Origin of the sequence: Solihabitans fulvus (assembly GCF_008386585.1) — a bacterium.
Lineage (GTDB): Bacteria > Actinomycetota > Actinomycetes > Mycobacteriales > Pseudonocardiaceae > Solihabitans > Solihabitans fulvus.
The window spans coordinates 1-57,671 of the sequence record NZ_VUOB01000061.1; the positions used below are offsets into that span (position 1 = coordinate 1).

The following is a 57,671-nucleotide window of genomic DNA, read 5'->3' on the forward strand; positions in this document are numbered from 1 at the left end:
CATACAACATCATGACCAGCCGCCATTGGATATGTCTAGCTTATTTTCCGGCAACCCCTTAGTACGTTCTTCGCGGCGTTGACGTCCGCGTTCTCAGCATGTCCGCAGGCGGTACACCGGAAGCGCGCTTGGCTCTCGCGGGATTCCGGGTCCACCCTGCGGCACACCGAGCAGCGTTGCGACGTGTACGCGGCAGGGACCTTCACAATCCTGGTGCCCCTGTAGCGGGCGACGTTCTCCAGGGCGAGCTGGAGCTTGTGCCAGCCCTTGTCCAGAACCGACCGGTTCAACCCGGCCTTCTGCTTCACCTTCGAGCCGGGCGCGTCGATGGTGCCCTTGGCCGACCGGGTCATGTTCCGGGTGCGAAGGTCTTCGACCGCGACCAGGGCGTGCCGGGTGGCGAGCCGGTTCGCGGTCCAGGACACGAAGTCGTGGCGGCGGTCGCGTTCGCGGCGTTTGACCTGTCGCAACGCGACGAGGGTCTTCTTGCGGTTCGTCGAACCCCTGGCCTGTCGAGCGAGTTTCTGCTGCAACACCCGATGACGGCGTGTTTCACCGGGGGTCCGGAACTGCCGGTCCCGCATCGTGCCGTCCGAGCAGGCCACCGCGACCGCCACGCCACGGTCGACTCCCACAGCCGAGTTCGGCGCGGGATGCTGTCCGGGTGTGGCGTGGCCGTCGTCGACGAGGAACGACACGTACCAGTGCTGTCCGTCGCGGGACACCGTCGCCGAGCGCACTGTGCCGCTCAGGGGACGGGACCAACGGAATCGCACCCACCCAGCTTCGGCAACGTGCAGCGGCCCCACCGTTTCCCGAGGCGCTGCACGGCGATGTGTTTCCCGGCGGGGAACCGGAACGACGGCGACCAGCGGCGTCCCGACCGCCACTTCACCCACCTCCCGGACGAGCTGCTTCAACCGTTCTTCCATCCGGCCGCCGATGACCCGGCGCCGGTACTTCGGGCACCACACCACGTGGAATGCGCACTGGAACACCAGGTTCGAGTTCGACCGCAACGTGACACCCACAACGACAGTATGCAGCGGCAAGCTATCTAACGCTTGGCCGTCAGGGCTGGCCGCGTTGATCCCGAACTGGATGCGCTAACCCCACGGATGAATCCGGGGGTCTGCGCGCCACGCTTCTTGATCAGTGGTGCGGATGCCGTGCCAGGCCGGCGGTCGGGCCGAGTCCTGTGGGCTGTGTCGCGCGTGCGTCTGGTCGGACCGTGGTTCTGGTCGGTCGCCTCGGGCGGTCGGTCAGGTGAGCTTGGTGGTCCGTGCCGCGAGGGCGCCGGCGACGACGCCCCAGCCGAGCAGCACCGCGACGGGCTGCCAGCCCGGTCCGGTGCCGTCGACCATCGCGGCGTGCAGGCCCTGGGCCAGTGCGCCGGACGGGAGCAGCGCCACGACGTGCGCGAGTCCGGTTGGCAGGGCGTCCGCGCCGAGCGCGATGCCGCCGACCAGCAACAGCACGAACCACACGATGTTCGCCACCGCCAACACGATCTCGGCCCGCAGCGCGCCGCCGACCAGCACGCCGAGCGCGCCGAACGCGAACGTGCCGAGCAGCACCAGCAGCACGAGCCAGGCGAGGCCGGCGGCGGGCGGGCGCCAGCCGAGCACGGCGGCGACCGCGCCGAGCACGACCAGTTGCACGACCACCACGGCCAGCGCGGCGGCGATCCGGCCTGCGGCGAGCAGCCAGCGGGGCAGCGCCGTCGCGGCCAGGCGCTTGAGCACGCCGTAGCGGCGGTCGAAGCCGAGGCCGATGGCCTGTCCGGTGAACGCGGAGGACATCACCGCGAGGGCGAAGATCCTGGCGGCGGCCGAGCCGGCCCGTGGCTCGGGCAGCGGCAGCACGTGCAGCAGGGTCAGCCCGATCAGCAGCACCAGCGGGATCAGCAGGGTGAGCAGCACCTGTTCGCCGTTGCGGAGGGTGAGGATCGTCTCCGTGCGTGCCTGGGTGAGCAGCATCCGGCCGAGTCGGCCCCGGCCGGGCGCCGGACGGAAGGTGCCGGGTTGGAACCTGCCGGACTCGGTCACGCGCTCTCCTGCCTCGGCGGTGGTCATGCGCGCAGCTCCCTGCCGGTCAGTTCCAGGAACACGTCTTCGAGGCTGCGGCGCGACACGCTCAGCTCCTCGGCGAGCACGCCTTGCTGAGCACACCACGACGTCACGGCGGAGACCACCTGGGGGTCGATGTGGCCCTCAACGAGGTAGCCGCCGTGGGTCGCCTCGCGCACGCGGTAGCCCTCGGGCAGCGCCTCGCGCAGCAGCCGCAGGTCCATGCCGGCCTTGGCGCGGAAGCGGAGGTGTTGTTCGTCGGCCTGGTTGGCGGTCAGCTCGCGCGGGCTGCCCTGCGCGACGACGCGGCCCTGGTCCACGATGACGACGTGGTCGGCCAGTTCCTCGGCCTCGTCCATCAGGTGGGTGGTCAGCAGGACGCTGACGCCGTCCGCGCGGAGCGCGCCGATCAGTTCCCACACGAGCCTGCGGGCCTGTGGGTCCATGCCGGCGGTCGGCTCGTCGAGGAAGACCAGTTCTGGTCGGCCGACCAGCGCGCAGGCCAGGGACAGGCGTTGCTGTTGGCCGCCGGAGAGTCGCTTGTAGGAGGTGCGGCTGGCGGAGGTGAGGCCGAGGGTGTCCAGCAGCCAGGCGGGGTCGAGTGGGTTGGCGGCGCAGGCGGCGACCAGTCGCAGCATCTCGTCGGCGCGGACGCCGGGATAGGCGCCGCCGCCCTGGGGCATCACGCCGATCCTCGGCCGCAGCTGCTCGCTCTGAGCGATCGGGTCGAGGCCGAGCACGCGGACGGTGCCGTCGTCGGGGCGGAGGAATCCTTCGCACAGTTCGACGGTGGTGGTCTTGCCGGCGCCGTTCGGGCCGAGCAGGGCGAGCACCGTCCCGCGCTCGTGCAGGAGTTCGAGACCGTTCACCGCGACCGTAGGGCCATAGCGTTTGACCAGCCCGGACACCTCGACGGCTGGGCTGTGCGGGTTCGGGCTCACGACGGCGAAGCCTAACTGTCCGATTTCCGGCGCCGCGTGGGTGGTGGCGTCCTCCCCCATACAGAGGTAGGGCTCACACCACCCCGAGGCCTCAGGGTGGCGTCAGGGTTGAGCCGGGGGCATTCCTGATGTCTTGATCGGCTGCGGGCCGGCAGGCTTGTTTCGTGATCGAAATGCGTGGCGCGGAAAGCGTCGACACGGTGCGAGACGAGGGCGGGCGGGTAGTCACGCTGAGCCGGCCGTCCGGTCCGTTCGTGGTCGCCGTCGTCGGCTTTCTGTTTTCCGCGCTGCCGATGATTTACCTGCATCTCGCGTCGATCGGGCGGCTCAGCCCGGTGAGCCACACCATCAGCGACTATATCTTCCTGACGCACGGCGGGGAGCTGCTCGCGCTGAGCGCGGTGTCGTTGGCGGTCGGGTCGGCCGCGCTGCTGCGCGTGATCCTGGCCGTCGGCGTGCCGCGCGGCGGCCCGGTCCAGGTGCTGTTCTCGGTGTGGTGTCTGGGTTTGCTGCTCGCCGCGGTGTTCCCGACAGACCCGCTCGGCAGTGAGACCTCGTTGCCGGGCGCGGTGCATCGTTACGCGGGTCTCGCGATGTTCGTCAGCCTCCCGCTGGCCGGTTTTCTGCTGTCCGTCCGGTTTCGGGAGTCGCTCGCGTGGTCCGGCGCCGCGATTGTGGTGCGCAGGCTGTCGATGGTCAGCGCCGCGGTCAGCGTGTTGTTTCTGCTGAGCCATGTGCCCATTGTCTTCTCGAATGGGAAAGGCGACGAGGTGCTGAGCGGATTCCTCGTCCAGGGGCTGGCCGAGCGGTTGCTGTTCGGCTCGATCTTCGCATTGCTCGGCGCGCTGTTGTTGGGCGCGAGGACGGCGCTGCGCCGGGTCGAGGAGGTCGTGCCGTGTCCCTGATCGGGATCGCCCTCGCGGCGCTCGGCGCGGTCTGTTACGCCGTGGCGGCGCGGTTGCAGCACGGCGCGGTCCGCACCGCCGTCGGGGACCGCGCGCTGCGCCTCGGCACCCTCAGGACGCTGGTGCGGGCGCCGGCGTGGCTGTTCGGCCTGCTGGCCACCGGGACGGGCGCGACGCTGCACGCGGTCGCGCTGGGCCTGGCGCCGCTGACCGTGGTGCAGCCGATCGGCGTGCTCGCCCTTGGCCTGACCGCGCTGTTGGACGCGCGGGCCGAGGGGACCTGGCCCGATGGGCGGACGGCGCTGGCCGTGGTGGCGAGCACGGTCGGGGTCGGCGGCTTCGTGCTGCTGGCCGCCGGGAGCGCGGCGTCGACCACCGTGTCGGGGTCGGCGCAGTGGCACGCCGCCGTGCTGGTGGTGTGCGCGGTCGCGGTGCTCGCGTTGTTCGGCGCGCTGAGCCGGGGACCGGTGCGCGGGCTCGTGTTCGCGGCGGGCGCCGGCATCGCCTACGGGTTCGTGTCGGTGCTGATGCGCGGCATCGCGCAGCGGTTGGCCGGCGGCGGTGTCGGCGCCGTGCCGGTGCCGGCCGTGCTGGGCATCGCCGTCGCGTTGCTGGTCGGCGGCTGGCTGGTCCAGCACGCCTATGCCAGCGGCCCGTCGCATCTCACCGTGGCGTGCCTGACCGTGGTCGACCCGCTGGTCGCGGTCGGCATCGGTATCGCGTTGCTCGGCGAGGGCGCCGGCACGAGCGGTTGGACGGCGGTCGGCGAGGTCGCGTGCGCCGTGCTGGCCACCGCGGGTGTGTCGCTGCTCGCCAAGCGCCGCAAGGACATCTCATCCATCAGTCCCACCCGGCGCGAACTCGTCGCGTCGCGATCGAACAACGGAGGAACCTCGTGAGCCACCCTGTGCGCCGCGCGCTGCGGATCGTCATCGGCGCGGAGACCTACCCGCCCGATGTCAACGGGGCCGCCCGGTTCGCCCAGCGCCTTTCCGAGGGTCTGGCCGGGCGGGGTCACGACGTGCACGTGGTGTGCCCGTCGACCGAGGGTCGGGCGTCGACCGAGGTGGTCGACGGGGTGACGGTGCACCGGCTGCGTTCGCACCGCACGCCGTTCCACGACAGCTTCCGGATCTGCCTGCCGTGGCGGGCGTCCAAGGACGTCGACGCGCTGCTTGCGGAGCTCCAGCCGGACCTGGTGCACGTGCAGGCGCATTTCGTGGTCGGGCGGATGCTCGTGCGCGGCGCGGCGGCGCGGGAGGTGCCGGTGGTGGCGACGAACCACTTCATGCCGGAGAACCTGTTCGGTCACGCGCGGGTGCCCGGTTGGCTCCGGTCGGCCGCGTCGAGGTGGGCGTGGCGCGACCTTGGACGGGTGTTCGGCGCGGCCTCCGTCGTCACCGCGCCGACGCCGAGGGCGGTGGAGTTGTTACACGCCAACGGGTTCTCGAAGCGGGCGGTGCCGGTGTCGTGCGGGATCGACATCGAGAGGTACCGGCAGCACAAGGCTCCAGCGAGTATCGGGGGCGGCCGCACGGTGTTGTTCGTCGGTCGGCTGGACGAGGAGAAGCGGGTGGACGAGCTGTTGCGCGCGCTGGCGTTGCTCCCGCCGGGGGTCCGGGCGGAGATCATCGGGGACGGTTCGTGCCGGCAGGAGTGGACGGCGCTGGCCGGGCGGCTCGGCATCGCGGATCGGGTGGCGTTCCACGGTTTCGTCGCCGAGGAGGACCTGCTCGCCGCGTACGCGAGGTGTGACGTGTTCTGCATGCCCGGGATCGCCGAACTCCAGAGTCTCGCGACGATGGAGGCGATGGCGGCGGGCAAGCCGGTGGTGGCCGCCGACGCGATGGCCCTGCCGCACCTGGTGCGGCCCGGCCGCAACGGCTGGCTTTACCAGCCGGGTGATGTGCAGGCGTTGGCCGACCGGTTGGCGCAGGTGTTGGGGGATCAGGCGACGCTGGACCGGATGAGCGCTGGCAGCCGGGAGATCATTGCCGCGCACCAGGTCGAGGGCACGTTGGACATGTTCGAGTCGCTGTACCTGCGCGCGATGGGCGAGGCGCCGGTGGAGGCCGGTGTGGCTGCCTGAGTTCACGGCGGTTTCCGGCTCGCGTGGCCCGAGTGGCGCTTCTCGCGGGCCGGAACCGGTTCCGGCCGTCGCCGAGTTGATATCGTGACGGGTTGCTGACGGAGGCTTGGCGACCTTGGGGCTGGGGCCACGGTGGAGTTTCGGATCTTGGGGCCGATCGAGGCGAGGGGATCGGCCGGGCAGGCCAGGCTGGCCGGGCGGAAGCAGGTCGCGCTGTTGGCGGCGTTGTTGTTGCGGGACAACCAGGTGGTGCCGGTCGAGCGGTTGTTCGAGGCGCTGTGGGGCGATGCGCCGCCCAACGCCGCGGCGGCGGCGTTGCAGACCTACGTCTTCCGGTTGCGGCAGTGCCTGGAGGCGGTGGAGCCCGGCGCGGGCAGGCGGCTGACCTTCTCCTCCGGCTACCGGCTCGCGGTCGAGCCGATGGAGCTGGACCTTGCGGCGTTTCGCACCCACGCGGGGCGCGGCAGGGCGGCCGCGGCGGCCGGCGAGTCGGAGGTGGCGGCCAAGGAGTTCCACACGGCGCTGAACCTGTGGCGGGGCACGGCGTTGCCGGGGCTGCCCGGCCGCTATTTCGAGGCGCACGCCGCGAGGTTGACCGAGGAACACCTTGCCGCGCTGGAGGAGCGGATCGACGCCGACCTCGCCATGGGCCGGCAGCTGGAGGTGATCCCCGAGCTGCGGAGTCTGGTCGCCGCCCACCGGCTGCGGGGACAGCTGCACGGTCGGCTGATGGTGGCGCTGTACCGGGCGGGTCGTCAGGCCGAGGCGATCGGCGCGTTCCACGACGCCAGCGCGGTGTTCGTCGAGGAGCTGGGCATCGACCCCGACCCCGCGCTTGTCGAGCTGCACCAACGGATCCTCGCGAACGACCCCGACCTGGCCGCGCCGGGCGAGGCGGGGCGGCCGGCCACGCGCAACGACCTGCCGGGCGACATCGCCGACTTCACCGGCCGGGAGGCGGAGGTTCAGCGACTGGTCGCCGCGCTGCCGGACGGCGACGCGGCGGGGTCCGCGGTGGTCATCGAGGCCATCGACGGGATGGCCGGCGTCGGCAAGACGACCCTGGCGGTGCACACGGCGCACCACCTCGTCGACCGCTACCCCGACGCGCAGCTGTTCATCGACCTGCACGGCCATTCGACCGGGCAGCGGGCCACCGACCCCGCGACCGCGCTCGACGTGCTGCTGCGCGCGCTCGGTGTGCCCGGCGAGCGGATCCCGACCGGGCTGGACCAGCGGGCCGCGCTGTGGCGGGCCGAACTTGCTGGGCGACGGGTCCTGGTGGTGCTGGACAACGCCGAGGGCGCGGCCCAGGTCCGTCCGCTGCTGCCGGGCAACCCGGCCTGCCTGGCGCTGATCACCAGCCGGCGTCGGCTCGCCGATCTGGACGCCGCGCGCATCCTGTCGCTGGACGTCCTGCCGCTGCCCGACGCCGAGGCCCTGTTCGCCAGGATCGCGGGCCGGCCATCGGCGGCCGAGCCCGAGGCGGTCAGGGAGGTGGTCGAGCTGTGTGGCCGCCTGCCGTTGGCGATCCGCATTGCCGCGGCCCGGCTGCGGACCCGGCCGGCGTGGACCGCCGCCCACCTGGCGCGGCGGCTGCGCGAGGGACAGCGCAGGCTGACCGAGCTGGCCACCGGGGACCGCAGCGTCGCTGCCGCGTTCGCCCTGTCCTACCAACACCTTTCCGGCGAGCACCAACGCATGTTTCGGCTGCTTGGCCTGCATCCCGGCCCCGACTTCGACGTGTACGCGGCGGCGTCGCTGGCCGGCGCGAGCCTCGCCGAGGCGGACCGGCTGGTGGAGGAGCTGGTCGACATCCACCTGCTCCAGCAGTCGATCCGCGGCCGGTACCGGTTCCACGACCTGCTGCGCCACCACGCCGGCGACACCGCGCGGGCCGTCGAATCCGAGGCGCGGCAACAGGAGGCGCTGCGCCGGTTGGTCGACTGCTACCTGCACACCCTGCACGCGGGCGACCGCCTGCTGTACCCGCAGCGGCCCCCGGTCGAGTTCGGCGACCGCGTCGACGGCTGCCTGACGCGGCCGCTCGGCGACCAGACCGAGGCGTTGGCCTGGTACGACGCCGAACATCCGTGCCTGTTCGCCGTCCGCCAGCTCGCCGTGCGGCTCGGCTGGCACGAGCGGGTGTGGCAGCTCGCCTGGGCCCTGGACAACTTCCACCGCTGGCGGGGGCACCTGGACGACCAGCTCGCCGGCTGGCGCGCGGGGCTCGCGGCGGCGCTGCTGGTGGGCGGCCAGGACATCCAGGCGCTCGCGCACCGACGCCTCGGCGACACCTGCGCCAGGGTCGGCGAGCACGCCGAGGGCGTCCACCACCTCCGCAGGGCGCTCGCGCTGGCCGAGCAGGCCGACGACACGCAGAACCGGGCGCACGGGCACTACACGCTCGCGCAGGCGTTGGAGCGGCAGGGCGACGATCGGCAGGCGCTCGACCACGCCACGCGCGCCCTTGCCCTCTACGAGGGTCTCGGCAACGTGATGTGGGAGGCGGTGGCGCTCAACGCGGTCGGCTGGTACCACGCCAGGCTCGACGATGCCGAGCGGGCAAGGGACTTCTGCGAGCGGGCCCTGGTGCTGTTCCGGCAGGGCGCGCAGCGGGCCGGCGAGGCCGGCACCCTGGACAGCCTCGGTTACATCGCCCACCACGCCGGCCGGCTCGACGAAGCCGTTGGCCACTACCGGGCCGCCGTCGCGCTGTACCGCGACCTCGGGGACACCTTCGTGGAGGCGAACACCCTGGTCGGTCTCGGCCGAACGCACGCGGGCCTCGGGCAGCGCGAGGAGGCAGGCGAGGCGTGGCGGCGGGCGTTCGACATCTACCGCGACCAGCACCGCGCCGAGGACGCCGAGCGGGTGCGGCGGCTGCTGGACTCCCTCGGTCCGTAGTCGCGGTTCTGTGGTCCCGGCACCCCCTCGCAGGGGATCAGGGGAGGGTGACGACCTCCAGCACGTCGCGCGCGAACGGCGGCATCCACCCGACCCCGCCGGACACGTAGATGGTGTGGCTGTCGTTGCCGACCAGCAGCCCCGACTGGAACGAGGAGTTCGCCGGGGTGAGGCCGAAGCCGGTGACGGTGTCCAGCAGCGTGCCGGTGTTCAGATCGACCACGCTGACCGAGTCCTGGCCGGTGTGGCCGAGGAACATGCGGGTGCCGTCCGGCGTGATCGCGATGCCGCCGCTGCCGTCGCCAAACGCAGGCAGCGCCTGGGCCAGCGCGTGGGTGGTGAGGTCGAGCCGGTCGAGCACCCCGCCGGGTCCGGCGACATAGCCGCAGTTGTGCACCGGATCCATCAGCGGCACGGAGATCCCGGTGCCGGACCGGCCGGCGAGCGTGCCGGCAGGCGTGGGTGGATTGCTGGTCGCGTCCAACAGCCTCAGCGAGCCGCTTCCGTTGGCGGACAGGTAGAGCTCGTGTCCGTCGGGCGCGATGGACAGGTAGACCGGCAGCAGGAAGTCGAGGTCGGTCTCGCCGGTGATCTGGTTGGTCGCGGTGTCGATCACCAGGATGCGGCCGTTGTCGACCTCGTCCTGGGTGCTCCTGCCGTACTGGGACACGTACAGCCAGTGGCCGTCCGGGCTCACCACGGCCCCGGTCAGGATGCCGAGCCCGGCCTCGGTGTCGGGCGGGTCGGGGACCGTGATGGTGGCGCTCACCGACTGCGTCGCCTCGTCGATCACGCTGATCTTCTTCGCGTCCGGGGCGTAGACGTGGCGGCTGTCGGGGCTGATCGCGACGTCGAAGATGGTCGGGCCTGGTTGGTCGACCCGGACGGGGGTGACCTGGTTGGTGCTGGTGTCGAGGACGGACACGGTGCCGTCGGAGTCGTTGGGGAAGTATCCGAACCTGCCGTCCGGGCTCATCTTCAGGTTGCTGGTCCACTTGCCGAGGGCGAGGGTGGCCCGGACGGTCGCGGTGCTGGCCTCGGCGGCGGCCGTCGCGGCGAGGCAGGTCGCCCCGGCGAGCGCGGCGGCGAGCAGGGTCGCCACGGTCGCGCGGTGTCTGTTCACCGGAGGGGTCCTCTCGCCTGGCTGCACGGACAGTTCTCCATGCAACAGCAGGGCTTTCCGGCGCGGCACCGCCGCGGGCACCATCGTGGGCGGGGCCGCGCGGGGCCGGACAGCACAACCGGGGTGGGTCAGGACCGACCCAGCTTGTCGGCTATGTGGGCGGCCACCGCCCGGCCCCGCCTGCTCAGCACGAGATCCGACGGCGGGTCGCCTGCCGAGGGTGCGGGTGTGACCAGATACCGGTAGAGCGATCCCTCCGCCTCCAGTTGCGCGAGCAGCGCCCGGTTCACGTCGGGGAAGTTCGCGTCGGTGTACCGCGTGCTGGTGGCCAGCCGGACGAGCCTGCGGTTGATCCGCAGCCGCGCGCGCCACGGCACCAGCCACGGCACCACCAGCAGCAGCGTCGCCGCGAACACGGCGGCCGTCACCAGCGTCGCCCTTACCCACCAGTGCGCTCCGGTCCACCAGTCGGCCAGCCCGCCGCCCGCCGCCGTCGAGGCGAAGCGCAGCACCAGCGCGCCAACGCCGAGATAGCCGAGCCCGTAGACGAATGCCCAACCCGACGTGATCGCCGCGGGATGCTCGGCCCGCACGGTGCGCCACGTGCCGTCCTGCCGTGCCCAGCGCCGCAGCGCCAGGCCGCCCATCGTGGCGCAACCGGCCGACGCGGCCAGCAGCACGGTGCCACCGACGCCGACGGCCACCGGATGCCCGGCCAGCCAACGGACCACGCCCGCGCAGAAGTCCACAGTGGACGCGACGGCTCCCGAGCTGAACGCCGCGACGACCAGGGCGACGGCCGCGAGCACCGACAGCAACCGGCCCGGCCGGCGCGCCAGGTCGACGGCGACGGCCAGCGGCGTGCGCACCTGCGCCGGCAGGCTGCCGATCACGATCTGCCCCGCCGCAACCACACCGACGCCGACGAACGCCACGGAACCGTTGGCGCGCCCGGCTTCCGACGTGCTCAGGTCGGTCAGCGCGTACGCCAGCAACGGGATCACCGGCGACAGCAACACCAGGCCGTGCAGCACGGTCCCGGTGCGCAAAGCCGCGTACCCGAACGCGCCGAGCAGCGCGCCAGCGCCGAGCGCGCCAGCCGGCCCGGACAGCCACGTCGGCAGCGCGCCGAGCAGCGCCACCATTAGCAGCGCGCCGCCGACGGCGAGCCCGAACAGGCCGAGGAACCGCGCGGTGGAGCCACCTTTGGTCAGTCCCATGATCGCCCAGTACGGCAGCAGCGCGCCGCCGCGCAGCGTGCGGGTGATCGGCCGCGCGGCGCGCAACCCGGCCTGCTCGCTGTCGGCCAGCGTCACCGCGACGGCCGCCGCGGTCGCGGCCGTGCGGATCAGCTGGTCGCTGGCGGCCTCCTCGCCGAGCGGCTCGCGGCCGACCCCGGCGCGGTCGAACGCCGTCAGCGCGGCCAACCCCAGCGCCACGCCGCCGCCCTCGTCGCGCGGGAAGTCCACCGGGAGGCGTTCGAGCTCGTCGAGCAGATTCTCGTACTCCACCAGGAAGAGCTCGCCGCGCGAGCGGGTGTCCGCGCCGGCCAGTCGATCGGCGAGCACGGCCTGCCGCAGCATCGGCAGCTCCTCGGCCGCGATCCGCACGTGCAGGCCCCACGCGGCCAGCTCGGCCAGCCTGGTGAACGTGGGCGGCAGGTCGCCGTCGGCGATGGCGCTGTCGTGGACGTCGGTCAGCTCCCCGATCGCGCCCTCGATCGTGGCGGCGATGCCGGGATCGGCGGGCGGCGCGCCGAACAGCTCGGCGACCAGCGCGTCGATGTGTTGCCGCGCAAGCGATTCGGCGTCCTGCCGCAGCGGGGTCAGCTGGTTTTTGAGCAGGGCGACCCTGCGCAGGCGCTGCGGGTCGAACAGCACCCGGCACAGCATCGTCGCGCCGTCCAGCCTGCCCCAGATCCAGTCGTTGATCCGCCAGGACCGCTTGAGGAAACCGGAGAACCGGCCAAGCGCGAGGCCGCCCGCCTTGTCCCGAGGGCCGATGCTGTACTCGACGAAGGGGCTGCGGGTCTGGAGGCTGATCTGCACCAGCTCGACGGCCTGGTCCAGCAGGTCGGTCGACTCGTCGGCGAGGCAGTTGGTGGCGATCTCCAGCCCGACCAGCCTGGCCAGCCAGACCAGTTCCGGGCGGTCACCCAGCCCGGCCGCCAGCTCCGCCTCGGTCGGTTCGGCGGCCAGCAGCCCCTTCCACGGGTCGAGGTCGCCCCTGGCCAGGCCCGCGTCGTCGAGCCCGAGCAGCAGTTCCCTTGCGTGGGCGACGACGTGGCCGACCTCGAGGACGATCGCGCGGACGCGCTCGCCGGTCGCGTCGGGAGCCAGACCGGCTGGCTCGGCCGCGGTGTCGGTCGTCCCGTTGGACCTGGGCAACATCAGCCGCTTGTACCGGGACAGCCTGGCGGTCCAGTACCGCTCGTCCAGGTCGAGGCCGCGGCGCTCGGCCCACGGCCGGTCGATCTCCTCGCGCAGCCTGCGCAGCGTGCTCCTGGCCTCGTGCAGGCGTTCCCGCAGGTCGGCGGTGGGAGCCGTGCTGCTCGCGTCGATCGAGGGCACCACCCAGGCCAGCCGCTTGAGCAGGTCCAGCCCGACCGAGGCCAGCCGCTCGGCCATCGCGATGCCCCACGGCCACCCCGTGCCGTCCTCAGTCAGCCTGGCCGCGCAGCTCGGCGGCGGGTCCGCCGGCACGTAGGGCAGCTGCCCCTGCGCGCGGAACAGGCGGCGCTGCGCGGCCTCGCTGGCCCGCCGCACCCGGTCGAAGGACCACTCGGGGGACCGTTCGGCCTGCGCGGCGAGCTGGCGGGTGGCGAGGTTGCGCGCCGCCTGCCTGATCCGCAGGTCCCGGTAGTGCGGGTACAGCTCCGTCACCAGCGTGTACAGCCGCTCCGCGACCGACCTGGGGTCCGGCGCGCCGTTGGGCTGCTCGGCCAGCCGCGCCAGCAACGCCGCCCGGCCGCCCCGCCGCGCGGCCGCGGCGCGGTTGTGCTCGTTGACCCGCTCCACGTAGGTCCGGTTGCCCTGACTGGACATCGCGCCGAACAGCAGCCGCCCGCCCGCCACCGTGGTCGGCATCGCGGCCTGCTGGTCGGCGGCGGGCTCGGGACCCGAGGCCGAGGCGTGCGGGAACACCAGCAGCATCACCCGCCGCACGGCGTCCTTGGCCGGCATCCGGTCGATCGCCTCGAGGGCCTCCCTGGTCGGGGTGTTGGCCAGCACCCCGCCGTCCACCACGTACCTCGACCTGTCCGGCTGGTCGTGCTGGTCGGCCCAGGACGCGAACCGCGCCATGTCCGGCCTGCCGTCCTTGCAGGCCTCGCCGTGCACCGGCACGAAGGACGGCTCGAACGCGAACGGGAACGACGCGGACGAGCGCGCAGCCAGCGCGAGCCTGCTGACGTGTTCGCGCAGCTCGGCGCCCTCGCAGGCGAAGTCGTCGCGGGCGCCGTCCGCACCGGGCGGCGCGGCCCACTCGTAGGGGTCGCGCCGGAACCAGAACGAGCCCTGGTGCACCGACTGGCGCAGCGGCTGGCCGAGCGAGTCGACCTCCGCCCTCGGATAGCCGTGCAGCAGCGTCGTGGTGATCCGCAGGTCGATCGGCCGCTCCTCGGCCGGGTACGGGTCGAACCCGACGGTCAGCCGCTCCAGCATCTCCTCGAGGCGGGGCAGGAAGAACTCGTCGCCGCGCAGCAGCGACACCGGCGCGCCGCGGAACGGCGTGCGCAGCAGCTCCTCCATCCTGCCCTGCTCTGACCACAGGTCGCGCAGGCTGCGCAGGTCGGCGTTCGCGTTCACCTGGGACATCGCCAGAGCGGCCCCGTTGATGCCGCCGGCCGACGTGCCGCTGATGACGTCCGCGCGGGCCACGCAGCCGACCATGTCCAGCAGGTGTTGGTAGCAGGACGCCGCTCGGGTCAGGCGGTCCAGTTCGAGGACGACCCCGCCCATCCACACGGCCAGGCTGACCCCGCCGTTGAGGACCACCGCGAAGCGGATCTCCTCCGGCGGCACGCGGTCGCCGTCGTCGCCGGGCTCGGACATGACGCTCGCCCCCTCAGCCGGACCGGCGACTCCGTTGGGCCGATCCGTACACGGCATAGAAATCCATCGGCCGGGCGGCCCTCGGGGTTAGCACTCCCGCACGCGTCCGTTCGGGTGAGAACGCATTTTGGTCACCCGCCGTGTTCGAGCTGGTAACGCACCTGCCGCGCCTCGGTCAGGCCGAGATCGACGTAGATGGCCAGCGCCAGCCGCCAGTGCCGGCGGGCCGCCTCCGGGTCGCAGACGTGCAGCGTGGCGGCGATGCCGTCGTGCGCGCGGGCCTGCTGGTAGGGGTTGTCGGTGCGTTCCGCCAGCGACAGCGCGTGCTGGTGGTGCAGCCTGCCGGCGTGCCGACGCCCGGCCGCGCGGCACGCCTCGCCGTAGTCGTTGAGCAGCTCGCTCTGCCCGTCCCGGTCGCCGGCCGCGCGCGCCGCGTCGAGCGCAAGGTGCAGGTGCTCCAGCGCCTCCGCGCAGCGGCCGAGCCGCAGGTAGACGATGCCGAGGGCGCCCAGCGCCTTGCCCTCGCCGCGCTGGTAGCCGATCCGCCGGTTCAGCTCGAGCGCCCGGTCCAGGTGGTCCAGCGCCTCGGGATAGCGGCCGAGCCTTCCGTACAGGCCGCCGAGGTTGGCCAGCGTGTGCGCCTCGCCCCACTGGTAGCCGACCTGGCGGTTGATGGCCAGCGCCCGCTCCTGGTGGTCCAGCGCCTCCGCGCAGCGGTTCAGCCGGGCGTAGACGGTGCCGAGCAGGCCGAGGACGCGTCCCTCGCCGCGCTCGTAGCCGACCTGCCGGTTCAGGTCGAGCGCCTGGTGCAGGTGGTCGAGCGCGTCGTGGTACCTGCCGAGCCGCGCGTAGACGTTGCCAAGGTTGCCCAGCGCGTTCGCCTCGCCCCACTGGTAGGCGACCTGCCGGTTGAGGGTCAGCGCGCGCTGGTGGTTCGCCAGCGCCTCCAGCGGCCGGCCCAGCCTGCCGTAGAGGTTGCCGAGGTTGGCCAGCGTGTGGCCCTCGCCCCTGCGGTCGCCGAGCTCCCGTTGCAGCGCGAGCGCCTGCTCGACGTGCGTGAGCGCGTCCTCGTAGCGGCCCAACTGGCGGTACACCACGCCGAGGTTGTTCAGCGTGGACGCCTCGCCGCGCTGGTCGCCGATCTGGCGGTGCAGCGCCAACGCCTCCTGGAGGTGGTCGAGCGCCTCGGTGTGCCGGCGCACCATCCAGTAGGCGATGCCGAGGTTCTTCAGCGTCTCCGCCCGCGCGTGGCTGTCCGCGCGCTGCCGCGCCGCGGTCAGCGCGTGCTGGTGCGTGGCGATCCAGTCGTGGATGTGGTTGCGGGTGAAGTAGAAGCGCCACAACGCGTGCGGCAGCTGCCAGGCGTGTGTGCGGCCGGTGCTCGCCGCGTAGGCGATGACGGCGCTGAGGTTCGCGTGCTCGGCGTCCAGCCACGCGACGGCCTCGGCGAAGTCGGGCAGCTGCGGCGTGTACGCGGGCGGCTTGGCCGTGTCGATGGTCGGCGGCTGCCGGTGCGGCTGGAAGTGTTGCGCGGCAAGGACTGTGGCGTGCAGGTAGTAGTCGAGCATCCTGGTCACCGCCGCGTACCTGACGTGTTCGTCGTCGGTCTCCTGCGCGATGGTGCGCGCGTGGTGGTGCAGCAGGTCGTGGAACCGGTACCGGCCGGGTGAGCGCTGTTGCAGCAGGTGCACGTCCACCAGGTCCTCGAGCAGCTGCTCGACCTCGCCGAGCGAGCGGTCGGCCAGCGCGGCGGCGGCGTAGGCGTCGAAGTCCGGGCCGGGCACCAGGCCGAGCAGCCGGAACAGGCGCTGCTGCGCGGTGTCGAGGTGTTGGTAGGACAGGGTGAACGCGGCGGCGACGCTGCGGTCCCCGACGGCAAGCTCGGTCAGATACTGCTGGTTCTCGCGCAGCCGCGCGGCCAGGTGCGCCGTGGTCCACGCGGGCCGCTGCCGCAGCCGGGCGGCGGCGATGCGCAGCGCCAGCGGCAGGTATCCGCAGAGCCTGGCCACCTCGTCGGTCGCGTCGGGGTCGGTGGTGGCCCGCTCGTCCCCGGCGACGTGCGCGAACAGCGCCCGCGCGTCGGCGGGCGGCAGCACGTCCATCGACAGTGTGTGCGCCGCCTCAAGCGCGGCCAGCCTGCGGCGGCTCGTGACCAGCACCAGGCAGCCCGACGCGCCGGGCAGTAGCGGGCGGACCTGGGCGGCGCTGGCCGCGTTGTCCAGCACCACCAGCGCCCTGCGGCCGGCCAGCTCGGCGCGCCACAGCGCGGCCCTGGCCTCCATGCTGTCGGGGATCTTCTCGCCGGGCACGCCGAGCGCGCGCAGCAGCGTCTCCAGCGCGACACCCGGCTCGACCGGATCGTGCCCCGCGGTGTGCGCGTGCAGGTCGATGAACAGCTGCGCGTCCGGGTAGCGGGCGGTGAGCTGGTGCGCCGCGTGCACGGCGAGGGTGGTCTTGCCGATGCCGGCCATCCCGTCGATGGCGGCGATCACCACGGCGGCCCCGGCCTCCTCGGCGGAGGGCAGCGCGGCGAGCAGCCTGCGCACCTCGGCGTCGCGGCCGGTGAAGTCGGCGACGTCGCCGGGCAGGTCGTTGCGCCGCACCGGGACCGAGGGTGGCTCCTGGGGCTGCGCCGCGGACAGCTCCGGCGCGCCGCGCAGGATCCGCTGGTGCAGGTCGGTCAGCTCGGCGCCGGGGTCGATGCCCAGCTCGCGCACCATGGTCCGCCTGGCGTCCTGGAACGCCTGGAGCGCCTCGGCCTGCCGCCCTGACCGGTACAGAGCGAGCATCAAATGCCCGTGCAGCCGTTCCCGCAGGGGATGGGCGGCCACCAGCGCGGTCAGCTCGGGGATCAGCTCCACGTGCCGGCCGAGCTCCAGCTCGACCTCGGCGTACTCCTCGGTCGCGGCGAGGTGCTCCTCGCCGAGGCCGAACGCCTGCGCCTGGGCGAACGAGCCGGGCACGCCGGTGAACGCCGCCCCGCGCCACAGCGCGAGCGCGGCCTGGAACTCCTTCGCGGCCTCGTCGTACAGCTCCGCGGTGGCCGCCGACCTGGCCCGCTCCACGTGGCCGCGGAAGATCCCCAGGTCCAGCTCGCCGGGGTCGACCCGCAGCCGGTAGCCGGCCTGATGGGTGACGATCCGCTCGCCGCCAGCTGGCTCGACCGCGGCCAGCGCCCTGCGCAGCCGGAACACGTAGGTCTGGAGCGCCGCCGTCACCGTGCCGGGCAGGTCCTCCTCCCACAGCGCGTGCCCCAACCGCTCCACCGACACCACGCGGTTGGCCTGCATGATCAGGGCGGACAGCAGCGCAAGCTGTTTCGCCCCGCCGAGCCGCACCTGGCCCTGCGACCCCCAGACCTCGACCGGACCCAGAATTCGGAACTCCACCGCACACGCCCCCCGCCGTCACTCATCCGGCGCGTCAGCCGTCACCTCGGCCTGTGCCACGACTCTATAGAAATTCGCCTCGGCGCCGCCGCTGGATAACCGGCGGCGGGTGGGCCAGAAAGACCACGGTGTCCGGTAGCGGCTGGTCAGTGCCTCTCCTGCTGGTTCGGCGGGTTCGCTGCCGGCGAATTCCGGATTAATCCGGCGAATTCGCGCCAGCGTCGCGCAGCGCGCTAAACGGTGGGTTCAGTCTTTCCCCGCCACAGCGGCGCGAGGCGTCTGCGGGCGACGAACAGGCACAGCGCCACCACGATCAGCGCGGCGACCACGGCCTGCGGCACCACAAAGGCCCGTCCGTCGAAGGTGCCGCCGGTCGGCGGGATCACCAGCGCGATCGCGGCGCTGGTCACCGTGGCGACGATCCGGAACCGCGCGCCGATCATGGCCGTGGCCAACGGCAGCAGGGCCCAGAGGAAGTACCACGGCTGCACGGTCGGGCCGAGGATCAGCACCGCGCCGACGCCGGCGCCGAGGCCGTTCATGGGTTTGATCCGGCCCTTGAGGGCGTCCCAGAGCAGCTTCGCGCAGATCGGCACGGAGACCGCCTGGCCGATCAGCCGGGTGACGCCGATCATCGACTCGGTGTGGTTGCCGAGGCCGAGCACCAGGCCGATGCCGCCGCCGAGGTAGCCGAGGGCGGTCGTGGGGGACAGCCAGCTCTTGACGGTCTTGGCGACGTCGAGGGTGCTGGCCCAGCCGAAGCCGAGCCCGGTGCCGAGCGACGAGGCGGCGAGCACGACCAGGAACACCGGCGTGAGCACGGCGGCCGCCTTGAGCAGGTCGCTGAACCGGCCGCCCCAGCGGCGGGCTATCAGCACGCCGAGGAAGCCGAGCGCGAGCGCGGCCGGGATCTTCACGGCGGCGCCGAGGGTGATCACCGTGGCGCCGACGATCACCCAGGGGATCTCCCCGGGTTGTCGTGGTGGCGGCGACATTCCCGGGGCGACCACCGGCATCTTGCGCAGCGCCAGCTCGAAGCCGACCAGCATCAGGCCGATCGCCAGGCCGTCGTTGTGCGCGCCGGCGACCAGGTGGAAGATCACCAGCGGGTTGGCCGCGCCGAGCCACAGCGCGAACACGGGCTGCACGCCGAACCGGGGCGCGAGCCGGGGCAGCGCCCACACGATCATGGCGACGCCGACCAGCGCCAGCAGCCGGTGCAGGTACACGCCGGTCACCACGTGGTTGCCCACGATCGCGCTGATCACCCTGCCGACCGCGAGGAACAGCGGGCCGTAGGGCGCCGGGGTCTCCCGCCAGATGTTGGGCACGCCCCTGGCCAGCGGGTTGTCGTTGCCCAGCGCGGGGCCCGGCCCGACGGTGTAGGGGTCCATGCCGCGCGCGGCGATCTCGCTCTGCGCGAGGTAGCTGTAGACGTCCTTGCTGAACATGGGCAGCACCAGCAGCAGCGGCGCCACCCACATGACCAGCGTGCGGTCCATCTGCACCCTGGACAGCAGCCGGATCCGGCCGGGGCGCACCAGCCTGCCCAGCCACAGCCAGGCCAGCACGATCATGAAGATGCCCGACCACGCGATCGCGAGGGCGACCGAGGGCATCCTGGAGAACATGCCGAGCACCGGCACGCCAGGCACCGGGTTGAAGATGGGGGTCGCGCTCGCGCCGAGGGAGCCGACCATCATCAGCAGCGCGCCGATCGTGCCGAACCTGCGCACGAGGTCGAGCTGCCGGCGCTCACCGCCGTCGAGCGCGCCCGGCTCGGGGTCGCGCACGGCGACGACCGGATCACCGTCGGCTTTCGCCACCTCACCACCCTGTCGACCTGCGCCGTCGGCGCCTCGCCCCTTGACTCGCCCCGTCACCACGGCCGAAGAGTATCGACCGGCGGCCCGGCGCGTGTGCCGGAACCGGGCGAACGAGCCAGGTCAGCCAGGTGGTATCGCGGCCGTGACGTGACTCGGGTCACCGTGTGACGAGGATCTTTGCCCTCGCCGCCGAAATAGGCAACACTGGTGTTGTGAAAAACGTCGGGACCGCTCCGCAGGCCGCGGGCGCGCCATCGAATCCCCCGGGATCCGGTGTCGTTCCGCTGCACGCGGACGGGCGCACCCGGCGCGAGGTGGCGCGGCTGCTGCTCGAACAGGGCCCGGTCAGCGCCGCCTCGGTCGCCGAGGTCCTCGGCCTCAGCCCGACCGCCGTCCGTCGGCACATCGACGCGCTGGTGGCCGACGGCGAGGCGACCAGTCGGGAGGCGCCGCGGCGCGGCCAGCGGGGCAGGGGCCGACCGGCCAAGCTGTTCCTGCTGACCGAGCCAGGGCGGGCCCGCTTCGGGCACGCCTACGACGACCTCGCCGTCGCGGCCCTGCGTTTCCTCGCCGAGCAGGGTGGCGAGGAGGCCGTGCGCGCGTTCGCGCAGCGCAGGGTGGACGCGCTGGTGGACCGGCACCGGGCCGCCGTGGTGGCCCAAGGAGGGCCGGCCGATCGGGCCAAGGCCCTCGCCGCCGCCCTGACCCGCGAGGGCTACGCTGCGTCGTCGCGCCACGTCGGCGCGGGGGAGCAGCTGTGCCAGCACCACTGCCCGGTCGCCCACGTGGCGGCCGAGTTCCCGCAGTTCTGTGAGACCGAGACGGCGGCGTTCGCCGACCTGCTCGGCACCCACGTCCAGCGGCTGGCGACGATCGCCAGGGGCGACGCCGCGTGCACCACGCACGTGCCGGTGACGGTAGGCGACACCCAACAAGCACACCCGGTGACGGGCGCGGGGCACTCCCCGCGCCCGGAGGCGGGCCGAACAGCACGGACCCCGGACGGAGGCAAGCCCGCATGACTGCCGCTGCGGAGCAGCGCACACCCACCACGGTGCCTGAGACGCTCACCCAGGAAGAGACCCTGGCGACTCTTGGCAACTACGAGTACGGCTGGGCCGACTCGGACACTGCCGGAGCGAGCGCCCGCCGTGGCTTGAGCGAGGAGGTCGTCCGCGACATCTCCGCCAAGAAGGGTGAGCCGGAGTGGATGCTGGAGCACCGCCTCAAGGGGCTTCGGCTCTTCGATCGCAAGCCGATGCCGAACTGGGGCGCCGACCTCACGGGCATCCACTTCGACACGATCAAGTACTTCGTGCGTTCCACGGAGAAGCAGGCCGCCAGCTGGGAGGACCTGCCCGAGGACATCAAGAACACCTATGACCGGCTCGGCATCCCCGAGGCGGAGAAGCAGCGCCTAGTCGCCGGTGTCGCCGCGCAGTACGAGTCCGAGGTCGTCTACCACAAGATCCGCGAGGACCTTGAGGCCCAGGGCGTCATCTTCCTGGACACCGACACCGGTCTCCGGGAGCACCCCGAGCTGTTCAAGGAGTACTTCGGCTCGGTGATCCCCTCCGGGGACAACAAGTTCTCCGCGCTGAACTCCGCGGTGTGGTCCGGCGGTTCGTTCATCTACGTGCCCAAGGGCGTCCACGTGGAGATCCCGCTCCAGGCCTACTTCCGGATCAACACCGAGAACATGGGCCAGTTCGAGCGGACGCTGATCATCGTCGACGAGGGCGCCTACGTTCACTACGTCGAGGGTTGCACCGCGCCGATCTACAAGTCGGACTCGCTGCACTCCGCCGTCGTGGAGATCATCGTCAAGAAGGGCGGCCGCTGCCGTTACACGACCATCCAGAACTGGTCGAACAACGTCTACAACCTGGTCACCAAGCGCGCCAAGGCTGAGGCGGGCGCGACCATGGAGTGGATCGACGGCAACATCGGCTCCAAGGTCACCATGAAGTACCCGTCGGTGTTCCTGATGGGCGAGCACGCCAAGGGCGAGGTCCTCTCGATCGCGTTCGCCGGCGAGGGCCAGCACCAGGACGCCGGCGCCAAGATGGAGCACCTCGCGCCGTACACCTCCTCGACGATCGTGTCGAAGTCGGTGGCGCGCGGCGGCGGCCGCACCTCCTACCGGGGTCTGGTGCGGGTCGCCAAGCGGGCGCACCACTCCAAGTCCACGGTCAAGTGCGACGCGCTGCTGGTGGACAACATCAGCCGCTCGGACACCTACCCGTACGTCGACATCCGCGAGGACGACGTGTCGATGGGCCACGAGGCCACGGTGTCCAAGGTCAGCGAGGACCAGCTGTTCTACCTGATGTCCCGCGGCCTGACCGAGGACGAGGCCATGGCCATGATCGTGCGCGGGTTCGTCGAGCCCATCGCGCGCGAGCTGCCCATGGAGTACGCGCTCGAACTGAACCGACTGATCGAACTCCAGATGGAAGGGGCCGTCGGCTGACATGACAGTGTCGACTGATAGCCAGCACGGCCTCACGGCCCACTCGCACGGCGCCGGGGCGGTCGTCCCGGTGTCGTCGAGGGCGGACCACTTCACGTCCTTCGACGTGGACGCGTTCGAGATTCCCGGCGGGCGCGAGGAGATCTGGCGCTTCACCCCGATGAAGCGGCTGCGGGGCCTGCACGACGGCACCGCGACCGTGTCGGGGTCCGCCACCGTCACGGTCGACGCGGCGCCCGAGGTGCGCGTGGAGACCGTGGCGCGCGGCGACGAGCGGCTCGGCGTCGCAGGCACGCCCGGTGACCGGATCGCCGCCCAGGCCTGGAGTTCCTTCCCGCACGCCACGCTGCTGACCGTGCCCAAGGAGGTCAGGGCCTCGGCCCCGACCACCGTCACGGTCACCGGTCCCGGCGAGGGCGACACCGCCTACGGCCACACGCAGGTGCGGCTGGAGCAGTTCGCCGAGGCCGTGGTCGTGCTCGACCACCGGGGCTCCGGCAGCTACGCGGACAACATCGAGTTCGTGGTCGGCGACGGCGCGAAGCTCACCGTGGTCGCGGTGCAGGACTGGGCCGACGACGCGGTGCACGTGTCCGCGCACCACAGCTCGCTCGGCCGCGACTCGGTGCTGCGGCACACGGTGATCACCCTCGGCGGTTCGGTCGTGCGGCTCAGCCCCACGGTGACCTACACCGACAAGGGCGGCGACGCGGAGCTGACCGGCCTGTACTTCGCCGACGCCGGCCAGCACCTTGAGCACCGGACCTTCGCCGACCACGCGGTGCCCAACTGCCGCAGCAACGTCGTCTACAAGGGCGCGTTGCAGGGCGAGGGCGCGCACACCGTGTGGATCGGCGACGTGCTGATCCGCGCGGCGGCCGAGGACACCGAGACCTTCGAGCTGAACCGGAATCTGGTGCTCACCGACGGCGCGCGCGCCGACTCGGTGCCCAACCTGGAGATCGAGACCGGCGAGATCGTGAGCGCCGGGCACGCCAGCGCCACCGGGCGGTTCGACGACGAGCAGCTGTTCTACCTACAGGCGCGGGGAATCCCCGAGGAGCAGGCCCGGCGGTTGGTCGTCCGAGGCTTCTTCCACGAGGTGCTGACGAAGATCACGGTGCCCGAGGTGCGCGAGCGCCTGGAAGCCGCGATCGAGGCGGAGCTCGAGGCGGTCGGCGCATGACCCTGCACCGGGTGTGCTCGATCACCGAGCTCGACGACCGCAAGCCGGCCGGCTTCGAGCTCGGTGACACACCCGTGGTGCTGGTGCGGGACGGCGAGGCGGTCCACGCCCTGCACGACCTGTGCTCGCACGCCGAGGTCGCGTTGAGCGAGGGCGAGGTGACGAAGAAGGGCATCGAGTGCTGGCTGCACGGGTCCTGCTTCGACCTGAGCACCGGTGCGCCCTCCTCGCTGCCGGCCACCGAGCCGGTCGACGTCTACGCCGTGACGATCACCGGCGAGGACGTCTACGTCGACATCGGCACGCCGACCAACCGCTGACGGAAACCACAGACTTCCGCTACACCAGGAGAACGAAGCAGCAATGGCCACTCTGGAGATCAAGGACCTGCACGTCTCGGTCGTCACCGACGAGGCTCCCAAGGAGATCCTCAAGGGCGTCGACCTGACCATCAAGGCCGGCGAGACGCACGCGATCATGGGCCCGAACGGGTCCGGCAAGTCGACGCTGTCCTACGCCATCGCCGGTCACCCCAAGTACCAGGTGACCTCCGGCTCGGTGCTGCTGGACGGCGAGGACGTGCTGGCGATGAGCGTGGACGAGCGCGCCCGCGCCGGCGTGTTCCTCGCGATGCAGTACCCCGTCGAGGTGCCCGGCGTCTCGATGTCGAACTTCCTGCGCACCGCGGCGACCGCGGTCCGTGGCGAGGCCCCGAACCTGCGGCACTGGGTGAAGGAGGTCAAGGCCGCCATGGGCGAGCTGGACATCGACTCCGCCTTCGCCGAGCGCAGCGTGAACGAGGGCTTCTCCGGCGGCGAGAAGAAGCGCCACGAGATCCTCCAGCTGTCGCTGCTCAAGCCGAAGATCGCGATCCTCGACGAGACCGACTCCGGCCTCGACGTCGACGCGCTTCGCGTGGTGTCCGACGGCGTGAACCGCTACAAGGCGGCCGGTGAGGTCGGCGTCATGCTGATCACGCACTACACCCGGATCCTCAAGCACATCAGCCCCGACTTCGTGCACGTGTTCGCCGACGGCCGGATCGTCGAGTCCGGCGGCCCCGAGCTGGCACAGGTGCTCGAGGACGAGGGCTACGTGAAGTACGCGGGCAAGCAGGAAGCAGCCAAGATCGGCTGACGTTGTACCGGCTGGCAGGTTCCCGATCCTGAGAGGAGGCGTCGCTCCCGTGACCACCACCACCGCACCGCTTGACGTCGCTGCGCTGCGTGCCGACTTCCCCATCCTGGCGCGCACCATCCGCGACGGCCGCCGGCTCGTCTATCTCGACTCCGGCGCGACCTCGCAGCGGCCGCGGCAGGTGCTGGACGCCGAGCGCGCCTTCCTTGAGACGGCGAACGCCGCTGTGCACCGAGGTGCGCACCAGCTCGCCGAGGAGGCCACGGACGCCTACGAGGGCGCCCGTGCCACGATCGCCGCCTTCGTCGGCGCCGACCCCGGCGAGCTGGTCTTCACCAAGAACGCCACCGAGGGCGTCAACCTCGTCGCGTACGCGCTGGGCAACTCGGCGACCTCGTCGCTGCCCGGCGCGGCGCGGTTCCGGCTCGGCCCCGGCGACGAGATCGTCACGACCGAGATGGAGCACCACGCGAACCTGGTGCCCTGGCAGGAACTCTGCGAGCGCACCGGCGCCACGCTGCGCTGGTTCGGCGTCACCGACGATGGCCGCCTCGATCTGTCCACACTGGACTCACTGGTCAACGAGCGGACCAAGGTCGTCGCGTTCTCCCACCAGTCCAACGTGGTCGGCACGGTCAACCCGGTCGAGCCGATCGTGGCCCGCGCCCGCGAGGTCGGTGCGCTGACGGTGCTGGACGCCTGCCAGTCGGTGCCGCACCGCGCGGTCGACTTCCGGTCGCTCGGCGTGGACTTCGCCGTGTTCAGCGGCCACAAGATGTTGGGGCCGACGGGTATCGGCGTGCTCTACGGGCGGCGCGAGCTGCTCGAGGCCATGCCGCCCTTCCTCACCGGCGGATCGATGATCGAGCTGGTGACGATGGAGAAGACCACCTTCGCGCCGCCGCCGCAGCGGTTCGAGGCCGGCACGCCGATGACCTCGCAGGCCGTCGCGCTCGCCGCAGCCGTCGACTACCTGACCGCGGTCGGCATGGACCGCATCGCCGCGCACGAGCACGAGCTGACCGAGGCGGCGCTGCGCGGCCTCGGCGAGATCCCCGGCGTGCGGATCGTCGGCCCGACCGAGGCGGTCGACCGGGGCGGCGCGGTGTCCTTCGTGATCGAGGGCATCCACCCGCACGACGCCGGCCAGGTGCTGGACAGCGTCGGCGTCGAGGTCAGGGTTGGGCACCACTGCGCGTGGCCGCTGCACCGCAGGCTCGGCGTGCCGGCCAGCGTGCGGGCCAGCTTCTATCTGTACAACGACCTCGACGAGGTCGCCGCGCTCCTTGACGGAGTGCGGGAGGCACAGCGTTTCTTCGGGGTGACGGGGGCGGCCTGATGCAGCTGCAACAGATGTACCAGGAGATCATCCTGGACCACTACAAGAACCCGCACGGCCGCGGCCTGCGGGACGAGTACGACGCCGAGTCGTTCCAGGTCAACCCGACCTGCGGCGACGAGGTGACGCTGCGGGTGCGGCTGGAGGGCAGCGGCGAGGCGGCCACCGTCGCCGAGGTCTCCTACGACGGCCAGGGCTGCTCGATCAGCCAGGCCTCCACCTCGGTGCTGACCGACCTGGTCACCGGGCACACCGTGGCCGAGGCCTTCGGCACCATGGACGCCTTCGTCGAGCTGATGCAGAGCCGAGGGCAGCTGGAGCCGGACGAGGACGTGCTGGAGGACGCCATCGCGTTCGCCGGTGTCGCGAAGTACCCGGCGCGCGTGAAGTGCGCGCTGCTCGGGTGGATGGCCTTCAAGGACGCGGTGGCGCGGGTCGCGGACGACACCGCGCCAGCGTCGTCCAACGGTGAACACAGCAACGGGGTGACGACTCGATGACCGGGACAGGTGAGACCGTGACCGCCCAGGACGAGCAGGTGCAGCGGGGTGTCGAGGGCATGCCCGAGCCGCCAGCGCCGCGTGCGGAGGTGCCCAGCCTCGACGACCTCGAGGAGGCGATGCGCGACGTCGTCGACCCCGAGCTCGGCATCAACGTGGTCGACCTCGGCCTGGTCTACGACATCAGGGTGGACGAGGAGAACGTCGCCCTGATCGACATGACGCTGACGTCGGCGGCCTGCCCGCTGACCGACGTGATCGAGGACCAGACCAGGGCCGCGCTGGTCGGCGGCCCCGGCGGCGGGATCGTCAGCGACTTCCGGATCAACTGGGTCTGGATGCCGCCGTGGGGCCCGGAGAAGATCACCGACGACGGCCGCGAGCAGCTCCGGGCGCTCGGCTTCAACGTCTGATCAACCTAGTTCGTTCAGGAACCCGAGGAGGGCGCGGTTGACCTCCTCGGGCTTTTCCTGTTGCACCCAGTGTCCGCAGCCGGGCAGCGCCAGGCTGGCGCGCAGGTCCGGCACGCTGGCCGGTAGCGCCTCGATCAGCTGCGCGGCGTAGCGGGCGAAGGAGTCCTCCGCGCCGTAGGCGAACAGGGCGGGCGCTGTGACGGGCGCGTCGTGCCACGCGGCCATCAGCTCCCAGCTCAGGTCGAGCGCGCGGTACCAGTTGAGCCCGCCGGTGAACCCGGTGCGTTCGAACGTCTCGACGTAGGCGGCGAGGTCGGACTCGGTCAGCCAGGGCGGCAGCACGCCGGGGTCGGGCAGCACGTCCAGCCAGCCGCCGCCGGTCGGCACGACCGGGTTCCACGGTTCGGAAGCCGAGGCGGAGCCCGAGTACAGCACGCTGCGGAAGGTCGCGGCGACGTCGCGCGCCAGCTCCCGGTCCGCGCGGCCGGCCTCCTGGAAGTACTGCATGTAGTACCCGTCGCCGAAGCGGGAACGCATGGCGGACAACAGACTCTGCCGCCCTCGCGGCACGTAGGGGACGCTCAGCCCGACGACGCCGCGGACCCGGTCGGGCCGCAGCAGCGCGGTGGTCCAGGCGATCATCGAGCCCCAGTCGTGCCCGACCACCACGGCGCTGCGCTCGCCGAGCGCGTCGAGCAGCCCGACGACGTCGCCGGCCAGGTGCAGCTGCGTGTACTCCTCGACGGCGTCCGGCCGGTCGGTGTCGCCGTAGCCCCGCAGATCCGGCGCGACCGCGTGGTAGCCGGCGTCGGCAAGGGCGCGCAGCTGGTGGCGCCACGAGTAGGAGTAGTTGAGGAATCCGTGCAGCAGCAGGACGAGCGGGCCGCTGCCGGCCTCGGCGATGTGCGTGCGCAGGCCGTTGCTGTCGAGGTGTCGGTGCGCGATGTCTGCCATGGGTCTCCCTCGCTCCGCGCCTTAATGACCAGGTGGTCATTAAGGGTCATGGCGACACTGTAGGCGCGGCGCGGGACTAATGACCATCCGTACACTTGTGGCATGGGCCATACCCCGGCGAACGACAAGCCGCGCCGCACCCGCGACCCCGAGGCGCACCGCGCGGCCATCCTCGACGCCGCCCGCGCCTGCTTCACCGAGCGCGGGTACGCCAGGGGCACGATCCGCGACATCGCCAGCAGGGCCGGCGTCACGCATGGCCTGGTGATGCGGCACTTCTCGTCCAAGGAGCAGCTGTTCGTCGCGGCGATGCCAGGGCCGAGGGACCTGGCCGACGTCGTCGCGGGCGACCCTGCGACGCTGCCGGAACGGCTCGCGTTGGCCTTCGTCGAGCGACTGGACGGGGCGGGCGGCAGCGACCCGCTGATCGCGCTCATCCGCAGCACGGCGTCCAACGAGGAGGCCGCCACCGCGCTGTACCGCGAGATGCGGCAACGCAGCGCGGACGCCTACCGTGCGGTGCTGGACGGCCTGGACGTCGACGTCCGGATCGAGCTGCTCATCGCGCACCTCATCGGCGTGACGTTCAGCCGACACGTCATCGGCGTCGGCCCGCTCGCCGAGCTGCCGGCCGACCGGCTCGTCGCGCAGCTCGCCAGGAGCGTGCGGCAGATCCTGTTCGACCAGGACGTCGCCCCCGGATCCCAAGCGGCGGGCCAGGACTCGGGACGCTGACTCACAGGTGCGCGGCCACCGTGCGGATGACCGCCAGGATCGGGTCGAGCCCGGGAATGCCGTCCGCGCACCGCTCCGGCGGGACGATCCAGCGCAGCGGACCCGAAGACGTGCCGCTCGGCGGCAGCGGGATCCGCTGGTTCAGGTCGAGCAGGGCGACGAAGTACGGCGTGCCGGTCCGATGGGCCCGCCCGGAGTCGCTGGCCAGGAACACCCAGCGGGGGCGCGGACCCGGCAGCGGCAGCACGGGATAGGTCAGCCGGTACAACCGAAGCTGGTGGTTGATCTCCCCGGCGCGGCCCGCGCTCATGCACACGCCGAGCAGGTCGCGCCCGAGGCTGAGCATCAGCTGGTTCCCGATGATCTCGGTGTGCCAATCGTGGTCTGCCCGGTAGCGCCACGCGGCCTGCCGCAGGAGGTCCGCGAGCGAGTCCTCCGTCGGCCCGGGCAGGGTCCGCTGCTGTGGGAGGACGCCTGGTCTGGTGATCGTGAGTTCGGTCATCGAAGCCGCCTGTGTTTATGGTTTCCCTGACGTGGTGTCAATCGAGTCCCCAGACCCTTGACACGGCAGCGCACGCGCCGGGGTTCACCGGACGGCGTCAATCGCACCGAACGGCGTTTTGACGCGTGCACCCAGTCCTGCCGGACCCCGACGGCGCGGCGCGGTCGGCGCGACCGATACCGTGAACGTCCGGGTCGTCAAGGCGGGCGGCGGCTACCTCGCCTGCGGCCTTGACCTCAAGATCGGCGGCTGACCGGCGTTCTGCTTCGGTCTGGGCCCGCTCAGCGGGTGTGCCCGGCGTCGGACCCGCTCGACCGGCGGGCGCTGCGCGGCGTCAGGTCGGTCCACACCTCGGCGATGTGCGCGAGGCACTCCTGCCTGGTGCCGACCGGGCCGCAGTCGTGCCAGCCCAGCGGGTTCGCCCGGTGTGCTGGCCAGGTCGAGTACTGCTCCTCGTCGTTGACCAACACCTTGTACCGCACCGAGTCCGTCATGACGATCGCTCCACTCTATTGTCCGACAAGCAGTTCGGGGTCCGCCGCCCACAGCGGGTTGTAGATCGTGTCCGCGTAGCCGGTGCCCCGGTCGGCGCAGAGGAACACCACCGTCGGCCTGGGACCGGTGTACCCGTCGAAGTAGCCGTTGATGGCCGTGTAGACGGTGCCGGTCGAGCCGCCCGCGTACACCCCGTGCTGCCGAAGGAGTTGGTGGCAGCCGAGCACGGTCTCCCGCTCCGGCACCATGATCACCTCGTCGATCAGCGCGTGCTCGAACAGCGGGGGAGTGATGCTCGAACCGAGACCGGGGATCCGGCGGGTCGCCGGCGGACCGCCGAAGATCGCCGAGCCCTCCGCGTCGACGGCGATCACCCTGGTGCGGGGCCAGGTTTCCTTCAGTCGCTTGGAGAGGCCGCCGATGGTCCCGCCGGTGCTGACGCCGACGAACAGGTAGTCGATCCGGCGGAACGCGCGGCACAGCTCGCCGCCGGTGAGCCGGTAGTGCGCCTCGATCGCGTCGGTGTTCGCGTATTGGTTGGGCCAGTACGCCGAGTCCAGCTCGATCCGCAGCTGCGCGACCCTGGCCAGCCTGGTGCTCAGGAAGCCGCCGCTGGCATCGCGTTCGGTCACCTTCTCCACCCGGTCGCACAGGGCCCGCAGGTACGCCTCGGTCGCCGCGTTGACGTTCGGGTCGATCACCGGGACGAAGGCCAGGTCGAGCGAGCGGCAGAACGACGCCAGCGAGATGGCGAAGTTGCCGGAGGAGGACTCCACGATGGTGGTGTCCTCGGTGATCTCGCCGCGCTCCAACGCCCGCTTGAGGATCCAGAACGCGGAGCGATCCTTGGCGCTGCCGTTGGGATTGCCGTACTCCAGCTTCGCGAACAGGTCGATCCGGTCGTCGGCGAGCTGGAGCACCGGCGTCTCCGGGAGGGAGCGCCGGATGAACTCCAGCCGCTGCGACAGCGCGTGCGTGGTCATTGCTTGGCCACTCCGATTTGGGTCAGCGGGCGACGGCGGTGCGGTAGGCGCGGGTCGCCAGCGGGGCCACGACCACGATCACCACGAGGGTCAGCGCCACGGACATCGGCACCGGGTGCCGCGACGGCAGCGCGGTGCCGGTCAACGCGGTCGGGTTGCCGAACAGCTCCCGGCAGGCGGCGATCACCGCGCTGATCGGGTTCCACTCGCACACCGTGCGCAGCCAGGCCGGCAGGCCGCCGAGCGGGATGAACGCGTTGGACAGGAACGTCAACGGCATCACGATGACGAACGCGACCGCGCTGATCGCCTCTGGGCCGCGCACCAGCAGGCCGATCAGCGCGCCGAGCCACGCCATCGCGAAGCCCAGCAACAACAACAGGCCGAACGCGGCGAGCGCGGGACCGACGCCGTGGTGCACCCGCCAGCCGATCGCGAAGCCGACGACCGCCATCACCGTGCAGGACAACGCCGACAGCACCAGCGCGGACACCGTGCGCCCGACCAGCACGGCGGGCTGCGACATCGGCAGCGACCGGAACCGGTCCACCAGGCCGTTGCCGAGGTCGTCGGCGACGCCGAGCGCGGTGTTGGAGATGTTGGACAGCATGGTCTGGGTGAAGATGCCGGCCATCAGGTACTCGCGGTAGTCGCCGCCGGGCACGGCGATCGCGGTGCCGAACAGGCAACCGAAGATCACCACGTAGGCCACCGGCATCAGCGTGATGCTGAGCAGCTTCTCCGGGATCCGCGCGATGTGCCGCATGTGCCGGCCGACCAGCGCCCAGGTGTCGCTGACTGCGTAGGCGATCATGGTGTCCTCACGGGTGCGGCGGAACGTCCTGTCAGGGCAAGGAAAACGTCGTCGAGGGACGGCCGGCTCACGCCGAAGTCGGTGACCTCGACGCCGAGCGACTCCAGCGCCGAGGCGGCCCCGGCGATCGCGCTGATGCCGTCGAGCAGCGGGATCGAGACGCCGCAGGCGGCCTCGTCGACCGTGGGGCTGCCGGCGGAGACACCGGCGAGCACACGGACGACCTCGGGCAGCTGCGCCCGCGAGCCGACCGTGACCTGGAGGCGTTCGCCGCCGACCTTGCCCTTGAGCTCGTCAGGGGTGCCGTCGGCGATGACCTGCCCGCCGTCGATCACCGCGATCCGGTCGGCGAGCTGGTCGGCCTCCTCCAGGTACTGGGTGGTCAGCAACACGGTGACGCCGTTGCCGACCTGTTCCCTGATCATCTCCCACAGCGCGAGGCGGCTGGTCAGGTCGAGGCCGGTGGTCGGCTCGTCGAGGAACAGCACGGCGGGCTCGCCGATCAGACTGGCGGCCAGGTCGAGGCGGCGGCGCATGCCACCGGAGTAGGTCTTCACCGGTCGGTCGGCGGCCTCGGTCAGCTCGAACCGCTCCAGCAGCGCGTCGGCCCTCGCCTTGGCGGCCTTGCGGCCCAACCGGTAAAGGGTGCCGATCAGCCGCAGGTTCTCCCGCCCGGTCAGCCGCTCGTCGACGGCGGCGTACTGCCCGGTCAGCCCGATTCGGCCGCGCACCTGCCTCGGCTGCTTGGTGACGTCGAAGCCGGCGACGCTGGCGCGGCCGGAGTCGGCCTCCAGCAGCGTGGCGAGGATCCGGACGGTGGTGGTCTTGCCGGCGCCGTTGGGGCCGAGCACGCCGAGCACCTCGCCGGCCGGGACCGTGATATCCACCCCCCGCAGCGCCTCGTGATCTCCGTAGCGTTTGCGGAGTCCCTCCGCCTGGATGGCGATGTCCATACGCTTGCCTCGCATCAGGGCCGGGAAGTGCGATTGTGGTGCGCCCCAAGCTAAGCCGGGACGGCCCGCGCACCCAGGGCTCTGCAACAAGTCACCGGACCCACGGGATCCGGTTGCAGTTTGGTGCAACGCGCTTGACCCGTCGACGAGTGTTCTCGGTGCCCTGCAAGTAACTGCAAGCGCGTTGACCTGCCGCGTCGTCGCTGCGGAAGCTGAGCGCCGATCTGTTGCGAAACAAGGATGTTCGTTGAGTTGAAGCGAGGGGCGAATGACCATGTCCGGTGCCGCACCTGCTCGCCTGCCGCTGACGGTCGCGCAGGCGGGCGTCTGGTTCGCCCAGCGCCTCGACCCGACGAACCCGATCTACAACATCGCGGAGTACGTCGACATCCCTGGATCCGTTGACACGACGGCGTTCGAGGCCGCGCTGCGGCAGACCGTCCGCGAGGCCGAGGCCCTGCGCGTCCGCGTGGCCGAGGACGGCACGGAGGTCGCGCTGGTGGTGGACGAGGACCCGGCGTGGTCCCTGCGGCTGCTGGACTTCGGCGACGAGCCCGACCCCGCCGCCGCGGCGGACCGCTGGATGCGCGCCGAACTCGCCACGCCGGTGGACCCGACCCAGGGACCGCTGTTCCTGTTCGCGCTGCTGCGGCTGGGTCCGCGCCGACACCAGTGGTACCAGCGATACCACCACCTCCTGCTCGACGGGCTCGGCATGTCCCTGGTGGAGCGCAGGGTCGCCGCGTGCTACACCGCCGCGGTCGCCGGCACGGACGCCGGCGCGAGCCCCTTCGGCCCGCTGCGCACCCTGGTCGACCGCGAGGCCGCCTACCGCGAGTCCGCGAAGTTCGACCGCGACCGCGCGTACTGGCTGGCGCGGATGGGCGATCGCCCCGAGCCGGTCAGCCTGGCCGGCCGGCAGCCGACCGTCTCGCACGGCCTCACCCGGCAGACCGAAAGCCTGTCACCGTCCCGAATGGACGGTGTCCGGGTGCTGGCCCGCGAGGCCGAGGTGAGCTGGCCGTCGGTGCTCGTGGCCACGCTCGGCCTGCAACTACACCGGCTCACTGGCGCGCGGGACGTCGTGCTCGGCCTGCCGGTGGCGGCGCGGGTCGGCGCGGAGGTCGCGGCCGTGCCCGGCATGGTGTCCAACATCGTGCCGCTGCGGCTGACCCACCGGCCCGACCTGTCCGTGGCCGAGTACCTCCGGCACGCCTCCCGCGAGCTGCACGGCGCGCTGCGCCACCAGCTCTACCGCTACGAGGACCTGCGCCGCGACCTGAAGCTGCTCGCCGACGACACCAGGCTGGTCGGCCCCCACGTGAACATCGTGGTCGCCGACTACGACCTCGACTTCGCCGGCCTGCCCGGCGCGGTCGGCAACCTCGCTGGCGGTCCCGTCGACGACCTGTCCCTGGTGATCGACGGGCGGGCCGGGGACGGCGGGGTCGACCTCTGCTTCGACCTCAACCCCGAGTTATACGGCCAGGACGCGCGCGCGGACGTGCCGCGCCGGTTCCTCGCACTGCTGGACGCGCTGCTCGCCGCCGGCCCCGCCGGGCCAGTCGCCGAGCTGGACCTGGTGTCCGACAACGAACGCACGCTGGTGCTGTCGACGTGGAACGACACCGACGACCCGGTGCCCGGCGGCGTCCTCGCGGAACTGATCGAGGAGCAGGTCGCCAGAACACCCGAGGCGGTCGCGGTCGTGCACGCGGACCGGTCGCTGACCTACGCGGAGCTGAACCGGCGCGCCAACCGGTTGGCGCGGCTGCTGGTCGAGCGCGGGGTCGGCCCGGAGCGGTTCGTCGCGTTGGCCATGCCGAGGACCGAGGAGCTGATCGTCGCGCTGCTCGCCGTGCTCAAGGCGGGCGGCGCGTACGTTCCGGTCGACCCCAACTACCCGGCCGACCGGATCGCGTTCATGCTGGCCGACTCGCGGCCCGTGCTGGTGCTGACCGACCGGCCGGGGCGGGTGCCGCTGCCCGAGGTCGACCCGCCCGCCGTGCTGTCCCTGGACGACCGGGACGTCCTGGCCGCGCTGGCGGGCCGCGCGGACGGCAACCTCACCGACGCGGACCGGCTCGCGCCGCTGCGGCCGGCGAACTCCGCGTACGTCATCTACACCTCGGGCTCGACCGGGCGGCCCAAGGGCGTCGCGGTCGCGCAGCGCAGCGTGGTGGAGCTGGCCGCGTGGGCCGTCCGCGACCTCGGTCCTGCGCTGCTGGCCAGAGTGCTCGCGTCGACCTCGCTCAACTTCGACGTGTCGGTCTTCGAGATGTTCGGCCCGCTGTCCTGCGGCGGCAGCATCGAGGTGGTGCGCGACCTGCTCGCGCTGACCGAGCGGCCCGACGGACGGTGGAGCGGCACGCTGATCAGCGCGGTGCCCTCGGCGCTCGCCCAGGTGCTCGCGCACGGCGGCGTGCACGCCACCGCGGAGCTGGTGGTGCTGGCCGGCGAGGGCCTGTCGCAGCAGGCGGTGCGCGACATCCGCGCGGCCGTACCGGGCTGCGGGATCGCCAACATCTACGGCCCGACCGAGGCCACCGTCTACGCGACGGCCTGGTACTCCGACGGCGAGATCGCGCAGGCGCCGCCGATCGGCCGGCCGCTGGCCAACACCAGGGCCTACGTGCTGGATGGCGCCCTGCGGCCGGTGCCGCCCGGCGTGACCGGCGAGCTGTACCTCGCCGGAGGCGGCCTGGCCAGGGGCTATCTTGGCCGGCCAGAGCTGACTGCGGCGCGGTTCGTCGCCGATCCCTTTGCCACGCAGGGAGGACGGCTCTACCGGACCGGGGACACGGTGCGGTGGAACGCGTCCGGCGAGATCGAGTACCTCGGCCGCGCGGACGACCAGGTGAAGGTGCGCGGGTTCCGGATCGAGCTCGGCGAGATCGAGTCCGTGCTGGCCGGGCATCCCGGTGTGGCACAGGCGGTCGTGGTCGTGCGCGAGGACGCGCCAGGGGTGAAGCAGCTCGTCGCCTACGTCGTGCCGGTCGATGGGTCTGCGCCGGTAGACGGGTCTGTGCCGGCCGGCGGGTCTGTGCCGGCTGACGGGACTGCGCCGGCCGACGGGTCTTTGCCGGCCGACGGTTCTGCGCCGACCGACCTGCGCGAGTGGGTCGCCGACGCGCTGCCCGAGTACATGGTCCCGGCCGCGTTCGTCGCGCTGACCTCGTTGCCGCTCAACCCGAACGGCAAGCTGGACCGCAGGGCGCTGCCCGCGCCGGACTACGCGGCCGGGGCGGGCGGCCGCGCGCCGGCCACGCACGCGGAGCGCGTGCTGTGCGGCCTGGTCGCCGACGTGCTCGGGCTGCCCGAGGTCGGCGTGGACGACAGCTTCTTCGACCTCGGCGGCGACAGCATCGTGTCCATCCAGCTGGTCAGCAGGGCCAGGGCCGCCGGGCTCGCGCTGACGCCCCGCGATGTGTTCGCGCACAAGACGGTCGCGCGGCTGGCCGAGGTGGCCGGCGCCGTGCAGGCGCCCGCCGGGCAGGCGCCGGACACCGGCGTCGGGGACCTGACGCTCGCGCCGATCGCGCGGTGGCTGCGCGAGCGCGGCGGCCCCATCGACGCCGTCAACCAGTCCGTGCTGCTGACCGTGCCGGCCGACCTCGGCTATGAACGGCTGGTCGCCGCCGTGCAGGCCGTGCTCGACCACCACGACGCGCTGCGGATCGGGGTCACCCGGCCGGCGGAGAGCCGCGACTGGGGCCTTGAGGTCACCCCGCGCGGCTCGGTGTCGGCGGCCTCCTGCACTGTCCGGGTCGCCGTCGCCGAGGACGACCGCGAGTCGGTGATCGCGGAGCACGCGGAGGCCGCCGCACGCTGGCTCTTTCCCGACGCGGGCGCGTCGTTCCGGGTGGTGTGGTTCGACGCGGGGCCGCAGCGGCAGGGGCGGCTGCTCCTGGTCGCCCATCACCTGCTCGTGGACGGCGTGTCCTGGCGGATCCTGCTGCCCGACCTCGCCGCGGCCTGGCAGGCCGTCGCCGAGGGCCGCGAGCCCCGACTGGCCCCGGTCGGCACGTCCTACCGGCGGTGGACCGAGCTGCTGGCCGAGCACGCCGCCGCGCCGGAGCGGATCGCCGAGATTCCACTGTGGACGGACGTGCTCGACACCGAGGAACCGTTGCTGGGTACCAGAACGCTCGACACGGCGCGAGACACCGAGGCGACCTCACGGTCCTGCACGGTCGAGCTGTCCGTCGAGGCGACCGAACCGCTGCTCACCCGCGTGCCGGCCGCGTTCCACGCGCGCGTCAACGACGTCCTGCTGACCGCCCTCGCGCTCGCCGTTGCCCAGTGGCGCGCCCCGGGCGGCCCGCTGCTGGTCGACCTGGAGAGCCACGGCCGCGAGGACATCGTCGACGGTGTCGACCTGTCCCGCACGGTAGGCTGGTTCACCAGCCTGTACCCGGCGCGGCTCGACCTCGGAGAGCTGGACGTGGCCGAGGCGATGGCGGGCGGACCGGCTGCCGGTGTCGCGCTCAAGCGGATCAAGGAACAGCTGAGGTCCCTGCCGGACAACGGCATCGGTTTCGGGCTGTTGCGCTACCTCAACTCCGAGCACGGACCCGCGCTGACCCGGCCGCGGCCGCCGCAGCTCGGCTTCAACTACCTCGGCCGGATCGCCGCCGACGACGGCGACTGGGCCGTCACCGCGCAGGCCGTCGCCCCGGCCGCCGACCCGGAACTGCCGCTGGCGCACGGACTCGAGATCAACGCGATCACGAGGGACGGCCAGGACGGGCCACGGCTGGCCGTCACCTGGAGCTGGGCCGACGGGCTGTTCGCCGAGGACGAGGTGCGGGAGCTGGCGGCGGCCTGGTTCCGCGCGCTCGGCGCGCTTGCCGACCACGCGGCGCGCCGGGACGCCGGCGGGCGCACCCCGTCGGACCTGCCGCTGGTGTCGCTGTCCCAGCACGAGATCGACGCGCTGGAGGCGGCGAACCCGCCGCTGGCCGACGTGCTGCCGGCGTCACCGTTGCAGGAGGGCCTGCTCTTCCACGCCCTCTACGACCAGCAGACGACCGACGTCTACACCGTGCAGTTCTGCTTCGACCTCGCCGGCGACCTCGACCCGCGACGGCTGCGGCGTGCGGCGCAGGACCTGCTGGACAACCACCCCAACCTCCGCGCGGGCTTCCGGCACGACGGCCTGCGCGCGCCGGTCGCCGTGCTGCCCGAGCGCGTCGAACTGCCCTGGCGCGAGGTTGACCTCACCGGCCGCGAGGCCGACCTGCCCGAGCTGCTGGTCGGCGACCGCGCGGCCCGGTTCGACCTGACCGCGCCGCCGCTGCTGCGGATCACCCTGGTGCGGCTGGGCGAACGGCGACACCGGCTCGTGCTCACCAACCACCACATCCTGCTCGACGGCTGGTCGATGCCGCTCGTGGCGCGGGAGCTGTTCCTGCGCTACCACGGTTCCGACGCGCCAAGGGCGACCCCGTACCGCGACTACCTGACGTGGCTGGCCGGCCAGGACCGCGCGACGGCCACCGAGGCGTGGCGCGCCGCGCTGGCCGGCCTCGCCGAGCCGACCCTGGTGGCGCGCAAGGGATCCGAACGCGCCGCCGCGCCGCCGGAGCGCATCGAGTTCGAGCTGTCCGAGGCGGTGACCGCCGACCTGGCCGGCCAGGCGCGGCGGCACGGCCTGACGATGAACACCGTGGTGCAGGGCGCCTGGGGAGTGTTGCTCGGCGCGCTGACCGGGCGGGACGACGTCGTGTTCGGGGCAACGGTGTCCGGCCGGCCTGCGGAGCTCCCCGGCGTGGAGTCGATGGTCGGCCTGTTCATCAACAGCCTGCCGGTGCGGGTGCGGCTGGACCCGGCAAGGCCGGCGGTGCAGCTGCTGGCGGAGGTGCAGGAGCAACAGTCCGCGCTGCTGCCGCACCAGTACCTCGGCCTCGCCGAGATCCAGCGCGCCGTCGGCCACGGCGAGCTGTTCGACACGCTCACCGTGTTCGAGAACTACCCGCTCGACCCGCAGGCCCTCGCGCCCGCCGACAGCGAGCCGCGCATCCTCGGCGTCGAGGGCAGGGACGCCACGCACTACCCGCTGACCCTCGTCGCGATTCCCGGGCCCCGCCTGCGGTTCCGGCTGGACCACCGACCCGAACTGGTGGACCGCGCGACCGCCGAGGGCACGGCCGGGCGGCTGCTGCGGCTGCTCGCCGACCTCGCGGCCGACCCGAACCGCCCCGTCGGCCGCCTTGACCTCGTGTCGGCGCGGGAGCGGGAACTCGTGCTGCACACCTGGAACGACACCGCTCGCGAGGTGCCGGACAGCACGCTGCCCGCCCTGTTCGAGGCGCAGGCGGCCCGCACCCCGGACGCCGTCGCCGTGGTGTTCGAGGGGCACACGCTGACCTACGCCGAACTCAACGAGCGCGCCAACCGGCTCGCCAGGCTGCTCGTCGAGCGCGGGGCCGGCCCGGAAAGCCTGGTCGCCGTGGCCGTGCCCCGGTCGCTGGAGCTGATCGTCGCGCTGCACGCCGTGCACAAGGCCGGCGCCGCCTACCTGCCGGTCGATCCGGACTATCCCGCCGACCGCATCGACTACCTGCTGACCGACGCCCGCTGCCCGCTGCTGCTGAGCACCGCGCGGATCGCCGCCGATCTGCCGGAAACCCCTGGCGTGCCACGGCTCCTGCTAGACCACGACGAGCTGACGCCGTTGCTGGCGGGCCGACCGGCCGGCAACCTCACCGACCGCGACCGCCGCGCGCCGCTGCGGCCGGACCACCCTGCCTACGTCATCTACACCTCGGGATCGACCGGGCGGCCCAAGGGCGTGGTGGTGCCGCACCACGGGATCGTCAACCGGCTGCTGTGGATGCAGGACCGCTACGGCCTGACCCCGCAGGACCGAGTGTTGCAGAAGACGTCGTCCGGCTTCGACGTGTCGGTGTGGGAGTTCTTCTGGCCGCTGCTGGCAGGCGCGACCCTCGTGGTGGCGAAACCGGAGGGGCACAAGGATCCCGCGTACCTGTCCGGCCTGGTCCGCGACGCGCGGATCACCACGGTGCACTTCGTGCCCTCGATGTTGCAGGCGTTCCTCGGCCAGGCCGACCCGGCGGGCTGCGCGAGCCTGCGCAGGGTGATCTGTAGCGGCGAGGCGCTGCCGCGCGAGCTGCGGGACCGGTTCTTCGCGGTGCTCGACTGCGAGCTGCACAATCTCTACGGCCCGACGGAGGCGTCCGTCGACGTCACCTCCTGGCAGTGCGTGCCCGGTACGGACACCGTGCCGATCGGGCGGCCGGTGTGGAACACCGCGCTGTACGTGCTGGACGCGGCGCTGCGGCCGGTGCCGCCTGGCACGGCCGGCGAGCTCTACCTCGCGGGGGAGCAGCTGGCCAGGGGCTACCGTGGCCGCGCCGACCTGACCGCGCAGCGGTTCGTCGCCGATCCCTTCCGTGGCGGGGGCGCGCGGATGTACCGCACCGGCGATGTCGCGCGGTGGCGCGAGGACGGCAGCGTCGAGTACCTCGGCCGCGCCGACGACCAGGTGAAGGTGCGCGGGTTCCGGATCGAGCTCGGCGAGATCGAGTCAGTGCTGGCCGGCCACCCCGCCGTGGATCACGTCGCCGTGGTGGTGCGCGAGGACCAGCCGGGTGTGCGGCAGTTGGTCGCCTACGTGGTGTCCGCCACCGAGGCCGACGCGGCGGACCTGCGGGCGCATGTCGCCGACTCGGTGCCCGAGTACATGGTGCCGGCCGCGTTCGTGTCGCTGGCCGCGCTTCCGGTCGGCCCCAACGGAAAACTCGACCGCAGGGCGCTGCCCGCGCCGGACTTCGGCTCCTCGGCGGCCTGGCGGGAGCCGAACACCGAGACCGAACGCGCGCTGTGCGAGCTGTTCGTCGAGGTGCTCGGCCGAACCGAGGTCGGGCCGGCGGACAGCTTCTTCGACCTCGGCGGCGACAGCATCGTCTCCATCCAGCTCGTCAGCCGAGCCAAGGCCGCCGGCCTGGTGTTCTCTCCGCGCGATGTCTTCGAACGCAAGACGGTCGAGGCGCTGGCGACCGTGGTCGGCACCGTCGAGGCGCCCGTCGCGGAGGATCCCGACGCCGGAATCGGCGCGCTGGCACCGGTTCCGGTGGTGCGCGGGCTCGCCGAGCGCGGCGGCCCGACCGACGGCTTCCACCAGTCGATGCTGCTGACCGTGCCGGCTGACCTCGGCGAGGAGCGGCTGGTCGCGGCCGTGCAGGCACTACTGGACCACCACGACGCGCTGCGGACGCGGCGCGTCCCAGACTGGCGGCTCACGGTCGCGCCGCGCGGCTCGGTGGCCGCCGAGGCCGGCGTGCTGCGGGTGGACGCGACCGGTGCGGACCTCGCCGCGCTGGTGACCGAGCACACCGCCCTCGCCGTGGCGCGGCTGGCGCCGGAGGACGGCGCGATGCTGCGGCTCGTGTGGTTCGACGCGGGCCCGGCCCGGTCTGGCCGGCTCCTGATCGTGGCTCACCACCTGGTGGTGGACGGGGTGTCCTGGCGGATCCTGGTGCCCGACCTCGCCGCCGCGTGGCGGGCGGTCGCGGCGGGCGAGCCGATCGAGCTGCCGAGGGTGGGCACCTCCTACCGACGCTGGACGCAGCGGCTCGCCGAACTCGCGCTCGAGCCGACCCGGGCGGCCGAACTCCCGCTGTGGCAGGAGATCCTCGCCGCACCCGACCCGCTGCTGACGGACCGGCCGCTCGACCCCGCGCGGCACACCGCGGGCACCATGCGCGCGCTCACCCTGCACCTGCCGACCGAGACCACCGAGCCGCTGCTGACCACCGTGCCGACCGCGTTCCACGCCGGCGTCAACGACGTCCTGCTGACCGGCCTCGCGCTCGCCGTCGCGGACTGGCGCGGCGCGGACGGGCCCGTGCTGGTCGACCTTGAAGGACACGGCCGCGAGGAGATCGCCGCCGACATCGACCTTTCCCGCACGGTCGGCTGGTTCACCAGCCTCTACCCGGTGCGGCTGGACCCCGGACCGCTCGACCGCGCCGACGCGTTCGCCGGCGGTCCGTCCGTCGGCGTGGCGCTCAAGCGCGTCAAGGAGCAGCTGCGTGCCATACCGGACAACGGGATCGGCTACGGCATGCTGCGCCATCTCAACCCCGACACCGGTCCCGCCCTCGCCGGGCTGGCCCGGCCGCAGCTCGGGTTCAACTACCTCGGCCGGTTCGCGGCCACCGAGTCGACCGGGCCGGTGGACTGGCAGGCCGCGCCGGAGTCCGCCGGGCTCGGCGGCGGGGCCGACCCGGCCATGCGGCTGCCGCACGGCATCGAGGTCACCGCGGCCACCCAGGACACCGACGGCGGGCCCCGGCTCGCGGTGACCTGGCTCTGGGCCGAGGACCTGGTGTCCGAGCACAGCATCCTCGGGCTCGCCGAACGCTGGTTCCGCGCGCTGCGGAGCCTGGTCGCGCACGCCGAGCGGCCCGACGCGGGCGGCTACACGCCATCCGACCTCACCCTGGTCTCCCTGAGCCAGGACGAGATCGACGAGTTCGAAGACGACTTGCAAGCAGAGTGGGAGATGTCGAAGTGAGGCAATCGCGAGTCGAGGACGTGCTGCCGCTGTCGCCGTTACAGGAGGGCCTGCTGTTCCACGCCCTCTACGACGAGCAGACGCCGGACGTCTACACCGTGCAGTTCGCCTTCGACCTCAAGGGCGCCACCGACACCTCGGTGCTGCGCGACGCCGTCGCCGTGCTGCTGCGTCGGCACGCGAACCTGCGGGCGAGCTTCCGGCAGCGCAAGACGGGGGAGACCGTCCAGGTCATCGCCAGGGACGTCGAGCTGCCCTGGACGGAACACGATCTATCCACTGTGGACGGTGCGCGGCAGGCGGACGAGCTGGCGCGCCTGCTGGCGGAGGACCGGGCCACCCGGTTCGACCTGACCGCCGCGCCGCTGCTGCGCTTCACCCTCATCCGGCTCGGCGCCGACCGACACCGGCTGGTCGTGGCCAACCACCACATCCTGCTGGACGGCTGGTCGATGCCGCTGCTGGTGCGCGAGCTGTTCACGCTGTACGCGCAGCGCGGCGCGGAGACCGGGCTGCCCAGGGTGACGCCGTACCGCGACTATCTCGGCTGGCTCGCCGGGCAGGACCGCGCCGCCGCCGAGGAGTCCTGGCGGGAGTCGCTGGCCGGCGTGACCGAGCCGACGCTGCTGGCGCGCGCCGACCCCGGCCGCGCGCCCATCGCCCCCGAGAAGCTCACCGTCGAGCTGTCCGAGGAGCTGACCCGCCGGGTGCAGCGCGAGGCGCGGCGGCACGGCCTCACCCTCAACACCGTGGTGCAGGGCGCCTGGGGCCTCGTGCTCGGCCGGCTCACCGGGCGCACGGACGTGCTGTTCGGCGCGACGGTGTCCGGGCGTCCGCCGCAGCTGGCCGGCGTCGAGTCCATGGTTGGCCTGTTCATCAACACCCTCCCAGTCCGCGTGCGCACGGACCCGGCCGAACCGCTGATCGAGCTGCTGGGACGCCTCCAGGCCGAGCAGGCCGCGCTGCTCGGCCACCAGCACCTCCGCCTGTCCGATGTGCAGAACCTGCTCGGCCTCGGCGAGATGTTCGACACGCTGACCGTGTTCGAGAACTACCCGCTCGACCCCGACGCGCTGAGGCTGCCGGGCACGGGGCTGACGGTCGAGGGCATCACCGGCCGCGACGCGACCCACTACCCGCTCACCCTCGTTGCGATGCCGGGATCGCGGCTCCAGCTGCGGTTGGACTACCGACCCGACCTGTTCGACCACGCCACGGCCGAACGGATCCTGGCGCGGCTGCGGCGCGTCCTCGACGCGGTGATCGCCCAGCCGGAGCTGCCGGTCGGCCGGATCGACGTGCTGGCCCCGGACGAGCGCGAGCAGATCCTGGTGCGGTGGAACGACTCCGCGCGCGACATCCCGCCCGGCACGCTGACGTCGCTGTTCGAGGACCAGGCGGCCAAGACCCCGGCCGGCGCCGCGCTGATCGCGCCGGGTGTCGAGCTGACCTACGGCGAGCTGAACGAGCGCGCGAACCGGTTGGCGCACCTGCTGATCGAGCGCGGCGTCGGGCCGGAACGGCTGGTCGCGCTCGCGCTGCCGAGGTCGGTCGACCTGGTCGTCGCGGTGCTCGCCGTCACCAAGGCAGGCGGGGCGTACCTGCCGATCGACCCGAGCTACCCGGCCGACCGCGTCGCGTTCATGCTCGCCGACGCCGCGCCTGCACTCGTGCTCGCCACGAGCGACGTGCCGCACCCGGACTGCGCGCTGCTGCTGGACGAGCTCGTCCTCGACGGCCACCCGGCGACCGACCCGACGGACACCGGGCTGCGCGCGCAACACCCCGCGTACGTCATCTACACCTCCGGGTCCACCGGCACGCCCAAGGGTGTCGTGGTCTCGCACGCCGGCCTGGCGAGCTTCGCCGCGGCCGAGGTGGACCGTTTCGACGTCCGCCCCGGCGATCGGGTACTCCAGTTCTCCTCGCCCAGCTTCGACGCCTGTGTGCTGGAGCTGTGCATGGCGTTCCGCGCCGGGGCCGCGCTGGTCATCCCGCCGCCGGGCCCCCTGGTCGGCCGCGAACTCGCGGAGCTGCTGGCGCGCCAGGGTGTCACGCACGCGCTGATCCCGCCGGCCGCGCTCGCCAGCGTCCCGCCAACCGCGCTGCCGGAGTTCCGCACGCTGGTCGTCGGCGGCGACGCCTGCTCTGGCGAGCTGGTCGCCGCATGGTCGCCGGGGCGTCGGATGATCAACGCCTACGGCCCGACGGAGTCAACCGTCGCGGCGACCTTCAGCGAACCGCTGTCCGGCACCAAGATCCCGCCGATCGGCCGGCCCGTGTGGAACACCCACGTGTACGTGCTCGACGGCAACCTCCAGCCGGTCCCGGCCGGCGTCGCCGGCGAGCTGTACGTCTCGGGCGCCGGGTTGGCGCGCGGCTACCTGCGCCGCCCCGGCCTGACCGCCGCGCGGTTCGTCGCCGACCCCTTTGCGGGGCACGGTAAACGGATGTACCGCACCGGGGACGTGGTGCGCTGGACCGAGCCCGCGAGCGAGTCTTGCGCAGAACTGGAGTACCTCGGCCGCGCCGACGACCAGGTGAAGGTGCGTGGGTTCCGGATCGAGCTGGGCGAGATCGAGTCCGCGCTCGTGGCCCACCCCGAGGTCGCGCGGGCCACTGTGGTGGTGCGCGAGGACCAGCCGGGCGTGAAGCAGCTCGTCGCCTACGTCGTGCCCGTCGACGGCGCGATGGTCGTGCCGGGTGAGCTGCGGGACACCGTCGCCGCGCGGCTGCCGGAGCACATGGTGCCGGCCGCGTTCGTGTCGCTCACCGAGTTCCCGTTGACCGCCAACGGAAGCAAGCTCGACCGCCAGGCCCTGCCCAAGCCCGAGTTCACGCCGCGCGCCGCGACCACCGTCGCGCCGCGCACCCCGGTCGAGCGAACTCTGCTCGGCCTGTTCGCCGAGGTGCTCGGCGTGCCGACGGTCGGCGTGCTGGACAGCTTCTTCGACCTCGGCGGCGACAGCATCGTGTCCATCCAGCTGGTCAGCCGCGCCCGCAAGGCCGGCCTGGTGATCACCCCGAGGCAGGTGTTCGAGCACCGAACGGTCGCCGGGCTCGCCGCGGTCGCCGTCGGCGCGACGGAGGCCGTGGCCGCGCCGGCAGACGACGGCGTCGGCGTGGTGGCGCTGACGCCGATCGTGCACTGGCTGCGCGAGCGCGGCGGCCCCATCGACGGCTTCCACCAGTCGATGTTGCTGACCGTGCCGGCGGACCTCGGCGAGGAGCGGCTGGTCGCGGCCGTGCAGGCGCTGCTGGACCACCACGACACGCTGCGGCTGCGGCTGACCAGGGCCGGTGGCATCGTCTGGGGCCTCGAGGTCGCGCCGCGCGGCGCGGTGTCGGCGGCCTCCTGTGTGACCAGGGTCGACGCCGCCGGCGCGGACCTGCGCGAACTCGCTGCCGCACAGGCGAAACAGGCGCAGGCCCTGCTGTCCCCCGAGCGCGGCGCGATGCTCAGGGTGGTTTGGCTGGACGCTGGCCCCGACCGGCCGGGCCGGCTGCTCGTGCTGGCGCACCACCTCGTCGTCGACGGCGTGTCCTGGCGGATCCTGCTGCCCGACCTGGCCGCCGCGTGGCGGGTGGTCGCGGCGGGCGAGACCCCCGTCCTCGCCCCCGTCGGCACCTCCTACCGCCGCTGGGCCGAACACCTCGTCGCGCTGGCGCAGCACCCGGCGCGGCTCGCCGAGATCGCCGGCTGGACGCAGCAGGCCGCCGGCCCCGACCCGTTGCTCGGCGACCGCCCGCTGGACGCCGCCGTGGACACCGTGGAAACAGTGCGGCAGCTCACGCTGAGCCTGCCGGCCGAGCGGACCGAGCCGCTGCTGACCCGCGTGCCCGCCGCGGTCCACGGCCGCGTCAACGACGTGCTGCTCACCGCGCTGGCGCTGGCCGTCGCCGACTGGCGGCGCGGTCGCGGCGTGGCCGAGTCGAGCGTGCTGCTCGACCTGGAGGGGCACGGCAGGGAGGACGTCGTCGACGGCGTCGACCTGTCCCGCACGGTCGGCTGGTTCACCAGCCTGTATCCGGTCCGCCTCGACGCGGAGGTCACCGACTGGGCGGACGTCCTGGCCGGCGGGGAATCCGTCGGCGCGGCGCTCAAGCGGGTCAAGGAACAGCTGCGAGCGGTGCCGGACAACGGGATCGGCTACGGCCTGCTGCGCCACCTCAACCCGCAGACCGGACCGATGCTCGCCGGGCTGCCCGCGCCGCAGCTCGGCTTCAACTACCTCGGCCGGTTCGCCGCGCCCGGCGCCGACAGCGGCGCGGAGTGGTCGGCCGCGCCAGAGGCCGGCGCGCTCGGCGGCGGCGTCGACCCCGGCACACCCGCGCCGCACGGCCTGGAGATCACGGCGCTCACCGAGGACCACGCCGACGGTCCAAGGCTGACGGTCACCTGGTCCTGGCCCGGTGGCCTGCTGCCCGAGTCGGACGTGCGGGACCTGGCGGAGGCGTGGTTCCGCGCCCTCGACACGCTCGCCGCGCACGCGGCCCGACCGGGCGCGGGCGGCAGGACGCCGTCGGACCTGCCGCTCGTGTCGTTGCGGCAGCAGGAGATCGAGATCGTCGAGACGGCCGGCGGCGAGCTGACCGACGTGCTGCCGCTGTCCTCCCTGCAACACGGGCTGCTGTTCCACGCGCTCTACGACCGGGACGCCTCGGACGTCTACACCGTCCAGCTGCTGCTCGACCTCGAAGGACCGCTGGATGTCGACGTGCTGCGCGCGAGCGCCCGCGTCCTGCTCGACCGGCATCCGAACCTGCGAGCCGGCTTCTGGCAGGACGGGCTGCGCGGCCCGGTGCAGTTCGTGCCGCGCGAGGTGTCGTTGCCGTGGCACGACATCGATCTGTCCACTGTGGACAATGAGACCGTCGAGTTGGAGCGACTGCTCGCGCTGGACCGGGCCACCCGCTTCGACCTTGCCGCGCCGCCGCTGCTGCGGTTCACCGCGATCCGATTGGCCGGCGGGCGGCACCGGCTGGTGTTCACCAACCACCACATCCTGCTGGACGGCTGGTCCGCGCCGCTGCTGGTGCGCGAGCTGTTCGAGATCTACGCGGCAGGCGGTGTCGACACGGCCCTGCCGACCGCGCACCCCTACCGCGACTACCTGGCCTGGTTCGTCCGCCAGGACCGCGCGCCGGCCGAAGGCGCGTGGCGCGCGGCGCTGGCGGGTGTCGAGGAGCCGACCCTGCTCGCGCCGGCCGACCCGAGCCGCGTCCCCGCCCTTCCCGAGCGGCTCTCCGTCGACCTGTCCACGGAGCTGACCGCCGCGCTGACCGACCGCGCCAAGCGGCTCGGGCTCACGCTCAACACGGTGTTCCAGGGCGTCTGGGGCGTGCTGCTCGGCGGCCTGACCGGGCGCGGCGACGTGCTGTTCGGCGCGACGGTGTCCGGGCGGCCGCCCGAGGTGCCCGGTGTCGAGCAGATGGTGGGGCTGTTCATCAACACCATGCCCGTGCGGGTGCGGCTCGACCCGGCCGAGTCGCTGGCCGGCCTGCTGACCCGGTTGCAGGAGCAGCAGTCCGCGCTGATGGCGCACCAACACCTCGGGCTCGCCGACATCGGCGGCCTCGCCGGGCTCGGCGAGCTGTTCGACACCCTGCTGGTGTTCGAGAACTACCCGCTGGACCCGGCGGCCCTCACCCTGCCGGGCACCGGCCTGCGCGCGACCGGCATCGACGGCAGGGACGCCACCCACTACCCGCTCACGGTCGTGGCGATTCCGGGACCGCGCCTGGAGATTCGGCTGAACTACCGCGCCGACGTGCTGGACCGCGCCGACGTCGAGCTGCTGGCGCAGCGCCTGCTGAGCCTGCTCGAACTCGCCGCCGCCGACCCGGACCGCCCGGTCGGCCACGTCGACGTGCTGACCGCCGCGGAACGGGATCGCCTGCTCGGCGAGTGGAACGGCGCGGTGCTGCCGGCCGGGCGTGCGGAAAGCTCGGTGCAGCAACGCTTCGCCGAGCAGGTCACCGCCACGCCCGATGCCGTCGCCCTGATCGCCGACGGCGAGCGGATCAGCTACCGCGAACTCGACCGCAGGGCCAACCGCCTGGCGCACCGGCTGATCGCGGCCGGGGTCGAGAGCGAGGACCGGGTGGCGATCCTTCTGGAACGCTCGGTGCAGCTCGTCGTCGCCACCCTGGCGGTGCTCAAGGCTGGCGGCGCGTACGTGCCCCTCGACGCGCGCAGCCCGGTCGCCCGCCTGGAACAGGTGATGGCGCAGACCGAATCCAGGGTGCTGCTCACCGAAGACTCGTTTGCGGGGTCGGGCACGGAGACCGAAGACCTGTTCGCGGGGGCAGCCACGGCCACGCGCGGCATCGAGTTCCGGCACGACGCACAGGTGATCCTCGTCGACACGGACGCCACGCTCGCGCGGCAGCCGGACACCGACCCCGGCGTGGCCGGGCATCCCGAGCAACTGGCGTACGTCATGTACACCTCGGGATCCACCGGCACGCCCAAGGGCGTCGCGGTTACCCACCACGACGTGCTCAGCCTGGCCGACGACAGCTCCTGGCACGGCCCCAACCACGACCGGGTGCTGCTGCACTCGCCGCACGCCTTCGACGCCTCGACCTACGAGCTGTGGGTGCCGCTGCTGTCCGGCCGCCAGCTTGTCGTCGCGCCGGCCGGCGAACTGGGCATCGCAGACCTGGCGCGGATCATCGTGGTCACCGAGATCACCGGGCTGTGGCTCACCGCCGGCCTGTTCCGGCTGCTGGCCGAGGAGTGCCCGGAGTGCTTCTCGGGCGTCCGGGAGGTGTGGTCCGGCGGCGATGTCGTGCCGCCGGCGACCGTGCGGCGAGTGCTGGACGCGTGCCCGTCGCTGGTCTTCGGCGACGGCTACGGCCCGACCGAGACCACCACGTTCGCCACCCGCCACCTGCTGCGCGCAGGCGACCCGGTGCCGGCCACGGTGCCGATCGGCGGACCGCTGGACAACATGCGGGTCTACGTCCTTGACGACAACCTGCGGCTGGTGCCGCCGGGGGTCACCGGGGAGCTGTACATCGCCGGGGCCGGGCTCGCCAGGGGCTACCTGCGCAGGCCGGCGCCGACCGCCGAACGGTTCGTCGCCGACCCCTTCGCCTCGGCCGGCCGGATGTACCGGACCGGCGACGTCGTCCGCTGGAACGCCATGGGAGCGCTGGAGTTCGTCGGCCGCGCCGACGAGCAGGTGAAGATCCGCGGCTTCCGGATCGAGCTCGGCGAGATCGAGGCGGCGCTGGCCGGCCGGCCCGGCCTGGCGCAGCTCGCCGTGATCGTCCGCGAGGACCGGCCGGGCGACAAGCGGCTGGTCGGCTACGCCGTGCCGGAGGCCGGCGGGGATCTCGACCTGGACGCGCTGCGCGACCACGCCGCCGCCGCTCTGCCCGAGTACATGGTGCCGGCCGCGTTCGTCGTCCTGGAGTCGTTGCCCCTCACCGTGAACGGCAAGCTGGACCGCCGCGCGCTACCCGCCCCGGACTACGCGGCCGCGGGCACCGGGCGCGCGCCGAGGACCCCGCAGGAGGAGATCCTGTGCGGGCTGTTCGCGGACGTGCTGGGACTGCCCGAGGTCGGCATCGACGACGGCTTCTTCGCGCTCGGCGGCCATTCCCTGCTGGCCACCAGGCTGGTCAGCCGGATCCGGTCGGCGCTCGGCGTGGAACTCGCGGTGCGTAGCCTGTTCGAGGCGCCGACCGTGGCCAAGCTCGCGACTTCGCTCGGCAACGCCGCCACCGCGCGGCAGACGCTGCGCCCGATGGCCAGGCCCGAGCGCGTGCCGATGTCCTACGGCCAGCGCAGGCTCTGGTTCCTCAACCGGTTGGAGGGGGCCAACTCCCCGTACAAGATCCCGGTGGCGCTGCGGCTGCGCGGCGAGCTGGACCGCGCGGCGCTCCAGGCCGCGCTGCGCGACGTGATCGACCGGCACGAGAGCCTGCGCACGGTGTTCCCGGAGTCCGACGGCGAGCCGTACCAGCTGGTGCTGACCGCCGACGCGGCCACGCCGACCGTGCCGCTCACCGACCTCGCCGAGGACGAGCTTGCCGAGGCCGCGCAGGCCGTCGTCGCGCGGGGCTTCGACCTGTCCGTCGACCCGCCGCTGCGCGCCGAGCTGTTCCGGCTCGGCGGCGGCGAGCACCTGCTGCTGTTGGTGCTGCACCACATCGCGGGCGACGGGTGGTCGATGGCCCCGCTGGCCCGGGACTTCTCCGACGCCTACGGCGCGCGGCTGCGCGGCGAGGCGCCCGGCTGGGAGCCGCTTCCCGTGCAGTACGCGGACTACAGCCTGTGGCAGCGCGAGATCATGGGGCGCGAGGAGGACGCGGACAGCGCCATCGCCAGGCAGGTGGACTTCTGGACCACCGCGCTGGCCGACCTTCCCGACCAGCTCGACCTGCCGGCGGACCGGCCGAGGCCCGCCGTCGCGAGCCTGCGCGGCGGCACCCTGATCTTCGAGGTGCCCGCCGAGCTGCACCTCGGCCTCGGCGAGCTGGTCCGGCAGCACCAGACGAGCCTGTTCATGGTGTTGCAGGCCGCCGTCGCGGCGCTGCTGACTCGGTTGGGGGCCGGCACGGACATCCCGATCGGCAGCCCGATCGCCGGCCGCACCGACGACGCGCTGGACGAGCTGGTCGGCTTCTTCGTGAACACCCTGGTGCTGCGCACCGACACCTCGGGCGACCCGACCTTCGCCGAGCTGCTGCGCAGGGTGCGCGACGCGGACCTCGCCGCCTACGCCAACCAGGAGCTGCCCTTCGAGCGCCTCGTCGAGGTGCTGAACCCGGCGCGGTCGATGGCCCGCAACCCGCTGTTCCAGGTGTTGTTGGTGCTACAGAACAACAGTGGCGCCGACCTCGCACTGCCCGGCCTCGACGTGACGGTGGAGAACCTCGGCGCGCACGCGGCCCAGTTCGACCTGTCCATGGATCTCACCGAAAGGCCGGACGGCATCACCGGCCGCCTCGACTTCAGCCTCGACCTGTTCGACGAGGACACCGCGCGCGCCGTGGCCGACCGCTTCGTCCGGCTGCTCGGCGGCATCGTCGCCGACCAGGACCGGCGCATCGGCGAGCTGGACATCCTCGACCCGGCCGAGCGGCAGCGGCTGCTGATCGACTGGAACTGCACCGGCCGCGCGGACGATCTCGACGGTGTCGTGCAACAGGTCCGGTCCATCGCGCGCCGCAGGCCCGACGCGGTCGCCGTCGTCGACGACCGGGCCACGCTGACCTACGGCGAGGTCGCGGGCCGGGCGAGCGCGCTGTCCCGCGCGCTCGCGGCCGACGGCGTCGGCACCGGTTCGATCGTCGGGATCCTCGCGGACCGGAGCGTGCGGGTGCCCGTCGCGGTGCTCGGCGTGCTCGGCGCGGGCGGCGCGTACGTGCCGCTGGATCCCCGGGCGCCCATGTCGCGCGTCGCCGGCCTGCTGGCCGACAGCGGCGCGCGGTGGCTGCTGACCGAGCCCGCGCGCGCGGACCAGGCGCGCGAACTCGTCGCCGAGACCGGCGAGCCGATCGAGGTCGTCGTGCTCGGCGAGGACACCGACCCCGCCGCCGACCTGTACCCGGTGGCGGGCCGGCCGGCCGACCTCGCCTACGTCATCTTCACCTCGGGTTCGACCGGCCGCCCCAAGGGCGCGATGGTGCACAGGGCCGGCATGGTCAACCACCTGCTGGCCAAGGTCGAGGACCTGGCACTGTCCGAAGTGGACAGTGTGGTGCAGAACGCCCCGCTGACCTTCGACATCTCGGTGTGGCAGATGCTGGCCGGGCTGGTGGCGGGCGGCCGCGTGCGGGTGATCGGCGAGGACACCGCGCTGGACCCGCTCGGCCTGTTCGAGCGGGTGGCCACCGAGCGGATCTCCGTGCTCGAGGTCGTGCCCTCGTTGCTGCGCACCGCGTTGGACGCCTGGGACGCCGGCGCGCCCTCGGTTGCGCTGCCCGCCCTGCGCTGGCTGATGGTCACCGGCGAGGCGCTGCCCGAGCAGGTGTGCCGCCGCTGGTTCGACCGCTACCCGGACATCCCGCTGGTCAACGCCTACGGCCCGACCGAATGTTCCGACGACGTCACGCACGCGGTGCTCACGCCGGCGACGCTGGCGGCCGGCGCGACCGTGCCGATCGGCCGCGCCATCCGCAACACCAGCCTGTACGTCCTGGACGAGCTGCTGGAGCCCGTGCCGGCCGGGGTGGCCGGCGAGCTGTGCGTCGGCGGTGTCGGCGTCGGGCACGGCTACCTCGGCGACGCGGTGAAGACGGCGTCCGCGTTCGTGCCTGACCCGTTCGCCGAGCGCCCCGGCGCGCGGCTCTACCGCACCGGCGACCGGGTGCGGTACCGCGCCGACGGCCAACTGGAGTTCCTCGGCCGCCGCGACCACCAGGTGAAGATCCGCGGCCAGCGCATCGAACTCGGCGAGGTCGAGGCGGCACTGCGGGCCGTGCCCGGCGTGACCGACACCGTGGTGACGGTCAGTCCCGACCCGGCAGGCCAACACCGGCTCGTGGGCTACCTGGTCGGCGCGGTCGACGCGCAGCGGGTGCGCGGCGAGCTTGCGGCCGTGCTGCCCGAGGCGATGGTGCCGTCGGCGCTGGTCGCGCTCGACGCGCTGCCGCTGACCTCCAACGGCAAGGTGGACCGCAAGGCGCTGCCGGAGCCGGACTTCGGCGCGGGTTCCGGCGGGCGTCCGCCGCGCACCCCGCAGGAGGAGATCCTGTGCGGGGTGTTCGCCGAGGTGCTCGGCGTCGCCTCGGTCGGCATCGACGACAACTTCTTCGACCTCGGCGGCCACTCGCTGCTGGCCACCCGCCTGGTTAACCGGGTCCGGTCGGTGTTCGGCGCGGAGCTGCCGATCAGGAGCCTGTTCGAGCACCCGACCGTCGCGGGGCTGTCCGGCAGGCTCGGCGCGGCCGGCGGCGACGTGCGCGCGCCGCTGCGCCCGATGCCTCGGCCGGCCGAGGTTCCGCTGTCCTTCGTGCAGCGCAGGCTGTGGTTCCTCAACCGGTTCGAGGGCGCTGGCGGCGCCTACAACGTGCCGCTGGCGTTGCGGCTGTCCGGCGAGCTGGACGTCGACGCGCTGCGCGCCGCGCTCGGCGACTTGGTGGAGCGGCACGAGAGCCTGCGCACGATCTTCCCAGAGACCGACGGCGAGCCGCGCCAGGTCGTTTTGGACGCCGACATCGCGCGACCGAAACTGTCCACTGTGGACATCGCGGAGGCCGCCCTGACCGGCGAGGTGGCCGCCGCGAGCACCGAGGGCTTCGACCTCACCAGGCAGCTGCCGCTGCGCGTGACGCTGTTCGCGCTGGCCGAGACCGAACACGTGCTCGTCCTGGTGCTGCACCACATCGCGAGCGACGGCGCGTCCGCCGGTCCGCTGGCGCGCGACCTCGCGGCGGCCTACTCGGCGCGGCGCACCGGCCGCGCGCCCGACTGGACACCGCTTCCGGTGCAGTACGCCGACTACAGCCTCTGGCAGCGCGAGGTGCTCGGCGCGGAGAGCGACCGGGACAGCAGGGTGACCGCCCAGCTGGACTTCTGGCGCACCGCCCTCGCGGGCCTGCCCGACCAGCTCGACCTGCCGGCCGACCGGCCGAGGCCCGCCGAGGCCGCGTTCGTCGGCGACACCGTCCCGTTGACGGTCGAACCCGAGCTGCACCAACGACTCGTCGACCTCGCCATGGCCAGCCAGACCAGCCTGTTCATGATCGTGCAGGCGGCGCTGTCCGCGCTGCTGACCAGGCTCGGCGCCGGCACGGACATCCCGCTCGGCAGCCCGATCGCCGGGCGCACCGACGAAGCGCTCGACGACCTGGTCGGCTTCTTCGTGAACACGCTGGTGCTGCGCACCGACACCGGCGGCAACCCCAGCTTCCGCGCGCTGCTCGACCGCGTCCGCGAGACCGATCTGGCCGCGTACGCGCACCAGGACCTGCCCTTCGAGCGGCTGGTCGAGGCGCTGAACCCGCCGAGGTCGCTGGCCAGGCACCCGCTGTTCCAGGTGGCGCTGGCGTTCCAGAACCACACCGAGATCGCGCTGGAGCTGCCGGGGCTGCGGATCGACGCGGTGCCGGCCGGCACCGGCGCGGCCAAGTTCGACCTGTCCGTCAGCCTCGGCGAACAGCGCGACGAGGCCGGCGCGCCGACCGGCATCCTCGGCAGGCTGGAGTACCGCACCGACCTGTTCGACCGGGACACCGTCGCCACGATCGGCACCCGCCTGCTGCGGCTGCTCACGGCGGTCGCGGCCGACCCGGACCAGCCGATCGGCGCGGTCGACCTCCTCGACGCGCCGGAGCGCGAACGGATGCTGGTGGCGTGGAACGACACCGACACCGCGGTGCCGACCGCGACGCTGCCGGAGCTGTTCCAGGCGCAGGTGGCCCGCACCCCCGACGCGACCGCGCTGCTGCACGACGGTGTCGAGCTGAGCTACGCGGAACTCAACCGCCGCGCCAACCGGTTGGCCCGCTTCCTGGTGGGTCGGGGCGTCGGCCCCGAGCAGTTCGTCGCGGTCGCGCTGCCCCGCTCGGCCGACCTGGTGGTGAGCCTGCTCGGCGTGCTCAAGGCCGGCGCCGCCTACGTGCCGGTCGACCCCGACTATCCGGCCGACCGCATCGAGTACATGCTCGCCGACACGCGCCCCGCGCTGCTGCTCACCAACCGGGCGCTGGCCGCTGTGCTGCCGGAAACCGCGGTGGCCCAAGGCGTTCTCGTCGACGACCCGGCCACGCTGGACGCCGTCGCGGGCCACCGGGACGGCGACCTCGTCGACGAGGACCGGCTCGGCGCGCTGGCGCTGGGCAACCCAGCCTACGTGATCTACACGTCCGGCTCCACCGGCCGCCCCAAGGGCGTGGTGATCGAGCACCGCTCGCTCACCGACTACCTGGCGTTCGCCGGCGGCGACTACGCCGGCGTGCGCGGGTTGGCGCTGCTGCACTCGCCGATCTCCTTCGACCTCACCGTCACGGCGATGTTCGTGCCGCTGACCGTCGGCGGCACCGTGCTCGCCACCACCCTGGAGAACGCCGACCCCGCCGTGCGCGCCGAGCTGCGGCGCAGGCCGTGCACCTTCCTCAAGGCGACCCCGAGCCACCTGCCGATGCTGGCCGCGCTGCCCGAGGAGTTCTCGCCCGACACGGAACTGTTGCTCGGCGGGGAGTTGCTGCTCGGCGAGCTGGTCGACGAGTGGCGGCGCGAGCACCCCGGGACGACCGTGCTGAACATGTACGGCCCGACCGAGACCACGGTCAACTGCACCGAGTACCGGATCGAGCCGGGACAGGCGATTCCCTCGGGCCCGCTGCCCATCGGTCGCCCGCTGGCCAACACGCGGCTCTACGTGCTCGACGAGCACCTCCAGCCCGTGCCGGTCGGCGCGCCGGGCGAGCTGTACGTGGCGGGCAACGGCCTGGCGCGCGGCTACCTCAACCGGCCCGACCTGACCGCGACGAAGTTCCTGCCGGACCCCTTCGGCGCGTCCGGCACCAGGATGTACCGCACGGGCGACGTGGTGCGCTGGCAGCCGGACGGCAACCTGTACTTCCTGCGCCGCGTCGACGACCAGGTGAAGCTGCGCGGGTTCCGCATCGAGCTCGGCGAGATCGAGTCGGTGCTGGTCGGGCGGCCGGAGATCGCGCGGGCCACGGTGATCGTCCGCGAGGACCGGCCGGGCGACCAGCGGCTGGTGGCCTACCTGGTGCCCGAAACCGGACGCGACCTGCCGGAGGCGGGATCGCTGCGCGAGCAGCTGTCCGCGCGCCTGCCGGAGTACATGCTGCCGTCCGCGTTCGTGCCGCTGGACGACATTCCGTTGACTCCCAACGGAAAGGTCGACCGGCGCGGGCTGCCGGCCCCCGACCTCGGCGCGCACGTGTCGGGCAGGTCCGCGCGCACCCAACGGGAACGCGTGCTGTGCGAGCTGTTCGCCGAGGTGCTCGGCCTTGCCTCGGTCGGCATCGACGACGGCTTCTTCGACCTCGGCGGCCACTCGCTGTTGGCCACCAGGCTGATCAGCCGGGTCCGCGCGACCTTCGGCGTCGACCTGGCCATCCGCAGCCTGTTCGAGGCGCCGACCGTGGCCGCCCTCGCCGAACGGCTCGGCGCTGACGACGGCGGCAGCGCGTTCGACACGCTGCTCCCGTTGCGCCGGCAGGGCACCCGCCCGCCGCTGTTCTGCGTGCACCCGGCCAGCGGGCTCGGCTGGTCCTACTCGGGGCTGATGAAGCACCTCGGCCCCGACGTGCCCATCTACGGCCTCCAGTCGCGGGGCATCGAGACCGAGGAGGAGCTGCCGGCGACGGTGGAAGAGGTCGCGGCCGACTACCTCGCGGAGATCCGCGCGGTCCAGCCGTCCGGGCCCTACCACCTGCTCGGCTGGTCCTTCGGCGGCCTGGTGGCGCACGCGATGGCCGCCCGGTTGGAACGCGAGGGGGAGACGGTCGCGCTGCTCGCGCTGCTCGACTCCTTCCCGAAGGTCGGTGACGAACGTACGCCGAGGGCCTTCCTGGACGAGCAGGAACTCCTGCACGCCATGCTCGACCTCGCCGGCTACGACCGGGACAGCCTCGGCGACGGCCCGGTCGACCACGCGCGCATCGTCGAGCTGCTGCGCGACCAGGGCGGCGTGCTCGACGGCCTCGAGGAACGCCACCTGTCCGCGCTGTACGAGGTGTTCGCCAACAACTCCGACCTGGCCAGGACGTTCGTGCCGGCCACGGTCGCCACCGACGTGCTGCTGTTCGTCGCCGCGCTCGACCAGGGCGCCGACGGCCCGTCGCCGGACCGGTGGCGTCCGCACGTCGGCGGCGCCGTGCACCGGCACGACGTCGCCTGCCACCACAACGACATGACCCAGCCCGCCCCGCTCGCCGAGATCGGCAGGGTGCTGGCGGAGACGCTGCGCGAGAAGGGAAATCAGTCATGAGCAACCCGTTCGAGAGCGACGAGCTGTCCTACCTGGTGCTGGTCAACGACGAGGGCCAGTACTCGCTGTGGCCCGCGTTCGCCGCGGTGCCCGGCGGCTGGACCGTCGCCTACGGCCAGGACACCCGCACGGTCTGCCTGGACTACATCAACGAGCACTGGACGGACATGCGCCCGCTGAGCCTGGTCGCCGCCATGGCGAACGATCGGGCCTGACCGGCGAATCTCCTGCCATTGCAGGAACTTGCACGGAAATGAACGCCAGAAACGTTGATAGGCAAGGGAAACGCAAACTAAACTGACGACAGAACATCGGAGTTGACACCCCGGCGCCAGCCTGGTGGACACAATTCCCGTCCTGTCGACATCGTCGAAACCAGTCCCGACCGCAACGGGGAACTGCCATGTCTGAGAAACGTCGCGTCATCGTCACCGGGGGCTCCCGGGGCATCGGCCGCAGCGTCGCCATCCGGCTCGCCGAGGAGAACTTCGACGTCGCCTTCTGCTACCGCAGCGAGGCGGCCGCGGCCGAGACGACCGCGAAGGAGATCGAGGAGCACGGCGGACGCTGTTACCACGCGCCCTGCGACGTCGCCGACGCCGAGGCCGTGCAGGCGTTCATCAAGGCCGCGGAGGCCGAGCTCGGGCCCATCGAGACCCTGGTCAACTCCGCCGGCATCGTGCGGGACAACCCCATGGTGCTCATGCCGGTCGAGGACTGGAACGCGGTCATCGACACCAACCTCACCGGCACGTTCAACTTCTGCCGGTCGATGGCGTTCGGCTTCATGAAGCGCAAGTCCGGCGCGATCATCAACATGTCCTCGGTCGCCGGCGTCTACGGCAACCCGACCCAGACCAACTACTCGGCGGCCAAGGCCGGCATCAACGGCATGAGCAAGGCGCTGGCCAAGGAACTCGCCGCCTACAACGTGCGGGTCAACGTCGTCGCGCCCGGCTTCATCGAGACGGACATGACCGCGCGGCTGTCGGAGAAGGTCCGCAAGACCGCGCTCGGACTGGTGCCGATGCGCCGGTTCGGGCAGGCCGAGGACGTCGCCGACCTCGTCGCGTTCCTCGCGTCGGACCGCGCCGCCTACATCACCGGCCAGGTCATCCAGGTCGACGGCGGAATCGTCATCTGATGGCCGCCAGCACGGTCCGCGCCTTCGCCGCGCCGCTGGACGCCGTCGACCGGATCGAGGACCGGGCGGCCGGCGTGATCGAGGCGGTCAAGGACATCGTCGCCGACGACCCCTACCTCGGCGGGCACTACCCGGACTTCACCATCTACCCGGGCGTGTTCACCATCGAGACCGTCTACCAGGCCGCGCGGCGCGCCATCGAGGAGCGCGGCGGACCCGGCACGAGGGCCGAGATCGCCGCCATCGCCTCGGTGCGGTTCAGCGCCCCGCTGCTGCC

The 57,671-nt window shown here is 72.5% G+C and carries 32 protein-coding genes and 1 pseudogene (1 of these 33 running past the window's edge); 19 read left to right on the plus strand and 14 right to left on the minus strand.

Going from position 1 to position 57,671, the window contains the following annotated elements; translation table 11 throughout:
* Positions 1-35 precede the first annotated feature (35 nt).
* From F0L68_RS29990 to F0L68_RS30000, 4 genes and pseudogenes are all read right to left on the minus strand, one after another.
* Positions 36-725, minus strand: coding sequence for an RNA-guided endonuclease InsQ/TnpB family protein (locus F0L68_RS29990; RefSeq protein ID WP_223199269.1), 690 nt, complete (start codon positions 723-725; stop codon positions 36-38).
* A 171-nt stretch (positions 726-896) separates the two neighbouring features.
* Positions 897-1,031 (minus strand): annotated as a pseudogene (locus F0L68_RS43775) (transposase); the annotation flags it as partial.
* Between the two features lie 231 nt (positions 1,032-1,262).
* Entirely contained in the window at positions 1,263-2,075 is an 813-nt protein-coding gene (locus tag F0L68_RS29995) for an ABC transporter permease (protein ID WP_149853215.1), read from the minus strand.
* The gene (locus F0L68_RS30000) at positions 2,072-3,010 is read right to left on the minus strand and encodes an ABC transporter ATP-binding protein (protein WP_223199261.1); all 939 of its coding nucleotides are present in this window, start codon (positions 3,008-3,010) and stop codon (positions 2,072-2,074) included. The genes F0L68_RS29995 and F0L68_RS30000 overlap by 4 nt, the downstream gene beginning before the upstream one ends.
* A gap of 254 nt (positions 3,011-3,264) precedes the next feature.
* Between F0L68_RS30000 and F0L68_RS30005 the strand changes: the two genes are divergently transcribed.
* The 4 genes from F0L68_RS30005 (at position 3,265) to F0L68_RS30020 (ending at position 8,911) form a co-directional block, all read left to right on the plus strand.
* Positions 3,265-3,915: a DUF998 domain-containing protein gene (locus F0L68_RS30005; RefSeq protein WP_223199262.1), complete on the plus strand. Its 651-nt coding sequence runs from the start codon at positions 3,265-3,267 to the stop codon at positions 3,913-3,915.
* Entirely contained in the window at positions 3,906-4,814 is a 909-nt protein-coding gene (locus F0L68_RS30010; RefSeq protein WP_149853217.1) for a DMT family protein, read from the plus strand. Before F0L68_RS30005 ends, F0L68_RS30010 begins: the two co-directional genes overlap by 10 nt.
* Positions 4,811-6,004 carry a glycosyltransferase gene (locus F0L68_RS30015; RefSeq protein WP_149853218.1) on the plus strand — a complete coding sequence of 398 codons (1,194 nt, stop codon included), beginning with the start codon at positions 4,811-4,813 and terminating at the stop codon, positions 6,002-6,004. Before F0L68_RS30010 ends, F0L68_RS30015 begins: the two co-directional genes overlap by 4 nt.
* A gap of 132 nt (positions 6,005-6,136) precedes the next feature.
* A complete protein-coding gene (locus tag F0L68_RS30020) occupies positions 6,137-8,911 on the plus strand; it encodes an AfsR/SARP family transcriptional regulator (RefSeq protein WP_149853219.1) in 2,775 nt (924 codons plus the stop codon).
* A gap of 37 nt (positions 8,912-8,948) precedes the next feature.
* On the opposite strand, the gene F0L68_RS30025 is transcribed toward F0L68_RS30020, so the two are convergent.
* The 4 genes from F0L68_RS30025 to mptB all read right to left on the minus strand — a co-directional run bounded on the left by F0L68_RS30025 (position 8,949) and on the right by mptB (position 19,301).
* Positions 8,949-10,034: a YncE family protein gene (locus F0L68_RS30025; RefSeq protein WP_149853220.1), complete on the minus strand. Its 1,086-nt coding sequence runs from the start codon at positions 10,032-10,034 to the stop codon at positions 8,949-8,951.
* A 128-nt stretch (positions 10,035-10,162) separates the two neighbouring features.
* Positions 10,163-14,086, minus strand: a complete 3,924-nt coding sequence (locus tag F0L68_RS30030; RefSeq protein WP_188316906.1) for a patatin-like protein — start codon at positions 14,084-14,086, stop codon at positions 10,163-10,165.
* Positions 14,087-14,217: 131 nt separating this feature from the next.
* Positions 14,218-17,475: an AfsR/SARP family transcriptional regulator gene (locus F0L68_RS30035; RefSeq protein ID WP_149853222.1), complete on the minus strand. Its 3,258-nt coding sequence runs from the start codon at positions 17,473-17,475 to the stop codon at positions 14,218-14,220.
* A 233-nt stretch (positions 17,476-17,708) separates the two neighbouring features.
* Positions 17,709-19,301, minus strand: coding sequence for a polyprenol phosphomannose-dependent alpha 1,6 mannosyltransferase MptB (gene mptB / locus F0L68_RS30040; protein WP_149853223.1), 1,593 nt, complete (start codon positions 19,299-19,301; stop codon positions 17,709-17,711).
* Positions 19,302-19,513: 212 nt separating this feature from the next.
* Here mptB and F0L68_RS30045 point away from each other — a divergent pair, with 212 nt between their 5' ends.
* The 8 genes from F0L68_RS30045 to F0L68_RS30080 are packed head-to-tail and all read left to right on the plus strand — an operon-like array spanning position 19,514 to position 26,349.
* The gene (locus F0L68_RS30045; protein ID WP_149853224.1) at positions 19,514-20,323 is read left to right on the plus strand and encodes a helix-turn-helix transcriptional regulator; all 810 of its coding nucleotides are present in this window, start codon (positions 19,514-19,516) and stop codon (positions 20,321-20,323) included.
* Complete coding sequence (sufB, locus tag F0L68_RS30050) at positions 20,320-21,774, plus strand: Fe-S cluster assembly protein SufB (RefSeq protein ID WP_149853225.1); 1,455 nt, start codon at positions 20,320-20,322, stop codon at positions 21,772-21,774. The genes F0L68_RS30045 and sufB overlap by 4 nt, the downstream gene beginning before the upstream one ends.
* 1 nt (position 21,775) lies before the next feature.
* Positions 21,776-22,960, plus strand: coding sequence for a Fe-S cluster assembly protein SufD (gene sufD / locus F0L68_RS30055; protein ID WP_149853226.1), 1,185 nt, complete (start codon positions 21,776-21,778; stop codon positions 22,958-22,960).
* Positions 22,957-23,280: a non-heme iron oxygenase ferredoxin subunit gene (locus tag F0L68_RS30060; RefSeq protein ID WP_149853227.1), complete on the plus strand. Its 324-nt coding sequence runs from the start codon at positions 22,957-22,959 to the stop codon at positions 23,278-23,280. The genes sufD and F0L68_RS30060 overlap by 4 nt, the downstream gene beginning before the upstream one ends.
* A gap of 43 nt (positions 23,281-23,323) precedes the next feature.
* Positions 23,324-24,097 carry a Fe-S cluster assembly ATPase SufC gene (gene sufC, locus F0L68_RS30065; protein ID WP_149853228.1) on the plus strand — a complete coding sequence of 258 codons (774 nt, stop codon included), beginning with the start codon at positions 23,324-23,326 and terminating at the stop codon, positions 24,095-24,097.
* 49 nt (positions 24,098-24,146) lie between these two features.
* On the plus strand, positions 24,147-25,436 hold the full coding sequence (locus F0L68_RS30070) for a cysteine desulfurase (RefSeq protein WP_149853229.1): 1,290 nt from the start codon (positions 24,147-24,149) through the stop codon (positions 25,434-25,436).
* A complete protein-coding gene (gene sufU / locus F0L68_RS30075; protein WP_149853230.1) occupies positions 25,436-25,936 on the plus strand; it encodes a Fe-S cluster assembly sulfur transfer protein SufU in 501 nt (166 codons plus the stop codon). Before F0L68_RS30070 ends, sufU begins: the two co-directional genes overlap by 1 nt.
* Positions 25,933-26,349, plus strand: a complete 417-nt coding sequence (locus tag F0L68_RS30080) for a metal-sulfur cluster assembly factor (protein ID WP_149853231.1) — start codon at positions 25,933-25,935, stop codon at positions 26,347-26,349. Before sufU ends, F0L68_RS30080 begins: the two co-directional genes overlap by 4 nt.
* On the opposite strand, the gene F0L68_RS30085 is transcribed toward F0L68_RS30080, so the two are convergent.
* A complete protein-coding gene (locus F0L68_RS30085) occupies positions 26,350-27,303 on the minus strand; it encodes an alpha/beta fold hydrolase (RefSeq protein WP_149853232.1) in 954 nt (317 codons plus the stop codon).
* A 102-nt stretch (positions 27,304-27,405) separates the two neighbouring features.
* On the opposite strand from F0L68_RS30085, the gene F0L68_RS30090 reads away from it, so the two are divergent.
* Positions 27,406-28,038, plus strand: coding sequence for a TetR/AcrR family transcriptional regulator (locus F0L68_RS30090; protein WP_149853233.1), 633 nt, complete (start codon positions 27,406-27,408; stop codon positions 28,036-28,038).
* A gap of 1 nt (position 28,039) precedes the next feature.
* On the opposite strand, the gene F0L68_RS30095 is transcribed toward F0L68_RS30090, so the two are convergent.
* Positions 28,040-28,540, minus strand: coding sequence for a hypothetical protein (locus tag F0L68_RS30095; RefSeq protein ID WP_149853234.1), 501 nt, complete (start codon positions 28,538-28,540; stop codon positions 28,040-28,042).
* Positions 28,541-28,658: 118 nt separating this feature from the next.
* Between F0L68_RS30095 and F0L68_RS44615 the strand changes: the two genes are divergently transcribed.
* Entirely contained in the window at positions 28,659-28,793 is a 135-nt protein-coding gene (locus F0L68_RS44615; RefSeq protein WP_276313909.1) for a hypothetical protein, read from the plus strand.
* A 28-nt stretch (positions 28,794-28,821) separates the two neighbouring features.
* On the opposite strand, the gene F0L68_RS30100 is transcribed toward F0L68_RS44615, so the two are convergent.
* The 4 genes from F0L68_RS30100 to F0L68_RS30115 are packed head-to-tail and all read right to left on the minus strand — an operon-like array spanning position 28,822 to position 31,800.
* Positions 28,822-29,034, minus strand: coding sequence for an MbtH family protein (locus tag F0L68_RS30100; RefSeq protein WP_149853235.1), 213 nt, complete (start codon positions 29,032-29,034; stop codon positions 28,822-28,824).
* Positions 29,035-29,049: 15 nt separating this feature from the next.
* Entirely contained in the window at positions 29,050-30,018 is a 969-nt protein-coding gene (gene sbnA, locus F0L68_RS30105; protein ID WP_149853236.1) for a 2,3-diaminopropionate biosynthesis protein SbnA, read from the minus strand.
* Between the two features lie 22 nt (positions 30,019-30,040).
* Positions 30,041-30,832: an ABC transporter permease gene (locus tag F0L68_RS30110; protein ID WP_188316907.1), complete on the minus strand. Its 792-nt coding sequence runs from the start codon at positions 30,830-30,832 to the stop codon at positions 30,041-30,043.
* Positions 30,829-31,800, minus strand: coding sequence for an ATP-binding cassette domain-containing protein (locus tag F0L68_RS30115; RefSeq protein ID WP_223199263.1), 972 nt, complete (start codon positions 31,798-31,800; stop codon positions 30,829-30,831). The genes F0L68_RS30110 and F0L68_RS30115 overlap by 4 nt, the downstream gene beginning before the upstream one ends.
* Positions 31,801-32,053: 253 nt before the next feature.
* Between F0L68_RS30115 and F0L68_RS30120 the strand changes: the two genes are divergently transcribed.
* From F0L68_RS30120 to F0L68_RS30140, 5 genes are all read left to right on the plus strand, one after another.
* Positions 32,054-41,326, plus strand: coding sequence for a non-ribosomal peptide synthetase (locus F0L68_RS30120; RefSeq protein WP_149853238.1), 9,273 nt, complete (start codon positions 32,054-32,056; stop codon positions 41,324-41,326).
* Positions 41,323-56,250 carry a non-ribosomal peptide synthetase gene (locus F0L68_RS30125; protein ID WP_149853239.1) on the plus strand — a complete coding sequence of 4,976 codons (14,928 nt, stop codon included), beginning with the start codon at positions 41,323-41,325 and terminating at the stop codon, positions 56,248-56,250. Before F0L68_RS30120 ends, F0L68_RS30125 begins: the two co-directional genes overlap by 4 nt.
* Positions 56,247-56,465, plus strand: a complete 219-nt coding sequence (locus F0L68_RS30130; RefSeq protein ID WP_149853240.1) for an MbtH family protein — start codon at positions 56,247-56,249, stop codon at positions 56,463-56,465. The genes F0L68_RS30125 and F0L68_RS30130 overlap by 4 nt, the downstream gene beginning before the upstream one ends.
* 188 nt (positions 56,466-56,653) lie before the next feature.
* A complete protein-coding gene (fabG, locus tag F0L68_RS30135; protein ID WP_149853241.1) occupies positions 56,654-57,394 on the plus strand; it encodes a 3-oxoacyl-[acyl-carrier-protein] reductase in 741 nt (246 codons plus the stop codon).
* Positions 57,394-57,671 carry the 5' portion of a 3-hydroxyacyl-ACP dehydratase FabZ family protein gene (locus F0L68_RS30140; protein ID WP_149853242.1) on the plus strand. Its footprint extends 148 nt past the window's final position, so only the first 278 of its 426 coding nucleotides appear in the window; it begins with the start codon at positions 57,394-57,396; its stop codon lies beyond the right edge, outside the window. Before fabG ends, F0L68_RS30140 begins: the two co-directional genes overlap by 1 nt.

Bases quoted from the DNA above. Each gene is read 5' to 3' on its own strand.
- sufU (WP_149853230.1), top strand. From the start codon at position 25,436: ATGCAGCTGCAACAGATGTACCAGGAGATCATCCTGGACCACTACAAG.
- sufB (WP_149853225.1), top strand. From the start codon at position 20,320: ATGACTGCCGCTGCGGAGCAGCGCACACCCACCACGGTGCCTGAGACG.
- F0L68_RS30115 (WP_223199263.1), bottom strand. From the start codon at position 31,800: ATGCGAGGCAAGCGTATGGACATCGCCATCCAGGCGGAGGGACTCCGC.
- sufD (WP_149853226.1), top strand. From the start codon at position 21,776: ATGACAGTGTCGACTGATAGCCAGCACGGCCTCACGGCCCACTCGCAC.
- fabG (WP_149853241.1), top strand. From the start codon at position 56,654: ATGTCTGAGAAACGTCGCGTCATCGTCACCGGGGGCTCCCGGGGCATC.
- F0L68_RS30085 (WP_149853232.1), bottom strand. From the start codon at position 27,303: ATGGCAGACATCGCGCACCGACACCTCGACAGCAACGGCCTGCGCACG.
- F0L68_RS30130 (WP_149853240.1), top strand. From the start codon at position 56,247: ATGAGCAACCCGTTCGAGAGCGACGAGCTGTCCTACCTGGTGCTGGTC.
- sufC (WP_149853228.1), top strand. From the start codon at position 23,324: ATGGCCACTCTGGAGATCAAGGACCTGCACGTCTCGGTCGTCACCGAC.
- F0L68_RS30095 (WP_149853234.1), bottom strand. From the start codon at position 28,540: ATGACCGAACTCACGATCACCAGACCAGGCGTCCTCCCACAGCAGCGG.
- F0L68_RS30030 (WP_188316906.1), bottom strand. From the start codon at position 14,086: ATGTCCGAGCCCGGCGACGACGGCGACCGCGTGCCGCCGGAGGAGATC.
- sbnA (WP_149853236.1), bottom strand. From the start codon at position 30,018: ATGACCACGCACGCGCTGTCGCAGCGGCTGGAGTTCATCCGGCGCTCC.
- F0L68_RS30120 (WP_149853238.1), top strand. From the start codon at position 32,054: ATGACCATGTCCGGTGCCGCACCTGCTCGCCTGCCGCTGACGGTCGCG.
- F0L68_RS30110 (WP_188316907.1), bottom strand. From the start codon at position 30,832: ATGATCGCCTACGCAGTCAGCGACACCTGGGCGCTGGTCGGCCGGCAC.
- F0L68_RS30080 (WP_149853231.1), top strand. From the start codon at position 25,933: ATGACCGGGACAGGTGAGACCGTGACCGCCCAGGACGAGCAGGTGCAG.
- F0L68_RS29995 (WP_149853215.1), bottom strand. From the start codon at position 2,075: ATGACCACCGCCGAGGCAGGAGAGCGCGTGACCGAGTCCGGCAGGTTC.
- F0L68_RS30100 (WP_149853235.1), bottom strand. From the start codon at position 29,034: ATGACGGACTCGGTGCGGTACAAGGTGTTGGTCAACGACGAGGAGCAG.
- F0L68_RS30090 (WP_149853233.1), top strand. From the start codon at position 27,406: ATGGGCCATACCCCGGCGAACGACAAGCCGCGCCGCACCCGCGACCCC.
- F0L68_RS30060 (WP_149853227.1), top strand. From the start codon at position 22,957: ATGACCCTGCACCGGGTGTGCTCGATCACCGAGCTCGACGACCGCAAG.